The organism is Parabacteroides sp. merdae-related_45_40 (genome assembly GCF_001915675.1).
Genome location: NZ_MNQY01000134.1, coordinates 1 through 57671, shown reverse-complemented (window position 1 = coordinate 57671; position 57671 = coordinate 1). Strand labels below are relative to the sequence as shown.

The window sequence follows — 57671 nt, the reverse complement described above, 5'->3', positions numbered from 1 at the left end:
TGTGGGACGAGATAGAAGCCATGCGCCCGGACTGCACATACGTGTATCTAACGCACGACATCGACTTCGCCGCCTCCCGCGACAACAGCAAGCGCCTCTGGATACGTTCTTACAATGGAGACTCCCGGATATGGGACTACGAACTGATCGAAAACAATGACAGCTTCCCGGAAGAGGTCTATATGGAGATCTTAGGCAGCCGCAAACCGATCTTATTCATCGAAGGGACCGACTCCAACAGCATAGACAGCCGCCTCTACCCGCTTATCTTTCCCGACTACAAGGTAAAACCGATGGGAGGTTGCCAAAAAGTAATCGAAACGACAAAGGCTTTCGCCCAACTGAAAGATTTCCATACGCTGGATTCCAAAGGGATCGTTGACCGTGACCGTCGCACGGAAGGAGAAATAGCTTACCTGCGCGAACAGCATATCTATGTTCCTAACGTTGCCGAAGTGGAAAACCTGCTGATGCTGGAGCCTGTTATCAAGACCGTTGCCGGCCGTCTGATGAAAGATCCCGAACTGGTCTTCAATCAGGTCAAAGAAAACGTGATCAAACTTTTCCTGAAAGACCTCGAAAGCCAAGTTCTGCTTCATGCCCGCCATCGCGTACAGAAAAAGCTGGAAACGGCTCTGAACCGGAAGATGAGTACGGTGGACGAACTGACCGAACATGTGGAAAGTATCCGCAACACCGTACATGTAGACGAAATATATGCGGGAATCAAGGAGAAATTCATTCGGTTTGCCGAAACCGGAGATTACAAAAACATCCTTCGCGTTTACAATCAGAAAGGGATGTTGCCTCAGTCTCAACTCTGCAAATATTGTGGTATCAGCAATAAGGAGAGTTATTTAAACCTCGTCCTTTCCATTCTGAAAGAGAATAAAGAAGATGCGACTGTCATCCGGACTTCCATCAAAGAATGTTTAGGAACATAAAAAAGTTTCCCGAAATGAACAAAAAGTCCGTAAAAAGTCGTTCTTTTGTAACTTAGAAAAATATATGCAACGGGGCGGAAGCTCCTTACCGATTTAAACTATGCGCACACCTACTCTTCAATATCTTTATCTGCAAAAGCCGGTAACGATGGTTATTGTCATTTGCATAATCTCTGTCCTTCCCTGGATCGGGCTGGGAGATTTTTCGACTAAGGGAGAACCTCGCGAAGCGGCGGTTGCCGTTTCCATGCTCGAAACCGACAACTGGGTTTTGCCACAGGTCTATGCGAACGAATTTGCCTACAAACCACCGTTGGCGCATTGGCTGATGGCAGTCGCTTCCCTGCCGCAGGGATATGTTTCAGAGTTCACCTCCCGCCTGCCGTCTGCGTTGGCTTTTATTATACTGATCGGTTTCACACTGGTTTTCTTTGGCAAGCGGTTGCGGTTCCAGCAGGCATTCATCGCCACGCTATTGCTCATCACCTGTATCGAGATACACCGGGCTGCTATGACCACGCGTGTGGACATGCTGCTGACAACCTTTATAGTGATCGGGCTTTATCAGCTATACAGGTGGGAAGACAAACTGGAGTTAAAAGGGGTGCCGATCGCCATTCCGGCCTTATTGGGATGTGCCGTACTGACAAAAGGACCTGTAGGTATTATCCTGCCGCTATTTGTTTTCGGTGTCTATTTGCTGATGCTTCGTAAATACTCTTATTTAGTGATATTCAAAGCACTTCTTTATGCTGGTATTTCTTCGATATTCCTGCCTCTATTGTGGTATGTCGCTGCCTGGAAACAGGGAGGCGATACGTTCCTGAATGTAGTGTTAGCAGAGAATTTCGGTCGTTTCTTCCACCTCAGCACGCCTGATATCCATTACAATTTAGGGCATGAAAACGGAGTCTGGTATAATTTCATGACACTGGCTGCGGGATTTGTTCCCTGGACGATCTTCTTCTTTTTCTCTTTATTCGGATTAAAACTGCACAAACCAGAAAAGTCGGTGAAAGAGATACTGGCTAACACTTGGAATAATATTCGATCGATGGAAAAAGAGAAACTGTTCAGCTTAGTTGCATTGGTTTGTATAATTTTCTTCTATTCGATACCTTCCAGCAAACGAAGCGTATACTTGATGCCGGCATATCCGTTTATTGCTATTTTCTTGGCTCAATATACATTATACATTACGGAATACCGGACGAAGGTAACCCGAGTATTTGCCGCTTTCATGGCCTCCATTACTGCCGTCGTCATGATTGCTGTCGCTCTGACAATGGCCGGAGCAATCGATCCTGTCAAGATTGCGAGTCAGTACACAAGCCACCAATCGACACTGGAAATGGTCGAGTTGGTATCGAATATGTTCGCATATCCCTGCGGACTGACAATTTGCATCCTGATAGTCCTTTTGGCTATTCTGGCGACTGTCTATTATCAGATGTTCAAGAAGATCAACATCAAGATCCTGTATGCCACGATTGCATTGGCCTTTGCCATTAACTTATTGATCGACGGGGTTGTCATGCGCGGCATACGCCAGGGAAGCTCCGCCCGTCCGTTTGCCAAGCAGGTTCAGAAAGAATATCCGTTGGATGACATGAATATGTATGTAATGAATGATCTGAAGACATATGCTAATCTTTACGGGCTGAATTTCTATTTGGGCAACAAGTTCCATAATTTCGGGCAGGAACAGCCGGTAAGCGGCTTCTTTTTCTGTACCGTGAAAGACTTGGAAACTGTACAAAAAAATTATGGAGATAAGTACACATTCAGTCTACTTACCTCCACAAAGAATGTTATTGCCGACGTACGTCAAAGAATCGTACTATGCAGCTTCTTACGAAACGAATAATCAATATTTAAAGACTTTGCCACCGGCAAGCACTTCCTGTCTTGCTTCATCGAATGTAGCTTTTTCTCCTGTCCGAAGAGAAGCCGTACACATGATGTTGGCAATAGAATGATTATAGCCGGCATCTACCGGAGCATTCGGTTGCTTGCGGCTTTTCACGCATTCCATCCAATTACGCATATGCAGGTTTGTCATTGGATCGGCTCCTGTATTGGAACCCGTTTCCACCTTGATAGAAGGCAATTTGAATTCTTCCAACAGGTTCGGTTGCATTCCCATTTCATCCGCGAAACGTTTGGTCAAACCACCTTCCGATGTCACTTTATTTGTATCCAGGTTCAACGTACCGCCATTGGAGAAGTACAATTCTTTTGTTCCGCCTGCCGAGTTATGCATACGGGAAGAATATACGACCTGGAAATTCTCGCCTGCTTTTCCATAATCGAACACAGCCGTCATCGTATCATAACTGCGGCGCCCGTCATTCCATTGATAGATTCCACCATTGGCTGCGACACTATTCGGGTGGTTGCAACCAGTAAACCAGTGTACCGTATCGATCTGATGTGACATCCACTGGCCGGGAATGCCGGAAGAATACGGCCAGAACAGGCGATATTCCAAATACTTACGCGGGTCCCATTCTTCGTACGGGCGATTCAGCAGGAAACGCTTCCAATCAGTATCCCTCTCAAAACATTGTGCGACCAAAGCCGGACGACGCCAGCGTCCGGGCTGGTTAACGTTCCAACACATTTCCACCATCGTGATCTTGCCAAACTTACCAGAACGGATAAAGTCGTTGGCAGCATGATAGTTTGGGGCCGAGCGGCGTTGGGAACCAATCTGCACGATCTTTCCACTTTCCAACACAGCTTTGCGGGCAGCACGAGCATCTTCCATCGTTTCAGCAAAAGGTTTCTCTACATAGGCATCGCATCCGGCTTTAACCGCTTCGATACAGTGCAAAGCATGCTGGAAATCGGATGTGGCAACGATCACGGCATCACACATTTTTGCGTCATACAGTTCTTCGTTGTTACGGAATGCTTTCACTTTCTTTCCATATTTCTCCTGGAAGAAAGCAACACCTTCTTCTCTACGCCGTTTCCAAATGTCGGAAATAGCGACGATTTCAAAGCCTAACTCATCGGCACAGGCCATAAAAGCAGGAATCAAAGAATGGCGGGCACGGTCTGAAAAGCCGACGATACCCACACGAATCTTCTCGTTTGCGCCCATTATGTTAGCGAAACTCTCTGTACTGAATCCCAGTCCGCCAATAGTCAGACCTGCTGCACCTAAGGCGCTGTGTTTAAGGAAATCTCTACGTGTTGTCATGGTTCCTATTTTTTAGTTAACTATTTAAGTTCTCTAATCTTGATATTCCGGAAAGAAACTTCGTCCCAGTGATCCTGCAAAAGGATATGACCTTTTTCAGCAGTACCGAAAGGTCCAAATTCGGCATATTCCTTCTTCGCGAATTTGCTTCCCTTCACGACTTCCAAGAATGCATCCGAAGCCCAATCATACTCAACGGTCTTAAAGCCGTTCATCCAATGTTCGACATGTTTGTTAGGGAATACTTTGATAACTCCCTTATTCCACTGTCCGACACCATTGAAGCGTTTGTTTTTCGCAGGGATAATATCGTACAAGCTGGAAACCGTACGGCTACCAGGATAAGTCGTGTACAGTTTGGCATCCGGATGTTGCTTGTCATCCAGAACCTGGTATTCCGGACCGATCACAAAGCCTTTATTCTTCTTGCTTTCCTGAATCAGATATTTCATACCGCTATTTGCACCTTCCGTCAACTTGAACTCAAAGCTCAGCTCGAAGGCGCCAAACTCATCGACTGTCAGGATATCACCACCTCTTTTACCTTCCGGACCGCCATTCTTCATAACAGTCAATTCACCATTTTCAATCTTCCATCCGTTTTCAGGGAATGTTTCCTGTCCGGCACCCCGCCATCCGTTAGAAGTCTTACCGTCAAACAACAGTTTCCAACCAGCCGCTTTTTCTGCTTCTGTCAGCGTATTCGGAATACAGTTCACTTCCGGAGCTAACGGGCCTTGCATACGCTCTGCCTCCAGATTTTCCGTCTTAATACGGATATTACGCCACCAAATTTCCTTGCCGACATTCTCCGTTTTCCCGAAAATGCCATGTACCTGGAAAGCGATAAAGCCTTCCGGTGTCATATCATCTACTACATTCGAAGTGTTCACACCATTCAGCCAGATGCGGATACTGTTGCCGATAGCTTCAATTCGATACTTGTTCCAATCATCTTTCTTATAGGCGGCTCGTCCAGCTTCGTTATTCGTTAAAGGAGCCAGCCAACCGCGTCGCGCTTCATCATAAAGCCCACCACTCCAAGCACGGTCGGACGGGTCAATTTCGCACTGATAGCCATGCACACGTCCATTGTTGTAATCCGGCTTACTTTCGCTTCGAAACTGCACCCCGGAATTCAAGTCTGGATGACATTTCACTTCAAACTCCAGAATAAAATCACCATACGTTTGTTCTGTCGCCATAAAACTGTTCGGTTCTTTATCCACAGTCTGGCCGACCATACATCCATTCTCTACACGATAGGGAGCCTTACCATTCAACTGCTTGAAGCCAGTAAAATCCTTACCATTAAACAATTGCTGCCATCCGTCGTTAGGTTGGCAGGCACCACACAGCAAAGTCAGAGACAAAGCTGCTAATTTCAAATACGCTTTCATTTGCTTTCTGATACTATAATTAGTTAGACAATAATTTCCTTTAGTTAACAAACATGTGTACGTGCACAAAGATATAAGTTTTTGCACTATCATTGCATTAAATCTCAAAAAAGTTAGAATAACTACACTAAAATAGCTCTTTACAAGCCGTCTATTTCCCACTCTCCCTGCTATTATTTTAAAATCAGAGTCGGCGATTATATAATCACTGCAGCCAATTACATAGTCGCTGCCATTGATTTAAGAATAATATGGCAGTAAGGCCATTTTTTATTACGCAATAAAAGAATAAAGTAAATAAGATTTACAAATTTGTTCTCCTGTATCCCAATAAGAAGTATATTTGCAGACAAATGACCTTATTATAAACGAATTGATTTTTATGAAACAACAGTTTATGAAGACTGCCTTTTTTGATTTCGACGGTGTGGTTGTAGACACAGAACCTATTTACGATATTTACTGGAATGAAGCAGGAAAACGCTATCAGACGGGAATCCCCAATTTCGCATCCCACATCAAAGGGACGACATTACCTTATATATTGGAGAAGTATTTTTCCGACCGATCTGAAGAATTTAAGGAAAAAGTAATCCGCGAATCAATGGAATTCGAACAGCAGATGCCTTTTCCACCGGTTCCGGGTGCGATGGAGTTTATCCATCTTCTGAAAAGTAAAGATGTAAAAGTCGGTTTGGTCACCAGTTCCGACGATGCCAAGCTAAAACGGGCCTTCCGCCTTTTGAAACTCGACAATCTGTTCGATACGGTCGTGAGTGCCGACCGGATCACAAAAGGGAAACCCGATCCAATGTGTTATTTGCTTGCCGCCTCCGATCTGCATGTATCACCTTCCGACAGTCTGGTATTTGAAGACTCTTTTGCCGGAATACAGGCCGGGACCAATGCGGGTATGCGGGTTATCGGACTTAGCACAACCAATTCCGAAAAGTCTTTAAAAGACAAAGTTTATCAGGTCATACCCGACTTCCAAAACATTACGTTCGAAGAATACAAACAGTGGTAGAACGGACATAAAAATAAAAAGGGGATGTGCCGTCACTCCCCTTCTTATTGTACAAAAATCCGATTACTTAAAAATTATATCCGACACGGACAGCCAACGCTGCGGCATCCAAATCCTTTATAATATTATACTTGGCTTCCAAGCCGACAGAAACCCGATCTGTCGCATACACTTCACCTCCTAAGCCGATATTGGCTCCAAAACGAGTTGCATCCCAAGGACCTGCTTTCCAAAACGAAAGGCTTAAGCCTGCCAACGGATAAAAACCGAACATCTCACTCAATTTAAATACATAATGAGCATTCATATCAATTGCCCATGCACTTAACCCATCATTCTTTACTAAATGAGTAATAGACGGGGTCAAACGAAACGCATCCGTTACACAATAACGATAATCGATGCCGATAGTAGCATTGCCGACATCATTAAAATTATAACCCAAGTTGAAGCCAAACGAGGATTGACCTTGCTGCGTCTGTGCATATGCACCTATACTAAACAGCGTCAACATCAACATAACAATTAATTTTTTCATACTTTTCTTATTTAGTACAACAATATCTATCGCCAAATATAGTATTTTTCCTTAACAAAAGTATATTACTTTACTTTTAATTTATCACCTGCACTTTTTACAATGCTACGATAATAGTCTTCATCATAGCCAGGGAAATCCGGATATTCGGATAATCCGTAACCATTCTGCTTAAAATGTCCGTTTTCTTCCTTCTTCACGTTACCATCCATATATTTGACTAACAAGTATTCTCCTAATTTCTTCCAACGGGCTGTTGCCTGGTCGGCAGTAGTAGAACTAAACCAGGTCAGGAACTTGACCGCTTCCGCCGGATTCTTGGCATACAGTTCCGATGCAGCCTTATCGACAGCCGGAATTGTCTGTTGATAGCTGTTCTCCAACTCCTGCTGAACAAGACGGATATCCTGAATCATATAACTATATTTGCCATACGCCATATTAGCCACCCAGTTATGAATCCAGAAAGCGGATGTCCAAGAAAAATTCATCATATCACCGTTTCCGACACGATAACATTCGGGAGAAGCTGTCACCGAACAATAGATCGGCGTAAAGACAGCCATGTCTGCATCATCCACACCGAACCAAAGAATACCACCGACGGCATCCGGTAGCCAATTACGCATCTGAGGAACAATCACAAAACCGGTCTGCTGCGTAGCAATCGCACGCTCGTTCGTATATTCCTGACCGTCCACTTCGAAAGTCATCGGACGCCAACGATACGGAACTTTGTAAGGACCTGCACCGGCATCCTTCGTCATATCTAAATCAGTTCCTTCGAAATGGTCGCGCATACCGTTCTGCACATCCCGAACGGATAACAAACGATCAGGCTTTACATACAAAGGCATAGGCTTCTTCATTGCATCACCCTTAATCAGATCCATATATTGATCCATCGATTTATCATATTTGCGAAAGAAAGACCACACACGGGCTTCACAACCACGCAGAGCACTGAAATCATACGGGCAATAGGCTTTCTGGAAACTAAAATCCTTATCCCTGCCACTGAAATATCCCTTTTCACGAGCAAAAGAGACAACATCCGGTGAATAAATGCAGTTCTCCTTATCATCAAACGGGATCTGCTGAATACGAGATTGATTGGCATGAGCCGAAATACAATCGTCCGGAATGCGAATAGCAACCCAGACTGCTCCTTTATTACCCGGACCTTTACCGATCATTTCCATCACCCAAGCTTCGTTCTTATCAGCAATAGAGAACGTTTCCCCACTGCTATAGTAGCCATAATCCTTCACCAGGTCAGTCATAATCCGAATAGCCTCCCGCGCCGTCTTGGAACGTTGCAAAGTGACATAAATCAGACTGCCGTAATCCATGATACCGGTCGTGTCAACTAGTTCGGGACGCCCCCCGAAAGTGCTTTCCGTAATCGCAACTTGATGTTCATTCATATTACCAACTACAGAATAGGTCTGTTCAACCTGCGGAATCTGTCCTAACGGTTTATGGGTGTCCCACTCGATGATATCCAGCATCGCCCCTTTCGGCCAAGTCGCAGCCGGCCAGCGATACAGTTCACCATATAACGTATGCGAATCTGCCGCATAACTGATCATAACAGAGCCGTCAACCGAGGCTTTCTTTCCCACCAGTAGACCTGTGCATGCAAAGGCTTCCATTCCGGAAAGCATAATAGCACAGGTTACCATCAAAATCCATGTTTTTCCCATATAAATAAAGTTTATGCAAATAATAACATATATACGCCGGCACCGCAGCAATAGCCGATCAACGCCAAAATTGAAAATCGTTTGGTATAATACATAAAATCGATCTTTTCCAATCCCATTACCGTTACACCTGTTGCAGAACCGATAATCAAGATACTACCGCCAGTCACGGCACAGTAGGCAAGGAATGTCCAGAAACCTCCGTCCGATACAAAGAACTGAGCATAAGGAGTCAGATTGGCCGCATCCGGTACAATCGGATACATACCCATTGTTGCCGCAACCAAAGCTACGTTGTCCACACAGGAAGACAAAACACCGATCACAAAGCTGATCAGATAAGGTTCATGTACATGCTTATCCAGAAAAGCAGACATCAACCCTAACTGGCCGGAGGTTTCCAAAGCCCCTACCGCCATCAGGATACCCAAAAAGAAAAAGATCGTCGCTAGGTCGATGTTCGGAAGTAACTGAGAAATACGTAACTTATTAGATTCGTGCATATGCAGTTTGCTATACATGATATCCGTATAAAACCACAGGACCACCAAGCCCAACAAAACACCTAAGAAAGGTGGAAGGTCTGTCACCATCTGAAAGACCGGAACCAAAGCCAACGAAAGTACACCAATCACAAAGATCACCCGACGCGAATGATTCGGTATTTCCGGTGCATATTCGTCTGCCATTTCTTCCTCGCTCATCACACGTAAAGTCGCATCTTTCTTAAACAACCAAAAATTAGCAATCGTCAGAGGCACAAGCAAGTTTATCAATGCCGGAAAAAATACATGCGAAATCTGGTGCATAGCCGTGACGTTCTTGCCCACCCAAAGCAAAATGGTCGTCACGTCACCAATCGGAGACCATGAACCACCTGCATTCGCAGCAATAATTACCATACAAGCATATTTCAAACGATCTGTCCGGTCCGGAACCAGTTTCCGTAACACGGCCATAATCACGATAGCAGCAGCCAAGTTATCCAACAAAGCAGAAAAGAAAAAAGCGGCAAAACTTATATACCACAATAATTTCCTTTTATTGGCAGTACGGATATATCCGGTAACAGCCCGGAAACCACCATGCTTATCCACGATATCGACAATCAGCATGGAGCACATGACAAAGAAAAGCGTTTCGGATACATTCCCTAAATGATAAACAATCGAACGGTTTGTAATAAATGTAATAAACTGATCTTTCAGAGGAGCATTTGCCATTTCCGGGTTTTGGGTCAGAAACTCCTGAAACAAAGGACTGGAGCGTTCGACAAAAATATCATAGGCGTCAAACATCAATATCATCCATAGTGATATTGCCATAAACAAAGCTATCGCAGCTTTATTTATCTTTATCTTATCTTCCAGCGCGATTGCAAGAATCCCTAAAACAAAGATGACAGGCATTAAAATAAACATAGTACAATATATTTAAATTTATTATCAAATCACAAAAGAAAGAATTTTTCATTCCAAGCTCTTGCATACCAAAAAGCATTATAAATTTTAGTTAAACAAAAGAATAGTCTGAAAAGCCCCCTCCTTTCGTTTTTATTATATAGAATACAGATATTCTATTTCTTCCGACCAAATAGACTCATCCGGTGTTTCCAGAATTAAAGGAATGTTATCAAACCGGGGATCATCCATCAGCATCTTAAATGTAGTCAATCCCATCACTCCTTTCCCAATACTATCATGGCGATCCACACGGGTAGCCAGATCTTTTTTGGAATCGTTTATATGCATGCCACGCAAATAAGAAAAACCTATTACCTCGTCAAAATGTCGGAATGTCTCCGTAAAACCTTCGACAGTCTTGATATCATAACCTGCAGCCAATGTATGAGCAGTATCTATACAAACTCCGACACGGGATTTATCTTCCACTTTATCGATAATGTAAGCAAGTTGCTCAAAAGTATATCCCAGATTGGTTCCCTGTCCGGCTGTATTTTCTAATACGGCACATACACCCGAAGTCTGATCCAATGCCCAGTTAACCGAATTAGCTATGCGCGTCAGACAGTCCTCCACCTCCATCTGGTTCAAATGACTTCCAGGATGGAAATTCAAACGATTCAATCCCAGTTGCTCACAACGTTGCATTTCATCCAAGAAAGCATCCCGTGACTTCTGCAAACCTTCTGCTTCCGGATGTCCCAGATTGATCAGATAACTGTCATGCGGCAGAATATATTCTGCCGCATAACCAAATTCCTCACAACGCTCTCTGAAAAGAGAAATACTCTTTTTTGTCAGCGGAGAAGATTTCCATTGACGCTGATTACGGGTAAACAAAGCAAATGCCTTCGCCCCAATCGCATTCGCATTCACTGGAGCATTCTCAACTCCACCCGATGCCGACACATGTGCTCCAATATACTTCATTATGTTATTTATGTTTTATTGTTTATTCACCTTCTGCTTTGCATCCTGCAAAATGAAATTTTTCTGTCGCCTGTTCTTGTGTAACTATAAAATAGACCAAGTCGGCACGCGTACATAACTCATCTTGTGAATTATAGATCTCCGTTTCAATAAAGATTGCATTTCGTTTACGGTCTTTGATACGCCCCCTGATTGTCAGCCTGGGCTCACAAGTAGAAAGACTTTTCAGAAAGCGGGCATCCAAGCGTGAGGTCATTCCTGAAGTCTGTAACTTCCTAAGCACTACCCAACCTGCCAATTCGTCCATCAATGTTGTCAGGATTCCACCATGCAACGTATTCAACCACCCCTGATAATGAGCTTCCGGCTCCCAATAAGCTACAATATCGTCGCCATCCTCATAAAACTCCATATGAAGTCCCATCGGATTGCTCGGGGCACAGCCAAAACACATATATCCATCCAATCCTTCCCAGGGATTAATAATCTTTTTCATATTTGATAATTTTTGCCACAGCCCTATTAATTTACAAAGGTAACAAAAAAAGCAGAAATAAGGTTTATTAAAATAGCGCCGCAACAAAGCTGTAAATAAAATAGCCGCAAACCGACACTTTCACCACCACACTGAACAGAAAACCGACAAAAGCCCCTAACCCGGCTTTAAAAGCCTCGGCAGACTTCTTCCCTCCAAACAACTCGCCAATTACGGCTCCTGCAAACGGACCGATCAACACACCCCAGGGTGGAAAGACGAAAAGACCGGCGATCGTCCCGATCATACATCCCCGATTCCCCCATTTACCGCCTCCACTGTATTTTGTACCCAACATGGGCGTCACATAATCCATCACCTGGACAATAATGACCAAAAAAACCCATAAAATCAAATGTGTAGTACTGAAATGGATTTTGTCCGTAAAGTGCAAAAGCAACAAACCCACATAAGAAACAGGCGGACCGGGTAATACAGGCAAAAAACAACCTGCCAGCCCGGCCAGCAAACAAAGTACCCCCAAAATAATAAGAAAGATATCCATATAGTTATATTTTAGCTGTATAAGTATTCATATGCAATAATACGAAAAAACACGAAAACAGTAAAATATAAATCCGAATCGTTTTCCTCTCAGTGCTGCCTCACCCACCATAAACAGGGACAGGTTGGCGGTGAACACTTCATCCTTTTTAACGGTCGCATTATCCGTATCTAACGAAAGAGAAGATTTTCTTTTGCATCAGGGGCATGCAGGAAAACGGCACCAACTATCGGGCAACTATTCAACTCTTTACAGTCGCCACAAGTATTCAATCTTTTTTTATTTACGCATTTACGGATTTCGCAATAATCGCTACAATAGGCAAATTTAGCACCGTCTGCCCGACATCCCATACAATTTATGGTTGCAGCCGTAATCTCGGGTGCGTTGTTCATCTCACTCCACTTCCGGGCAGTCTTTTCTCTTAATTCATTGTCATTTCCAACTGTGGCTATGCGAGCATCACAACCTTCACAATCCAACCCGCAACATGCAATTAATTGTTTCATCGTCTGTTATAATCCTTTAACCATTCCAAAAACACTACTATAATAAAGGAGGTGTGACAAAATTCATAATATGGCACACCTCCTTTTCAATATTTCTTTTATCAGAGTAAGTCAGAAGCTAATTCGGACAATTGACTACGTTCTCCTTTGATCAGATTGATGTGAGCAAACAATTCTTGCCCTTTCATTTTATCAACCATATAAGCGAGACCATTACTCTGTGCATCCAGATAAGGAGAGTCTATCTGCTGGATATCCCCGGTAAATACCATTTTCGTTCCCTCTCCTGCACGGGTGATAATCGTTTTAATCTCATGCGGAGTCAGGTTCTGCGCCTCATCGATAATACAGAACGTTTCCGAAAGACTTCGACCGCGGATGAAAGCCAATGCTTCAATCACAAGTTGCCCGTTCTTTTGCAAATCATCTATTTTACGAGCATCTGATCCACCGGGTGCAAACTGTCCCTTAATAACATTCAGATTATCAAACAAGGGCTGCATATAAGGAGCCACCTTCTGCTTCTCATCGCCAGGCAAGAATCCTAAATCCTTATTTGCCAAAGCAACAATAGGACGTGCCAGCAGAATCTGTTTATAAACATTCGCCTGTTTTAATGCAGAAGCCAAAGCCAGCAAGGTTTTACCGGTTCCGGCCTTTCCTGTCAACCCGATAAGTTTTACATCCGGATCATTCAGCACCTCAAAAGCAAAACTCTGCTCCGCATTGCGGGGCTGAATGCCATAATTGCTGGCTTTTTCCACTTTTTTGAATTTATTGGTGAACGGATTATAACGGGCCAGGACAGAATTACGCACACTCTTTAAAATAAAACATTCGTTCGGCTCCAGCTTCGACTTTATATCGAACAGATCAGCAGCGATGCCATCAGGAGATGCATACATCTTATCAATCAAATCCGGATCTATATTCTCGTAAATGTCTTGTGCACGTTTGAAAATATCGACATTAATGACCTTGTCAGTTATATAATCTTCCACTTCGATACCCAACGAACGCGCCTTCATACGCAGGTTCACATCCTTTGTCACCAGAATGGTTTTCACCTTCCGGTCTTTTTCAGACTCAGCAACCGACAGCGTACACGACAGAATACGATGATCTGCGGTTTTTTCCGGAAACGACTGGTAAATTTTCTCCTGATACTTGTCCCCGGTCACCACATGCAAAGTGCCTTTGCCAGGTCCCAGTGAAGCTCCTTTCAAAAAGAGGTCATTGCTGGTCAACGTATCTAACTCGCGTACAAACTCACGGGCATTGTAGTTGATCTGGTCGCTCCCCTTTTTAAACTTATCCAACTCTTCCAACACGACGATCGGAAGATAAATATCATTCTCCTGAAAGTTCTCAATACACTTGTAGTCGTGCAATATGACATTCGTGTCAAGCACAAAATTCTTCTTTGCTCCCATGATCTTTCGATTTAATGATTATGCCTCTAAGATAGAAATATTTCCGAGATATTATCCCTCGAAAGCCAAGAATATATCAAATAGACCAATTAATTCCACTTTTTTACAAAAACCAAAGATCACGCCCCGCTTTATTTATGTATTTTTGCAGGTGAAATGTCAAAATTAAATTCATGAAAAAATACAAACTTATCACATACATGTTGCTGTTTGCCGGATGCTTGTCGGCGCAAGATAATTTGTCAGCATTGCTTCCTATGCCGAACCAAGTCAAACAAATCGAAAGTAAGAAAGATTTCATCATAAGCGGAAAGACGACCATACAAACGAATCTGCCGGAGGATGCTTTTTGCATTGCAGAGTTAAAAGACATCTTGAGACAAAGAACAGGGAAAACACCAACTCTATCCTCTTCCGGATCCGGCAGTTCCGTCATTCGCCTCATACTGGATCCTTCAGTCAAAGGAGATGGACATTACCTGTTATCCGTATCCGAGAAAACAGTTTCCATAAAAGGGGCAACACAGGGTTCCATTCTGTACGGACTTATGACCTTAGATCAGATTCTGTTAGGAGATGTATGCCGGACTCTATCGGGAAAGATTGCACCAATCGAAATCGACGATCAACCCCGTTTCAGCTACCGTTCATTGATGAGTGAGGAAAAGATTCTTGTTTCTGGAACAAATTTCTTCACCCAAGCGGATAATTTCCGAAATCGGCTCAACAAACTGATGGTTACTTTTGAAAACTTAATGAATATTCCTACTTTTACAACCGGATTTTGAGAAACCAGTATCAACAAATACATAAAAATTAAACACATAACAAATTTATGAAAAAGATTTTCAGCTTATTGTTAGCGGCCTCCGCATTTGCGTGCACGCAAGAGAAGGTGGTCGAGATAACCATCAGTAATCCGTCTACCACAGACCGCACAAACGAAATCACCGAAATCACTTCGGACGCCATCACCAAACTGAAGGGTGAGACATTCATCATTTCTGACAATACAGGCTCGCAAGTTCCCTATCAGATAACGTATGACAACAAGATTATTTTTCCTGTTTCCGTCAAGGGGGGTGAAAACGTGACCTACAAGATCACCCCAGGAACACCTGAAGCGTTCAAAACAATTGCCTGCGGTAAACAATATCCCGAACGAGTGGACGATATTGCCTGGGAAAACGACCGTATCGCCTTCCGTACCTACGGTCCGGCCTTGCAAGCTACCGGCGAGAAAGCTTATGGTTGCGATATTTGGGTAAAATGTGTATCCGAACCGATTGTCGACATGCGTTACAAAACCGAACTAGATCCGGAAACAAGAGCTAAGATTGCAGAACTGCGCAAGACCGACCCAAAAGCAGCACAGCAATTGTCCGAATCTGTTTCCTACCATATCGATCATGGTAACGGATTGGATTACTATAAGGTAGGCCCAACATTGGGAGCCGGAACTTCCGCTCTATTAGCAAACGACTCTATCGTCTATCCGTATTGCTACAAAGACTACCAAATTTTAGACAACGGTCCGTTACGTTTCACTGTAAAGCTGGTTTACAATCCTCTGACTGTGAAAGGGAACAATAATGTGATCGAAAACCGCATAATTTCTCTCGATGCAGGTTCCCAAATGAATAAGTTCACAATCACTTACGATAATCTGACCGAAGCGACCCCGGTTGTAACCGGTATCGTTTTGCACGAGCCGAGCAAAGACTATCAGGCCGACGCAGCAAAAGGTTACATTGCCTATGCCGATCCTGCTGATCCCGTAAACGGACAAATTTATGTAGCAGCCGTATTCCCTGAGAAGGTTAACGAAGCTAAAGCCATCACATTCTCCGACAAAGAAAAGGCTGAACGAGGCGCAGACGGCCATGTTTTGGCTTACAGCACCTACACCCCTGGTTGTAGCTATACATATTATAGTGGTGCCGGTTGGAGCAAATGGGGATTTGAAAACTCCAGCAAATGGTTCGATTATGTACAGAAATTCGCGCAAAATCTGAAAGAACCACTGACTGTAACAATAAAATAAATTCAAATCCAAATAAAAAAGTAAAAGGGGACATCAAAATTGAAGTGCCCCCTTTTCTTTTATTTCGCCTATATTTTCTTAAGCCAGATCAGCCATTTCGGGATCAATATAAATGAAATATCCGCTCCATCATCCGCCATTTCTCGGCAGATGTTGCACCCGGGCGGGCAACCTGAAAGATGGACATATACGTTTCCCACTCCTCCTGGCGAGGCAAAGTAGCCAACCGTGCAAAAGCCTCGTCCCAATCAAAATCGAACGAGATCAGTTCGGGATCATCTTTCAGATCCAATGTCTGGCAATACCGCTTTGTTGGTATACCATATTCTTTCATCTTATATCCTGTCTGTTTCATCTTCTAATATCTGATTATAAGATTATTTAAGACCTCTGTTCTTCAATAAAGGCTCCGTGTCCGGTTCCTTACCTCGAAAATTTTTGTACATATCCATACCTTCATCAATACCGCCCGGAGACAAAACGTATGTACGAAATTTGGCGGCCACTTCGGGACTGAAGATGTCCCCCGTTTCTTTAAACGCCTCGAAAGCATCACAATCCAGCACTTCCGCCCAAATGTAGCTGTAGTAGCCAGCTGTATAACCACCTTCCATCGTATGACCGAAATATGTGCCCCAATAACGAGGAGCAATCTGCTTCAACAAACCTCGACCATACATAGCATCTAATTCAAACTTTTCTATATTCAAATCCACCGGAACCTCTTTCAGAACATGATAGTCCATATCCAACAAAGAAGAAGCCACATATTCAGTTGTTGCAAAACCTTGTCCATATCTACCACTCTTCACTATTTTATCGACAATAGCCTGCGGGATCACTTCGCCTGTTTCATGATGCTTGGCATAAACTTTCAAGACTTCCGGTTCGAACACCCAATGCTCCATTATCTGCGAAGGAAGTTCAACGAAATCACGGGGAACACCAGCCACTCCATTATAATGGACATCAGCAAAAAGTCCGTTCAAAGCATGTCCGAACTCGTGGAAAACAGTTTCAGCCTCGTCAACACTCAACAAGGCAGGCTGTCCATCTGCCGGTTTACAGAAATTAAACACAGTCGTCACTACCGGAGTTATGCGCTTACCATCCTTATACGTTTGGTCGCGATAACCACCGCACCATGCACCACCACTCTTTCCCGGACGAGTAAAGAAGTCCATATAAAGTACACCTAAAGATGTACCATCCTTGTCCTTACATTCGAAAACCTGGGCATCCGGATCGGGAAGCGGCATGTCCTGCAACGAAGTAAAAGTGATGCCATACAGTTTGTTCGCCACATAGAAAGCACCTTCCCGGACATTGTTAAGCTCCAAGTATGGACGAACTTCGTTTTCGTCCAAGTCAAATTTCGCTTTCTTGGCTTTTTCGAAATAATAACGCCAATCCCAGGCTTCCGCTTCGAAGTTACCACCTTCTTTCTTAATCTCGGCATTGATATCCGCCAGCTCTTCCTTCGCTTTTACAAGAGCGGGAATCCAGATCTTGTTCAACAAATCGTATACATTCTTTTCATTCTTCGCCATGTTTTCTTCCAACACGTATGCGGCAAAGTCTTCATAGCCCAATAATTTGGCTTTTTCCAAACGGGCGACAACCAACTTCTTGATTACATCCTTGTTATCGTTTGCATTATTGTTATTGCCACGACAAACATAGGCTTTATAGATTTTCTCACGCAAAGCACGATTGTCGGCATATTGCAGGAAAGGCATCACACTCGGATTATGCAATGTGAAAACCCACTTTCCATCCAGTCCGGCCTCTTTAGCTGTAGTAGCAGCGGCGGCAATCAATGTTTCAGGTAGACCGGACAAGTCTTCTTTCTTATCGACCACGAGCTGGAAAGCATTCGTCTCCTTTAACGAATTTTGTCCGAAAGTCAGTTCTAACATGGAAATCTGTTCGTTCAGTTTACGAAGCTCCGCCTGTTCGTCAGCATCTAAGTTAGCACCGCCTCGGACAAACCCTTTATAAGTTTCTTCAAGCAGTTTCTTCTGCTCCTTATCCAAGTTCAACTTCGCCTGATTCTCATATACAGACTTCACACGGGCAAAAAGTTTCGGATTCAGGCTGATATCGTCACTATGTTTGGAGAGCAATGGTGAAAGTTCCTGTTCAAGAGCCTGAATCTCGTCGTTTGTGTTGACACTCGCCTGACCGCTGAAGGCATAAGCGACCTTCATAAGCAATTCTCCACTACGGTCCAGTGCAACAATCGTATTCTCAAAAGTAGCTTTGTCCGGATTGTTTACGATCGCCTCTACTTCTGCTGTTTGTTCCTCCATTCCTTTTAGGAAAGCCGGTTTGTAATGTTCTACTTTGATTTGCTCAAAAGGAGGAACGCCGAACGGTGTCGTGTACTCGGTAAAGAATGGATTCACGGCGGAAGTATCAACTCCATCACTCTTCTTTGATGAATTGCATGCCCCTAAAACAACTGCAAGTCCAGCAGCCATAAGTGTTTTATTCATATTTGTAATTATTATTTGTTCTTGGTGTAAAGGTATGAATTAAACTAAGAGCCTGTTTAAATTTCCCCGAAATAAATTTTGCATAGCCTTCATCGGCCAGCTTTATCCTATTACTAAGATTAATTTGAAAAACAACTGTCATACTATCACTAATTTCCTTTTATCAATTGAATATCAATAGACACAAGCAATGATAGTAGGTATGATGGATGCCGATTCCATCTATCATACTATCACTAACCACCTGTCCGATATTTTTCTTCATATGACTTATTTTCAATAACATAATAAGATAAGACCATTGACACCCGGGTCTCGATATCATTCACACACTCGGGTGTCAAGACCGTTCACATCCGGGTGTCAAAAGCCTGTAAACGGGAATCTTCGGCACTTTTTCTGCCTGTTTGAAGCAAAATAAGTCACGTATTTCAACAAAAAAGACGGTATCTCCTACAGAAAAACATCCTCAATAGCTTTTACTTAAAACTTGCGACAAGTTGCAAATATAGCTATAGATGATAAGAATAAGCTACATATTTTATTAATATTGCAGTCTATATGTACTAAATAAAAGATAAATATGAATAGAATTTGCCAACTTTTCGGTATTCAATACCCAGTTATTCAAGGCGGAATGGTTTGGTGCAGCGGATGGCGGCTGGCCTCGGCAGTCAGCAACGCAGGTGGTCTCGGCCTGATAGGAGCCGGCTCCATGCACCCTGAGGTTTTACGCGAACATATCCGGAAATGCCAGTCAACCACCGACAAACCTTTCGGAGTGAACGTACCCTTGATGTATCCGGAAATCGACGCTTTGATGAATATATTGGTGGAAGAAGGTGTGAAGATTGTTTTCACTTCAGCCGGCAATCCTAAAACTTGGACAGGCTTTCTAAAAGGACACGGGATAAAAGTCGCCCATGTCGTCAGCAGCTCCAAATTTGCTGTCAAATGTGAACAAGCCGGTGTCGATGCTATCGTTGCTGAAGGTTTTGAAGCTGGCGGGCATAACGGGCGAGAAGAGACAACGACTCTTTGCCTGATACCTGCTGTACGCCGTGCCACGACTCTCCCCTTAATTGCTGCCGGCGGTATCGGAACAGGTAACGCCATGCTGGCAACTTTCGCTCTCGGAGCCGAAGGGGTTCAGATCGGTACCCGTTTTGCCCTGACAGAAGAAAGTTCCGCACATGAAAACTTTAAACAATTGTGTCTCAACCTGAACGAAGGTGACACGAAGCTCTTGTTGAAAAAACTTTCCCCCACCCGTTTGGTGAAAGGAGAATTCACTACAGCTGTCGAAGAAGCCGAAGCCCGTGGGGCTTCCGCCGAGGAAATGAAAGAACTGTTAGGAAAAGGCCGTTCCAAGAAAGGTATTTTCGAAGGAAATCTTCAAGAAGGCGAACTGGAAATCGGACAAGTCGCATCCTTATTCCGCGAAATGCAGACCGTGTCCGAAGTCATGAAAGAAATCATGGAAGACTTCCGCAAAGGAATGGAAAAGATACAACTGGCGTTATAGGTCAGGACACAAAAGTTTTTTCAACGTCACTTCTGCCCTATCATCTGCAGAAGTGACTGTTCCATTTGTCATTGATTTCTCGCTCATGTTCGGTTACAATCGGTTCATTCGGTAACCACTATTCAAGTACCAGCACCTCGTTGTCCTTATAGCTTTCATAGCTGGAAACTATTACCTTTTCACCCGCTTCAAGGCCATCGATGACTTCGTAATATTGCGGGTTCTGGCGACCAATCTTGATCTTGCGGCGATATGCTTTCTTGCCGTCTTTGTCAAGAACGAATATCCAGCTACCTCCTGTGCTCTGAAAAAAGGTTCCACGCGGGATGATGATACTTTCTGTCGGCTGTCCAAGTTCCAGATTAATGTAATAGGTCTGTCCGCTACGGATATTATCTGGGCGTTCACCGGTAAAGACGAAATCCGTACGAAACTTACCGTCTCGCACTTCCGGATAGACTTTGCGTACGTTCAATTCAAAATCCGACCCCTGACGTTCGAACGTTGCGGACAATCCCTTTTTCACGCGGTCGATATAATGTTCATCGATCAAAGCTTCGATCTTATAGTCCGACAAATCGTTTATTTGTCCGATCTTCTGTCCGGCCGAAACATTTTGGCCCAACACGACATCCAACAATCCCAATTCACCGTCGATCTGCGAGCGGACATTCAAATGTTCCTTGCGTTCATGAACCAAAGCAATATTTTTACGCATATTAGACAAACTAGTTTCCATTTCGTCCATCTGGATCGTACGGGAGATCGAATCCTGACGCAAACGTTCCACAACCAAGTCATATTTCTTACTTGCCAACTCAAAATCTTCTTTTGCTTTCAGGAATTCTTCCTTTGCAATCAAGTTTTCTTCATACAACTTTTTCTGCTGGTTATAAGCACGACGGTAGCGTGTCATGTCGACATCCAGCTGTGCTTTTTCCAATTGATTGTTCAATTTGTCCTGTTCCATCGTCACCTGTGTATTACGAAGAAAGTTCTGCTTTTCCGCCAACTGTGCCTCAGCATCCAAGATCTGCAAGTCGAGATTTGAATTGGAAAGACGGATAATCACATCCCCTTTCTTCACCTGTGCCCCTTCTTCCACTACTTTTTCCTGCACGATACCACCTTCTTCCGGGCTGAGCTGCACAACCGTAATGGGCTGTACCTGACCGTTCACACGAACGAAATCGTTAAATTGCTCTTTCGTTACATTCCCTATATTGACACCGCGGGCATCCACTTTCAATGTCGAAGCGTGATCACCGAAAACAATCCATCCCACCAAAATCAAGAAAAAAGCACCACCTGCTACATAAGGAATATGCTTCTTTTGAAAACCTTTCTTTTTTTCTAATTGTATATCCATGACTGTATGTTTTTTTATTTTTTAATTCTTAATTTTTAATTTCCAATCAACGGTTGTCCTTTATAGTAATCAACCTGACGGCACTTCATTACGTACAGCAAACGCTTCTGTAAAAGATCAGCCTTTGAGTTCAACAAAATCGTCGCATTTGTCTGCACATCGAGTGGACTCATCAGTCCTTCCTCAAATTTGCGTAGGGTTATCTGATAAGCCAGAGCATCGGCCTTTACTTTCTTCTCCATTTGGATCGTTTCTTTAGCATATCCCTCCCGATCGAGAACGGCTTGCTCTACATCTTTCTGCAACTGACGAAGTGTTTCGGTTTGCTTTTCATAAGCAATCCGGACATTGTTGCGGGCACGGCGCATATTGGTAATCCGAGACAAGCCGTCAAAAAAAGGAAAACTAAAACTAAAATAAATATATTCCCCACGGTTATTTTTAAACTGGTTTTTAAAAGCAACGGGAGCGTTTTCCGATTTCAGATTTTCAAAATAACTGGTACTGATTCCAGCTTCGACGGAAAGAGTCGGAAGTAATTTTCCTTTTGTTATCAAGTAATTCATTTTACTAGCTTTCAATTGAAAAGCGGCCTGCAAAGCAGTCGGATTATTTGCCATAGCATAATCTTGAATGGCACTGACAGATTCCTCGGTCAACATATCCTGTACGGGAGGAACAACCGTATCGACATCAAGTGCCAAATCCGACGGATAGTTCATCGCGTTCTTTAAGGTCATCATCGCCGTATTATAAAGGTTCTGCTGATGCGTCAGATTGTAATCGTCACCAGCTACCTGCGATTCGATCTGGGCAACGTCTGCCTTCCCTTTCAAACCCAATTCTTCCTGGCGACGCGTTTTGTATAAAAGACGCTGGCTGTCTTCCAACTTTTCAGAACACATTTTCACCAGTCCCTGATAATAGACAACCGTAATAAACGCATCCATAATGCTGATTGCCAAATCATCTTTCTGCTTCTGCAAATCATTTCTCCCCATATAGCGATTCACATTTGCCAACCGCCATTGGTTAATCAACTGCCCACCTCTGAAAAGCGGCAAAGAAGCGTATACCCCATAACCGTTATTAAAGGTGGAAGTGTTTACATAGGTATTCGTTTCCGGGTCTACAGAGCGTCCGAATCGGTACTGAGCGTCTACTTGTGTACTTATCGAAGGCAAAAAAGAGGCTATGGCGGACTGATGTTCAGCCTTGTATGTATTATTGGTATAAAGCTGCTGCTTTACCTTCGGACTGTTCTCCACTGCATAGCGCATGCAATCGTCCAAACTCCATATTTTATTCTGCGCCATTATCGAGGCTGCCAGAGCAAAAGAAAGTACTGTTGTAAATATAATTCTTTTCATTGCTATATTATTTTCTACCTGATAAAATGCAAAGAGCGTGCCAAAACAGTCAAAACATTATATCACAACATATTAACAAATTCAGTACTTTTACCAAGTGTCAAAAAATTAGACAATACTGTAAAAGAATTAGACAATGACCGTCATCCGAGCAGGGTTCTATTCTGCTCGGATAAGTTCGATAATGGCATAAAGATAGTTGGGCATATACCCTAATTAATAATTAGTGGCAGACAAAAACAAGACTACCAGTAAAACAACAAAATTTCTTTTAAATTATCAGTTACTCAGCAGAACAAATTATCTTTGCAGCAGACATACAAGAAAAACAGATGACAAAACAAGGCACTATACTGGTAGTTGACGACAACAAAGGAATCCTTACCGCAGTACAGATGCTGTTAGGCACTTGCTTCGAGAAGGTGATCACGATCTCTACTCCCAATAAAATAAAAGCCACACTGCATGATGAAAATATTGATGTGGTTTTACTGGATATGAATTTCAGTGCCGGTATCAATACCGGCAACGAAGGGTTGTTCTGGCTTTCGGAAATAAAAAAGGAAGATGCTTCGATACAGGTCGTTCTTTTCACGGCCTATGCGGACATCGACCTTGCCGTACGGGGAATCAAGGAAGGAGCGGCCGATTTCGTGGTCAAGCCCTGGGATAACGCCAAACTGCTGGAAACATTGAAAACGGCCTATAATATCCGGACGGCAAACCGTAAAGGCATTTCGATCGCCACAGACAAACTCGTCGTTTCCAAAGAAAGCGGAATGTTTTGGGGGGAAAGTAACGCCATGCAGCAACTTCGTTCCCTAATTGAAAAAGTAGCCCGGACGGATGCCAACATATTGGTGACTGGGGAAAACGGGACAGGTAAGGAGATGCTTGCCCGCGAGATCCATCTACTTTCCAACCGGAAAAAGGAGACATTGGTCCCAGTCGATATGGGGGCCATCACGGAAACTCTTTTCGAAAGCGAACTGTTTGGACATGTCAAAGGTGCATTTACCGATGCTCGGGCAGACCGTCCGGGGAAATTCGAGGTTGCCAACAAAGGTACACTGTTTCTTGACGAGATAGGAAACCTCTCCTACCATTTGCAAGCCAAATTATTGACTGCTTTGCAACGCCGTAGCATCGTCCGTGTAGGAAGCAATACGCCTATCCCGGTCAATATTCGCCTGATTTGTGCCACCAACCGTGACTTACAGGAAATGGTACAGAAAGGAGATTTTCGCGAGGATCTGCTCTATCGTATCAATACGATTCATGTGGAGATACCGCCACTCAGAGAACGACCGGAAGACATCGTACCCCTTACCGAAATATTCCTTTCCAAATATACCAAGATATATGGAAAAACAGCCATGTGTCTCAGCCTGGATGCCAAAGAGAAGCTGAAAGCGCAACCTTGGTTCGGGAATATCCGGGAACTCGAACACACGATCGAAAAAGCCGTCATCATTGCCGAAAGGAGTGTGTTGGACGGCAACGATTTCGATTTTCCACGGGCGAAAAAAAAGCCGGTGACAAAAGAGGCGACAACCTTGGAAGAGATGGAATATAACATGATTAAAAACGCGATGGACAAGTATAGTGGAAATTTGTCACTTGTTGCAAGCCAGTTAGGTATTTCCCGCCAGACTTTATACAACAAGATTAAACGATACGAACTATAATGTTGTTGAAAGGACTTTACCATAATTTCTATCTCCGTATTGCTGTTTTCATACTTCTGACAATAGCCGGTACTTATTTAGTTCTCCAGCAGGAATGGGTGTGGTTTGTCCCGATCTTATCCGTGTGGTCCTTCTTCCTCAGGTTAGTCCTGCTGTCCGACAAGCGAAACGCCCAAAAGGTAGCTTTCATGTTCGATGCGATAGACAACAGTGACTATGCTTTCCGATATGCGACACGTGGACGCTCGTCGAACGACAAACTGGTTAGCGAATCGCTTAACCGCATCACGCAGATTCTTTTCCAGGCCAAAGCGGATGCCGCCCAGAAAGAAAAATATTACGAACTGATTATGAACTGCGTCAATACTGGTATTATAGTGCTCGATGACAACGGTGTGATTTATCAGACGAACAACGAGGCTTTGCGCTTGCTCGGACTAGCCGTCTTTACGAATGTACGCCAGCTTGCTCGTATAGACGAGAACCTGAAAACCGTCATACAAAACATCCAACCTGGCGACAAACATCAGATATCTTTTACCAATGAACGTGGCAACGTTCACCTGTCTATCCGTGTTTCGGAAATGACACTACAGGACAAACATGTACGCATTTTAGCAATTAACGACATTAATAGTGAGCTGGACGATAAGGAAATCGATTCATGGATTCGCCTGACACGCGTCTTAACGCATGAAATCATGAATTCAGTCACTCCTATCACATCTCTAAGCGACACACTTCTCTCTTTGCACCAAAACGCGGATGACGAGATACGCAACGGGTTGGAAGTAATCAGCACAACAGGGAAGAGCCTAATTTCTTTTGTGGAGTCATACCGTAAATTCACGCATATTCCGACGCCGGAGCCCACTCTATTTTATGTCCAGAAATTTGCGGAACGCATGGTAAAGCTGGCTCGACATCATACTAATTTTCCCAACATTACGATCAACGTCAGTGTAGAGCCTTCCGACCTGATCGTCTATGCAGACGAGAATTTGATCTCGCAAGTTGTCTTGAATCTGCTGAAAAACGCCATGCAGGCAATCGGTTGCGAGCAAGCGGATGGTCTAATCGAAGTAAAAGCCTATTGTAACGAAGAAGAAGCCGTCCTGATTGAAGTCAGCAATAACGGGCCTGTTATTCCGCAAGAAGAGGCCGAACACATTTTCGTTCCATTCTTTACCACCAAAGAGGGCGGCAGTGGCATCGGACTATCCATCTCCCGTCAGATCATGCGCCTTTCGGGAGGCAGCATCGCCCTGAAGAGCGCACCGGCCGCCAAACGGACAACATTCGTACTGACATTCCCCTAAAAGGGAAATAATCAGCCGATAAAAATTATCAATTATCATAAACATTTCCACCATTAAATATTTTATATCTTTGGATGGTAAATGAGAATTTATCGGTGTATAATATCGTAGGCTTGCCTTATTTGTTAGTTCACTGATGAATCATCATGCACAACAATAACATAAACTATTAATATGAACATATTAGACAAACTCAAAATCAACCACCGTCCGAGTGCCGGCGCTTTGGACCTGTTAAAGTATATCGGGCCAGGATTACTTGTTACCGTAGGTTTTATCGATCCGGGGAACTGGGCTACCAATCTGGCTGCGGGCTCCGAATTCGGTTATGCCTTGCTCTGGGTTGTCACATTTTCTTCCATCATGCTGATCATCATCCAGCATAATGTCGCCCACTTGGGGATCGTGACTGGACTTTGCCTTTCGGAGGCAACCAGCAAATATATGCCACGCGTACTGAGCCGTCCCATCCTGATCTCCGCCATGCTGGCCAGCATTTCGACCTCGCTTGCCGAGGTGTTGGGAGGTGCCATTGCTCTGCGGATGCTATTCGGAATGCCAATCAAAGTAGGCGCAGTCATCGTGACGGTTGTCTGCCTCGGAATGTTACTTACCAATACGTACAGCAAAATAGAACGCTGGATTATCATGTTCGTCTCAATCATCGGACTTTCGTTTCTCTATGAGCTGGCATTAGTAGACGTACAATGGGAAGCAGCCATCGAAGGATGGATAAAACCGACTTTCCCGGAGAACTCCATGCTAATCATCATGAGTGTACTGGGAGCCGTTGTCATGCCCCACAATTTGTTTCTTCACTCGGAAGTCATACAGAGCCGCGAATGGAACCTTGAGGACGAATCGGTGATCAAAAAACAATTGAAATATGAGTTCTACGATACACTGTTATCGATGGTTATCGGCTGGGCGATCAACTCTGCCATGATTATACTGGCAGCAGCAACCTTCTTCAAACAGAATATTGCGGTAGACGAACTGGACCAGGCACAACAGCTATTAGTACCATTGGTCGGAAATAATGCAGGTATCATATTCGCCGGAGCACTCCTGCTGGCAGGTATTTCCTCCACAATCACCTCTGGAATAGCCGGAGCATCCATCTTTGCAGGGTTATATGGTGAAGCTTATAACCACAAAGACCTCCATTCCAAATTAGGAGTCTTGTTGTCGTTCATCCCAGCCCTGCTTATCATATTTGTCGTGGGTGATCCGTTCAAAGGCTTGATCTATTCGCAGATGCTGCTAAGTATACAGTTACCAATCACAGTTTTTACACAAGTTTACCTGACATCCAGTAAAAAAGTGATGGGCAAATTTGTGAATTCACGATCCACAACGATCATTTTAGTCACTTTAGGAGCACTTGTAACCTTCTTAAACATTGCGCTTCTGATAAGCCTGATTTAATACAATAACCCTAACCTAAAGACAGCGAGGAAATCCATGCAAGTGCATTTGTAATTCCATGCAAGTGTAATTACTGTTTCATGCAAGTGTATTCAGATATCAATACAGACAAAAACAAGTGCTTTTTCAACCATCAAAAACAACAATAAGTCAAATAATAAATTTCTCCAAAACTCGGGTTTTGTCGGAAAAAACTCCCCCAAAACGGCATTTAAGTACACAAAGAAAAGTAAAGTAAAGAAAAGTAAATCTCTCTCACTTCGTTCGAAAAGAGAAATGCGTGCGAGAGCTCTTCCCTTCTGAAAAAACAGGACAAAAGAAAAGTTGCAAAACAGTTGCATTCCGGCCTTTATTTCACTATCTTTGCAAACTTTGAATAGACAAATTAACTACAAAGATGAGCGATATCAAAACAAACGAAGAAGAAGGTAAAAAGAGCTTGAACTTCATTGAAGCAATGGTGGAAAAAGATTTGGCGGAAGGCAAAAACAAGGGACGTGTGCAAACACGCTTCCCGCCCGAACCAAACGGATACCTGCATATCGGACATGCCAAAGCCATCTGTCTGGATTTCGGCATTGCACAAAAATATGGAGGTGTTTGCAACCTACGCTTCGACGATACCAATCCGGTAAAAGAAGATCTGGAATATGTGGACGCCATCAAAGAAGACATCGAATGGTTGGGTTACCACTGGAATAACATATATTACGCATCCGACTACTTCCAGCAACTCTGGGACTTCGCTATCCAGTTGATCAAGGAGGGAAAAGCATACATCGACGAGCAGACTTCCGAACAGATCGCCTCCCAGAAGGGGACACCGACACAACCGGGAACAAACAGTCCCTACCGTGACCGCCCGATCGAAGAGAACCTGGAGCTGTTCCACAAGATGAACAGCGGCGAGTTGGAAGAAGGTTCGATGGTATTGCGTGCCAAGATCGACATGGCAAATCCGAACATGCACTTCCGCGACCCGATCATCTACCGTATCGTCAAGACTCCGCACCACCGTACGGGCGACAAGTGGAAAGCATACCCGATGTACGATTTCGCACACGGACAGAGCGACTTCTTCGAAGGTGTCACTCACTCGTTGTGTACACTTGAATTTGTCGTGCATCGTCCGTTGTACGATCTGTTCATCGACTGGTTGAAAGAGGGCAAGGATCTGAACGACAACCGTCCGCGTCAGACGGAGTTCAATAAACTGAACCTAAGTTACACGCTGATGAGCAAACGCAACCTGCTGATCCTTGTAAAAGAAGGCTTGGTACACGACTGGGACGATCCCCGTATGCCGACAATCTGCGGTTTCCGCCGTCGCGGTTATTCACCGGAAGCAATTCATAAGTTCATCGACAAGATCGGCTATACCACTTATGATGCGCTGAATGAATTTGCGCTACTGGAAAGTGCCGTCCGCGAAGACCTCAATACTCGTGCAACCCGTGTATCGGCCGTGTTGAACCCGGTTAAACTCATTATCACCAATTATCCGGAAGGGCAAGTGGAAGAGATGGAGGCGATCAACAATCCGGAAGATCTGTCGGCAGGTAGCCATACGATCGAATTCAGCCGCGAGCTGTGGATCGAACGGGAAGACTTTATGGAAGATGCTCCGAAGAAATTTTTCCGTATGACTCCCGGCCAGGAAGTTCGCTTGAAAAACGCTTATATCGTAAAATGTACAGGCTGCAAGAAAGACGAGAACGGCGAGATTACGGAAATCTATTGCGAATACGACCCGAACACCAAGAGCGGAATGCCGGACAGCAACCGGAAAGTAAAAGGTACGCTCCATTGGTTGAGTTGTGCACACTGTCTGCCGGCAGAAGTCCGTCTATACGACCGCCTGTGGAAAGTGGAAAACCCGCGCGACGAGATGGCGGCTATCCGCGAAGCAAAAAACTGCTCGCCTTTAGAAGCAATGAAAGAGATCATCAACCCGAACTCCTTGAAAGTATTGACAAATTGTTATGTCGAAAAGTTCTTGGCAGACTCCAAACCGCTCGACTACCTACAGTTCCAGCGTATCGGCTATTTCAATGTAGATAAAGATTCTACAGTCGATAAATTAGTCTTCAACCGCACAGTATCCTTGAAAGATACATGGAGCAAGGTAAAAGATAAATAATATCCCAATGGGATAATGTGCCAATGGAAGAATGCAATTGCATTGGCATATTGGCACATTGATTAACAATTATATAGTATGAAGAAAAAAGATATTTCACGCCTGTTACAACGTTATCTGACCGGCCACCAGGAAGGTAAGGACGCCTATTTTGATGCCGATGAAATCGATGAACTGTTGGACAGTTTTGAAGAATCTGATGATTATACTTACTATGATGAAGTCCTGGCTCTAGGGCTACGGCTTCATCCCGGTAATCCCGATTTGCAGATCAGGCAATGCAAGTCGTATGTCTACAACGAGGACTATGACAGTGCGCTCGCTCTGATCGAATCAATAGCTGAAACCGACAATCAAGATCTCGACATGCTGCGTCTCGAATGTTACGTCATGCAAGATTCGTATGACAAAGTAATCGGACATGTAGAAAAACTCATCGCCAACAAATGCGAGTATTTAGAAACACTATTCGAATATATCGCACCAATCTTAGGGGATGTGGAAATGACTAAGGAAGCACACGATTTCATCAATCGCGGACTTATGCTTTTCCCGGACAACCTGATCCTGAAAGACGAGCTTTGCTATAATTTAGAAATAGAGGGCGATATAAAAAGAGCGATCGAGGTCTGTAACGAACTGATCGACAAGAACCCCTACTCCAACGACTACTGGTTCACTTTGGGTCGCCTCTATTCCATCAGCGGAGACTATGAGAAAGCGATCGAAGCATTCGACTTTGCCCTCACATGCGACGATTCGAACGAAGAGTTGAAGATTCTGAAGGCCTATTGCCTGTACATGAACGAAAATTACGAGAAGGCAATCGAGGTATATAATGATATTGCAACGACCGACGATATCCACATTCGCATCACTCCCCTGCTTGCCGAATGCTACATTAAGCTGGAGAACTACGAAAAGGCTTATGTTTTGCTGAAAGAGCTACTAAGACAGAACCGTCAGCTGAAAGATTCAAGCATTTATATCAATTATATCCGATGTTGTGTCGAAACAGGACGTGACAAAGAAGCCTCTGATGCCCTGATGCAAGCGTCCAGGCTATTCCCGAAGAATATCCGCATCCTTTCCTTACTGGCCCTTACATATCTGGAAAACGGAGACGAACACAAGGCTATGGAAGCAACTGAACGCCTTTTCACCGCCCTCGACCAAGTGGAAGACAAGCAGCAAGAAGACTTCGAGAGCTTATACCGTGCCGGCCAATATTTGTTTATGAAAGGAGATATTGACAAAGCCTTACAATACTATAAGAAAGTGTTGGAAGGCAGTCCGGAAATGCCTTATATGCATCTTCATATGGCAATGGCATATCTGGCAAAAGGAGATATGAAACATTTCGGTGAGCACTACAGGCAGACATCTCCCGAAGAATTGCTCGATTATCTAAAAAATGCCGGGCTCAGTTATGAAGGGATAATCGAGCGTATCGGCAGCAAACATATTCCACCGGAAGACCTGGTGAAAGAATTCCTCAAGAATAAGGATAATAATAATTAAACATGAAAAGAAATCTAAAAGACTACGGCCTCTTAGTTCTAAAAGGCATGGGTATGGGTGCGGCAGACGTCGTGCCTGGCGTATCAGGCGGGACCATCGCCTTCATTGTCGGAATCTATGAAGAGTTGATCGACTCGATCAAAAGCATTAACGGAGCCAGTCTCAAACTGCTTTTTACCGGAAAAATCGCGGCATTCTGGAAAGCAATCAATGCCAACTTCCTGCTATCCATCATTGCAGGGATCGGGATCAGTATCTTCTCATTGGCAAAAATCATTACCTGGCTGTTGACAGACCACCCTATTCTGGTCTGGTCCTTCTTCTTCGGATTGGTACTTGCTTCCACCTGGTTCGTTTCCAAAGATATCAAGAAATGGGATTGGAAAACGATCCTGAGTTATATCATCGGGATCGTTATTGCATTCTACATAACGGTTGCGACACCAGCCGAGACACCTTCCAACCTGTTCTTTATCTTCCTTTGCGGAGCGATAGCCATCTGTGCCATGATCCTGCCGGGTATATCGGGTAGTTTCATTTTAGTGCTGTTAGGCAAATATTTTTATATCATGGAGGCGGTAAAGACATTCAATATTCCCGTAATGTTAGTGTTTATCTGCGGTGCGGCAATCGGTATCACCAGTTTCTCCCGTGTGCTTTCGTTCGCTCTCCGCCGGTTCCACGACATTACGATCTCCGTATTGGCCGGTTTTATGCTCGGTTCGCTAAACAAGGTTTGGCCCTGGAAGGAAACGATCGAGACTTATACGGACAGCCACGGCATTGTAAAGCCTTTAGTCGAAGCCAACATCATGCCGAATCAACTTGTTTGGGAAGCTGTCGGCCTGATGGTTTTAGGCTACGCCATCGTTTACTTCTTGGAAAAGCTCTCGATGAAAACATCGAAATAATAAATTACAACAAAAAAAGAGGTTCAGCAGCATCATTTTTTGCAGTTGAACCTCTTTTTTATTCTCACTCCACCCCACCTTATCATAAAGTCGTGTATACAAACGCCTCTACCGCATGAGTAAGGATATAGGCGGCAGGCGTAGGATGGGTTGCCGAATAGCCTTTTTTCAGCTCTTCGAGCATCTCTTTCTTTCCCGTCCCCAAGACCGGGACCAGCAACGGCGAATCGTTCAGGATCAGCGGGCCGGTCATCGTGATACGGAACTGATGGGATTCGGGATGTTGGGAAACGGCGTAATTACGGCTGTCCGTCAACAGCGGCAAGGTATCCGGAAAAATGGACGCAGTATGCGCATCACCTCCGATACCCAAGATGATGCAATCAAAATAGGGCAATTGCCCGTGCCGGGGCAGATACTCTTTCACGACACGCGAATAACGCATCGCTTCCGTACCAGGTTCCACTTCTCCATGAATGCGGTGCACATGACCGACGGGTATATGCAGCGGCTTGAACAAAAGCTCGTTTGCATGTCCATAATTACTGTCCGGGTCAGTTGGCGGAACACATCGTTCATCGACCCAAAAGAAACGGATCGCATCCCAGTCGATCTTATCCTTATATTCATCCACCCAAAGAGCGAACATCTTCTGTGCCGTCCCTCCTCCCGACAAAGCGAGGTTGAAAGGCAGGCCGTCATCTTTCCGGTCCATATACCGGATAAGCTCTCCGGTCATTGCCCGGAGGGCCTCTTTATCATCTTTAAAATTCTCTATGATCATAATCATCCTTTTTTATCATTGACAACTTTGACAAGGGCAATCCTTCGGTGTCATCCCCAACTTGGCCTTTTCGATCGGGCCGTCTTCACCGGGGGCGTAGAAGAACAGGTTCTTCGCACCCTCCTCCTTCCAATGATGGAGGATCGGGTCGATCAGCCGCCAGCTTGCCTCCAAAGCGTCGCTACGGGCATACAAAGTCGAATCGCCCAACATGGCATCGAGCAACAGGCGTTCATAGGCATCGGGCAGATAGTTCTTCGAAAGCGAATCATAGCGAAAATCCATACCTACCTGCTTCACCGTGAAACCGGCTCCCGGCATCTTCAGGCCGAACTTCAGCGTGATGCTCTCGTCCGGCTGGATACGGATAATCAGTTTGTTGCAGGAACCTCCCGAACATTGTCCGACGAAAAGCTGGTGAGGAGTAGACTTGAAGTTCACGACGATCTCCGAACTCTTTTCCGGTAATTTCTTCCCAGTAAAGATATAGAACGGTACATCGCTCCAGCGCCAGTTATCGATAAACATTTTCATAGCGACGTACGTCTCCGTAGTGGAGTCAGGCGCCACATTCTTCTCTTCCCGGTAGCCGTCGTACTGGCCACGCACAATCAGGTTGTCCATATCATGCGTCTTATACGGACGCAAAGCGCGGAACACCTTCACGATCTCGTCACGGATCGGCTCCGGGTCGAACACCGAAGGCGACTCCATCGCCGTAAATGCCATCAGTTGCATCAGATGGTTCTGGATCATGTCGCGCAAAGCCCCCGCCCCGTCATAATATTTCCCGCGATTCTCCACGCCAAGTGTTTCCGAGGCACTGATCTCGATCGAGTCGATGTAATTACGGTTCCACAACGGTTCGAATATGCCGTTGGAGAAACGGAGAACCAGGATGTTCTGCACCGTCTCTTTCCCCAGATAATGGTCTATACGGTAAATTTCCTTCTCATCGAAGATATGGATGAGATGCTTGTTCAGACGTTCGGCCGATTCGAGGCTCGTTCCGAAAGGCTTCTCCACGATCACGCGGCGCCAACCGTCCTCGCTTCCGGCAACATTCATCCCGTTTTCTTTCAGGCAGGTCGGGATCAACTCGTACATCACCGGCGGCGTGGCAAGATAATAGATGATCTTGTCCGGCAACTGCTGCTCTTGCCGTAACTGATGGATACGATCTTTCAGTTTATGGTATCCGGCGGAATTAGTCGAATCGAACGCAAGGTAAAAAACACGGCGGAGGAAACTGTCCAGTTCAACATCGTCCACCTCCTTGTTCTTCAGGGATTCCCGGATATGCACCTTTTCGAAAGCGCGGTACTCGTCATCCGTATATTCCGTACGGGCCGCCCCCAAGATGCAGAAACGTTCCGGCAATAAGCCCCGAATGTGCAATTCGTAGAGCGAGGGCAAGAGCTTCCGCCCCGTCAGGTCGCCGGAAGCTCCGAATATGACTAATAATTGATTACTTGCTGTTTTCATTTGCTTTTTTAATTTAATGATGTCAGAACTTTCCGGAAGCCTCAAAAAACATTTTTGAGGGTGGCAGAACTTTCTGAAAGCCTCAAAAAACATTTTTGAGGATGGCGGAACTCTACGAAAGCTTCAAAAACTATTTTTGAGGTTTTCGGAAAGTTCCAAAACAGTAGAATCAGACGCTATACGTGCCCGAAACCGTATTGCCTCCTTCCCCAGTCCAATTGGTGTGGAAGAAATGACCACGTTCGCGATCGGAACGTTCATAAGTATGAGCGCCGAAATAGTCGCGTTGAGCCTGAATCATATTCGCTGCCGAATACAGCGTGCGCAACCCATCAAAATAGTTTAGAGCTGAACTCATGGCAGGCAGGGCGACACCGCTCAGCGCACCTTCGGCGACAATCCGGCGCCAGGCAGGAAGAGCCTCCTGTATCTTAGTGTGGAAAAAGTCATCAAAGAGCAGGTTTTCCAAGTCCGGGTCCTTCCGGTATGCCTCCGTGATCTTTTGCAGGAAGACGGAACGGATGATACACCCCTTACGCCAGATGCGGGCAATCGTCCCGTAATCCAAATCCCAACCATAATGCTCGGAAGCGTGGCGAAGCAAGGAGAATCCCTGTGCATAGGAAATCAGCTTGGCTGCGTATAGTGCCTGACGGACGTCTTCAATTGAAAGTTGAAAGTTGAAAGTTGAAAGTTGAGCGTTGTCTGATAACTTTCCACTTTCAACTTTCAACTTTCCACTATAAAGGCTTGCCGCCTTTATTCGTTCGGGATACAAGGCCGAGAGCAAGCGGGCGTAAACCGCTTCGGTGATCAACGTCAGCGGATCATTCTCGTCCATCGCTGCAATCGCGCTCCATTTGCCGGTTCCCTTCTGTCCGGCGACATCCAATATCTTGTCGAGCAACGGTTTTCCGTCTTCGTCACGAAAACGCAGAATATTGGCGGTTATCTCGATCAGGAAACTATCCAATTCTCCTCCGTTCCATTCGTCAAAGACGACGGCCATCGCATCGTTGTCCAATCCTTTCCGGTTTTTCAACAGCGAATAGGCTTCGGAAATAAGCTGCATATCCCCATATTCGATGCCGTTGTGCACCATCTTCACAAAATGGCCGGCTCCCCCCGCTCCGATCCACTCGCAGCAAGGCGAACCATCGTCCAACTTGGCGGAAATTCCCTGCAAGATGTCTTTCACCAGCGGCCAAGCTTCCACCGAACCTCCGGGCATCACAGACGGGCCGTGCAAGGCTCCTTCCTCGCCTCCCGAAATTCCGGTTCCGACGAAATAGATCCCTTTCTTTTCCAACTCCTTCACACGACGTTCCGTGTCGTGGAAGTCAGAATTGCCTCCGTCGATAATTACATCGCCCGACGAAAGGAAAGGGAGCAATTGCGAGATCAGCTCGTCTACAGGACGCCCCGCTTTGACCATCATCATGATGATATGAGGACTTTTCACCGAGTCGACCAATTGTTCGATCGAATGCGTTCCGATAAAACGTTTGCTTTTGCCCCGGCCATTGATAAAACGGTCTACGACTCCCTCTTCGCCGGGTATGCTCCGGTTATATACGGCAACCGTGAAGCCTTTGCTTTCCATGTTGAGCGCCAGGTTCTCGCCCATCACGGCGAGCCCGATCAATCCTATATTTGCTTTCATATTTCAGTTGTTTTTATGTTGAATTCTATTTAAGGAACATTCTTTTTAACCTAATTGTTCCCAATGAGCATCTATTTATTGCTTTGTCTTCTCTCTGGAAATCCGTCATTTCTCATAAACTTTAGATACATTTGAACTCACAAACCATCTGAAGCATTATAAGACGGATAAAATGAATAAAGCAATAATAGCCATCGACTCTTTTAAAGGCTGCCTGACCTCGGAAGAAGCCGGAAGTGCAGTAATGGAAGGTATCAAAACGATCTTTCCCGATTGCGAGACCTTGCTGTTTCCGATCGCCGACGGAGGCGAAGGAATGTTAGACATACTCACCTCCGCAACAAAAGGGAAATACCGGACCCTGCCGGCACACGGTCCTTTGATGGAGCTCGTGCAGGGACGGTACGGTATTTCGGGCGACGGGCAAACAGCTCTGATCGAGATGGCAGCCGTCAGCGGCTTGCCTTTGGTTCCCGAAGACAAAAGGAATCCGATGCTGACGACTACTTACGGGACGGGAGAACTGATTCTCGACGCCCTCGAACAAGGTTGCCGCCATTTTATCGTGGGCATAGGCGGCAGTGCCACCAACGATGCAGGGTTAGGTATGCTGCAAGCCTTAGGGTTTCGTTTCCTGGACAAGCGGGGAAATCTGTTGGGGACAGGAGGCAGGATCATGTCGCAGGTAGCCTCCATCGATACATCTGCCGTACATCCGGCTTTAAAGGAGGCCCGCTTCACGATTGCCTGCGATGTACGCAATCCCTTCTGCGGGTCTGACGGGGCGGCTTACGTCTTCGCTTCGCAAAAGGGAGCCGATACCAAGATGGTCAAAGAACTGGATACCGGTATGCAGGCACTTTCACGGGTTATCCTGTCGACTACTGGCAAAGACATTTCGGATATCCCCGGAGCCGGGGCAGCCGGAGGAATGGGCGGAGGTTTCCTTGCGTTCCTGAATGCCGAGTTGAAACCGGGTATCCGCCTGATGCTCGACGTGCTGGACTTCGGTAAGAGAATAACAGGAGCCGACCTGATCTTTACCGGTGAAGGACGGGCTGATCGGCAAACAGTGATGGGGAAAGTGCCTTCCGGTATCTTGGAAGAGGCCCGGAAACAAAATATTCCCGTCATAGTACTTGCAGGAAGCATAGAAGATGCAGCTCAAATGAACCGGGCCGGCTTCCAGGGAATATTCTCGATCACACCCGGTCCAGTCACAATGGAGAAAGCGATGGAACCGGAATTTGCGAGAGAAAATATCCGCAGGCTGGTGACTCAGATTTGTTCGGTAATCCACCCGTTCGCCACGCGCTAAAACAAGAAAAATATGTACACCGAATATCAACCTTGCGGACTATTGTCGGCCTACATTGATAAATATTGGGTATTCAAAGGAAAAACCGAACTCGGCACGTACTTCAAAATATTGCCGGACGGTTGCTGCGACTTTATCTTTTCCATTGGAGACACTGCACAATGTGTCGGCACGAACCAGCCGGTCATGCAACCCTATCGTTGCTTCTTCGTCGGTCCGATGACTACTTTCTCGGAATTGGTCACGAACACGCCGAGCGTTCACATGCTGGGAGTCCGTTTCCATCCTTGCGGGTTAACCGCTTTCTGCAAACCGCCTCTCTCTGAATTTACGAACCAGAGGATAAGCAGCAACGACTTGACGCTTCTCTTTACGGACTCGTTTGCCGAATCATTATGTGAAGCACAGACTTTACAGCAGCAGATTTGCCTGATCGAACGGTTCCTTATCCACCGCCTGAAAGACAACTATGAGATTGATCCTCAGATTCCGTTCGCCGTGCAGCAGATCAATCGCTCGAAAGGGCGTCTCCCGATCCTGCAATTGACGGATGAAATCTGCATTTGCCAACGTCATTTCGAACGCAAATTCAAAGCATATACCGGCTATACTCCAAAAGAATACAGCCGGATCATGAAATTCAGAAACACCATCGACCTGCTGAAAAATTGCGTACCGGACAACCTGCTTACGATTGCCGTTGAAGCGGGCTATTACGACCTCTCCCACTTCAATAAGGAAATCCGGCAGTTATCCGGCAATACACCGGCTTCTTTCCTCTCGATCCCTATCCCCGAAGATGTCTTGCTGACTTACCTGGAATGAAAAAGTCGTTTTTTTACAATAGAGCAGGGCAGTTCCACCCCTACATTTGCACGTAACTAATAAAGCATTGAAATATGAAACTTATGAAAGAAAAAGCAGAACAGTTATTGCAACGTTGCGAGGTTGTGGTTATTACTTCCGTCAACGAAGAAGGGTATCCCCGCCCTGTCCCCATGAGCAAAATCAAATCGGAAGGATATTCCGTGGTCTGGATGGCAACCGGCAACGACTCTCTGAAAACGAAAGATTTCCGTCTGAATCCCAAAGCAGGCTTATGCTATAGCGAAAATGGCAATAGCGTGGCATTAACCGGAGAGGTAGAGGTAATTACCGATGCTGAAATAAAAAAGGAGCTCTGGCAGGAATGGTTTATCGCACACTTCCCGTTAGGACCGGCTGATCCGAATTATGTCCTGCTCAAATTCAAAGGGCAAAAGGCTACGATCTGGATCGATGGGGTATTTATTCACGAATAGCCAGATTCAGATTAGAAATTCTTCTTCTCATCGATAATATATTCCGGACGTGCTTTGATCTCGTCAAACAAGATGCCGATATATTGCCCTAACACACCGACTGTCAGCAATTGGACGCCGCCAAAGAAAATAACGGAGGTCATGATGGAAGTCCAACCTGTTTCAGCATTGCTGAAGCCGTATATCTTGCCTAAGGTAAACCAGACGGCCAGCACGATGCCGACCAATACGGCGATAAAGCCCAAGCTTGTCGCCAGGCGCAACGGTTTCTTGGAGAAATAAAGCATAGCGGTGGTGGCAAACTTCCACATTTTGCTGAACGGGTATTTCGTTTCTCCGGCAATACGTGCCTCTCGTTCATAATAGAAAGGAACCTGCTTGAAGCCTACCCAGCTGATCAGTCCGCGAATATATTTTCCACGCTCCTGAAAACGGTCGAACTGATCCATCACCTTGCGGTCTATCAAGCGGAAATCGCCTGTATCTAACGGGAAATTCACATCACTCATGTAGTTCAGCATACGGTAAAAAGCCTTCGCCGTCACTTTCTTGAAAAGCCCTTCCCCTTCGCGGGACTTGCGGACGCAATAAACCACGTTCGCCTGCTCCTTTTCCTGCAATTCGAGAATGGATGGGATAAGTTCGGGAGGGTCCTGCATATCGGCATCCAGAATGACAGCCAAGTCGGCATCGCAATTGTTGATACCTGCCGTGACAGCCGGCTGATGTCCGAAGTTACGGGAGAAATGGATCACCTTCACCTGCGGATCGGAAGCCGCGATCTCGTCCAGCATCAGACGCGTCCGGTCTCTACTGCCGTCGTTGATATAGATAATTTCCGTTAAAACAGGGAGCTTATGCAACGCCTCCCGTGTACGCCGGTATGATTCGGCAATGACCAACTCCTCGTTATAACAAGGGACTATGACCGCAAGTTTCTTCATCTGCATTTAAGCTTTAAACGTATAAAACTTATTCATGATAAAATTAATCACCGTGTAAAAAGCCATTGCTATCAATTGGTTATAATATGGGTCGATCGACAGGTATGGATTCAGGACATACACTAAAAGCCCCAATTGCAACAGATAACACACTCCGAACACGACACCGAAACGGACGGCACTGCCGATCCATCCAGCCGAACTTCGGAATGTCCATTGCTTATTCCATATAAAACTATTCAATACGCCTGCTACATAACCGACCATATTCGAAACAACATCCGAACATCCGAACAACTTCATCATGATCCAGATGACAACGGCGGTTATCACCGTATTACTCACTCCCACTATACCATATTTAATGGCTTGCTTGACTGTTTCCTCCATTCTTTTTTATAATCTCTTCCACTTCCTCGGCCGACAACTCCTTCACATTCGTGATCGTGAAGACCTGCGAAAGAAAGTTTCCATACTGGTTACATTCGTTGATCACCTTGTCCAGCGCCTGCTTGATATCTGCCCGGACAGGGATCAGGAAAACCAGCTCCATACATTTTTCACCTATTGTCAACCGCTCGATTTCGCAACCCGCCTTTTCCAAGGAATAGGGGAATTCACGTTCAATCACTTTCTTCTGATACTCCAAGAACGGTTTCAGCTCATTCGCCAGGATCAGCACATAAAAACGCAACTTCTCCCCTTTTCCTCCCAAACCGGTAGAGATATAAATCTGCTTCTCGTCCGACAGTTCGGATTCCAGAGCGATACGGCTTTCCATCAAAGCCATATATGCCCAGTCTGCCACATCCGGATCCGGAGCCTGGGCATATTCTTCCAATATCCTGTATGCTTTTACCTGTCGTGAGGTCGCGAGCATAGACAATACATACTTCTTATGTTCCACAGTCGATTCGGGATCATCCAGACTATCCTCGAAAACCGAAAAATCCATTTTCGAGATATCCGGCTTATCCTGATCTTTCCTGATCTTTTCCGAGTATTTAAAATATTCCATCTGCCGTTCTACGGGTACACGCTGTTCTAATATATGGAAATGTCCGTCAATCTTACTAAAAGAGTCCCGGAACTTCTTGAAAATATCATTATCCTCTTTCATAAAGCCTGCTTTTTAGTTTTGTACATATCCAATAAACAAGAAACTAAGACAAATGTAAGGCTTTTTCGCGATAAATAACTTATAGCTGGGATAAAACGCACCAAAATTATTGCAACTTCCCCGGAACCGTTCTTGTTTTAGACTCCGACTCACGCCCCTGCATAAATAAGGAAGCCCAGGCCAATCACAAACAGGACGAACATTCCGGCATTCAGAAAATCCGAAGAACGTGGAGCTCTTCTGAATTCATGCCATATCAGAATCCCCCAAAGTGCGGATACAAGCGTCGCCCCCTGCCCCAAACCGTACGAAATGGCAGCTCCGGCCTTTTCAGAAGCGATCATACTAAAAGACTGCCCGATACACCAGATAACGCCTCCTAATATACCCACCAAGTGTGTCTTGGTATTCCCCTTGAAATAACCGGAGATAGAAACTGGTTCACCTTCCACCGGACGTTTCATAGCGATCGTATTAAACAGGAAATTACTAACAAACACGCCTAAAGAGAAGATAAACACAGCGGTATAAGGTGTCAGCTTGCCCAATGCGGGCTCTGCAAAATTATCCAGATCCATCGAAGCCGCAACAAAACGGTAGAAGAAAGCCATGATCACACCTGCTGCGACAGAAATAAAAAGACCTTTTCCCGACACTTTTTTCGAACCGACCAATGCTTTCTTATAGGCCAGACCGTTCAGCAGGATAGCAACTGCGATCAGAGCTACGCCAATAAAGATATACAAAGGTTCTCCTTTAGCCGCTCCGAAATAATTGACTAATACGCCTAATACCAACGCCAGCCCGATTCCGACCGGAAAAGCTACCGACAGGCCGCAAATTGCAATAGCTGCCGATAATAGGATATTGGCTGCATTAAAAATAATGCCCCCCAGGAAAGCGCTCCCTAACGATCTCATATCAGCTTGTGGCAAATTAAGCAGAAACCCCTGCCCCTCAGAGCCAAAGCTGCCCAACGTAAAAGCGGAAAAAACGGAAAAGAGCAACACTCCAATCACATAATCCCAATAAAAGAACTCATACCGCCAAGTCTTCGAGGCCAGCTTCTGTGTATTTCCCCACGATCCCCAACAAAGCATTGTGACAACACAAAACAGGATCGCCAACGAATAATCTTGTACTATAAACATAACTTCCTTACTTTGAAACAGGTTGATGCATCATATAATTTTCAATAAGAACCGCCATCTCCACCGCCGGCACTTTCTCGATCAGACGAAGGTCCTTACCTTTCCCATCCGGTGTCCAGCTATTGGCTCCTTCATCATTCACGACACGGAACGTTCCGCGCTCCACATTATAATAAGGTTCATACCCTTTGACTGCCACCAGCACAGCCGTAAGATCCCAACTCATCCGGCCATTTGGATCGCCTTCGGCAAAACAGAGCGAATAGGCATCTTTCACAGGACTGTCTTCCACATCCATCTGGACCAGCTTCTTCCCGGTAAAAATCATATTTCCGATTTCAAAACCACTAAATATGATTTCCGTAGGCCATCGCTCTGCCACCACACGGGATGCTGGGGTATCACAATAGACATTAAATTCCTTCCCTTCGGGAAACAAACCTGCCATCGAAACCACCCGTTTCACCTTCTTCGCGACTAAATCACAGCCGGAAAGCGGACTATATTCGTCACCACCGGAAAGCAATAGGTTCTTCAGGTTGGTGAAAAAACCGATCGTACAAACCACAACGCTGCTATCCGGCTGCGTACTCAAAATCCGGCGATAGACCTTCACCGCATCCGAAGCATCCGAGGTTTTTGCCGTTTTATATGGATAACGTGCCGGAAGCTCTTCCGTCCATTTAATCTTATGCCAGGTGGTCAGCGAAACGCCACCCTCGCTTTTCGGAGCACCGACAAGAATGTCCGGTCGGTTGAAATAGGTGTTCAGCACTTCTATGCAGGGTACGACATGCTCGTCCTTATTAGACGAAACAACCGCTAAAATGTTCACTTGCCCACTATCAGCCAACGCGTGCATCAGAGCCATCGCACCGACATCATCATAATCCGGTCCCAGGTCCGTATCCAATATCAGGTTGACAGGCTGCACCGTCGTTTCTTCCGGAGCAGTTACAGCCGATTTTCCGGAACAGGCCGCCAGCAAAGCGGTCAAACAGGTAAAAAGAATCGTTTTTTTCATGTTATTGAATTTATACAAGATTTGATTAATCGAATATATCCACTTCGTTCCGATAAGGAGCTGACGACTGCGCCCCTACACGTGTCACCGAGATAGCCGAAGCCTTACAGGCAAACCGGACGGATTCTTTCAAATTTCGCCCTTCGGACAAAGCGACAGTCAGGGCTCCATTAAATACATCGCCGGCGGCAGTCGTGTCGACAGCTTCTACTTTCAAAGCGGGAACTATCTCGGCTTTTCCGTCGCTACAAATAAGTGCCCCTTTTGATCCCAGCGTAATAATAACATGCTGCACTCCCATTCCCGAAAGGACACGGGCGGCCTCCACCGCTGAAATATCGTCCGTTATCTTCACACCGGTAATCATCTCCGCTTCCGTCTCGTTCGGCGTGATCAAATATAAATGATGGAGCAGATCGGCCGGTAATGGATGTGCCGGAGCCGGATTCAGAATCACTTTCTTCCCCTTTTGCCAGGCGATATCCGCAACAAAGCACACGGTCTCCATCGGGACCTCCAGCTGCATCAGGATCAAGTCAGCCAACTCAATAGCCTCCTCTGCCTTCGCTAGATCGGACGGCAGAAGGTTAGCATTCGCTCCCGAAGCGACGACAATGCAGTTTTCCGCTTTTTCGTCCACCGTGATCAGGGCTACGCCGGAAGGATTCCCGGAATCTGAAAAGACATAAGAGGTATTGATTCCCTCCTCCTCGAAAAGTTGTTGTGACTGGTGACCGAATATATCACTTCCGGTCTTGCATATAAAAGTGACGGAACCACCCAAACGCGCTATCGCCACAGCTTGGTTCGCCCCTTTTCCACCGGGATTCATAAAGAATGTTCCACCCAAAATCGTTTCACCCGGACGAGGCAGATGAGCGGCTTTTATAACCATATCGGTATTGCAACTCCCAACCACCAGGATTTGTCGTCTGGATATTTGTGTTGTGTCCATATTTTATTTCGTATTAAATTATGAATCATTTGCAATGAAGCGTTACAAATATAATATGTATATCGTTTCTTTTTTCCACATAATTCTTTGGAAAAGATAAACCCAAATCTTATTTTTGTAAATAACATATACAAAATATATCTTATAGACAAACAGATAAATTTATGAAACAGGCCACAAAACTCAATCAGGTCATGCTATTGATCAAGTCGCTTTCCAAAGCGGAAAAACGATACATCAGACTCTATACCAACCTGCAAAACGGGGATAAACATTATATGGTTCTATACGACCTGGTATGCGAAGGCTTCTCCGCCGAACAAATATATGAGAAGTTTTGCGGCAAAATGAACGAAAAAAGCTTTGAGATAGCAGCCAAGCATCTTTATCGGGTATTGTTGGATTGCCTCGTCCAATTGAGGGAGAAACAAGACATACAGACGACTATCTTCAATTATATCACAAAGGCTGGCATTCTTTTCGAACGGGAACTTTTCGACAATGCACTTGCCGAATTGGAAAAAGCAAAGAAGCTGGCCGTCACATACGAAAACGATCCACTCCTCCTTCTGATTTACCGTACGGAATTGAAATATCTAAGCACACTCGGTTTCGAAGGCATCAGCGAGAAAGAACTGGTAAGCAAACAAATGCAGATTAACGACGTAATGAAATATGCCCGCAACACGAACCTCCACCTGCAACTATATGATATTCTGAAATACCGCATTACCTATAAAGGGTATGCCCGTTCGAACAAACAGAAAGAGAACCTGAACGATCTTGTTTTAAGCGAACTGAACTTGATCGCCAACCATTCCTACCAGGGATTCGAGGCACACAAACTTCACCTGTTGTTCCAAGCGACCTACTACCTGAATGCCGGAAACTATAAATCGGCGATCCGCTTCTATCAGGAACTGATCGCGCTTTTCGAAGCGAACCGGCATCTAATCCTCAACCCACCGATCTACTACCTGAGCGCCATAGAGGGAGTACTGAACAGCCTGCACGTTGCCGGATTATACCGGGAAATGCCTTTCTTTTTGTCCAAACTGAAAGAAATCAGCACGGGCAACTACCCAACAGAGTTCCTGATGGAAGTACAAGGACGCCACTACCTGTACGAACTCTCGGGATTGCTCAACACCGGACAATTTGACGCGGCAGTGCATCTTACAGAGACCTATACCGATTTTTTTGCTAAGAAAGCAACCATGACCAGACCGGAAACCCAACTAAAACTATCCCTCTATTCTTCCATCCTTTATCTTTGCCTGGGAGAACCGATGAAAGCCCGTAAAAGCATGAAAAACATACTCGGTTCCGGCAAATCCTTCCACACATTGCCGTCCTACAAAACAGCCCGCCTCATCAATCTCCTTATCCAGGCAGAACTAGGGAACTATTGCTTTTTCGCGAACGAAATAAGCTCCATCAAGCGAATGATCGGTTACGAGAAGCAAGTGTATATCACCGAAAAACTACTATTCCGCTTCCTAATGGCCCATCCATTGCCCATCTATAAAAAAGACCAAGAGAAGCTGTGGTCACAATACCAAAAGGATATAATGCGTATCCGGCAAGACAAATACGAAAAACAACTCCTTAAAACTTTCGATTTTACAGCTTGGATCGAGAGCAAACTAACAAACATCCCTCTCCGGGAGATTTTGTCGCGAACAGATTGGTATATATCGGCAAAACAGTAATTCAGGGCATAATATCCGTAATTTATCTACAAAGAGAAAAAGAATACATGCCGACCTTTGTAAAAAAATCAATGCAATAGATTCAAAAATGTGCCGGCTAATACCATTGTTGGTTGCGCATCGGCCAAATCAATACAAAAGATATGAAAAAAATAATAGCATTAGCATTGTTGATGGCTGGAGTCACGGCAATGGAGGCAGGAAACAGGATAATTGAAGAGAATATAATTCAAACTGATAAAAAGAATATAGAAATGGAAGACTTAGAATTGACAAAAGAATGGGACAAGATTTTCCCGAAGAGCTATAAAGTGAATCACAGTAAGGTAACATTTCGCAACCGCTACGGCATCACGCTTGCAGCCGATATGTATACACCAAAGAATATAAACGGGAAAATGGCGGCTATCGCTATATCCGGTCCTTTCGGGGCCGTGAAGGAACAAGCATCAGGCCTCTACGCACAAACAATGGCAAAACGCGGTTTCCTAACCATCGCTTTCGATCCTTCATACACTGGAGAGAGTGGTGGAACACCCCGCTATGTAGCCTCTCCCGACATCAACACCGAGGACTTTTGCGCAGCTGTGGATTTCCTCTCTACACACGATGACGTCGATCCCGAACGCATCGGCATCATCGGTATTTGCGGATGGGGAGGTATGGCACTCAACGCTGCCACGATCGATACCCGCATCAAGGCCACAGTCACTTCCACGATGTACGACATGAGCCGGGTAAACGCAAACGGCTATTTCGACTCCATGAATGCCGACCAGCGCCACGAACTCCGCCGCCAACTCAACGAACAACGTACAATAGACACGAAGAACGGCTCATACGCCCTCACCGGCGGAGTGGTCGATCCACTCCCCGACGATGTCCCCTGGTTTGTAAAAGACTATCACAACTATTATAAGACCGACCGTGGTTATCACAAACGGTCACTCAACTCCAACGGAGGATGGAACAAGACATCGGCTCTTTCGTTCATCAACATGCCTTTACTCACTTACAGCGACGAAAGCCGTAGTGCCGTACTCATGATACACGGCGAGAAAGCCCATTCCCGTTATTTCAGCGAAGACGCATTCAAGAAACTAACGGGTGATAACAAAGAGTTGCTGATCCTCCCCGGTGCCAACCATGTCGACCTTTACGACAACCTGTCAGTAATCCCGTTCGACAAAATCGAACATTTTTTCCATAAATATTTGAAATAACAAAAAGTTTGGAACGATTCAGGAATTTCATCTAAAATAAGCCAAGTAAAAGGTAATGTACAATAAGGCCAAGGACTACTACAAGGCATGGTTCGTCCTTGGCCTTTGTTGGGAAAGGAAGTAAGGTTAAGTCCTGGCAAGTCTCCGGCGTTCGAAACAAGCTCCAAAATACTGGTCCGACCTGTCACCGAAAGCTCCTATACCGGTTGCACGAAAACGATCAATGGCAGGACCTACTATTATTCATAATTTGATACGATAGACGGAGAAACTAAGCGGTCTCAAGTTCACTTCTCCCTGCGGAGCCTCCACCTCAATATCAGAAACGAGCGGGACTACTGTCGAAGGATTACACAACGTGTTTTTAGCTTCCAAGTCGGAAGAATGGAGCAACGTAAGCGTCCCTTTATGCTTACCGGCCGAAAGACCGTTCAAGTTCAACTTAATCCGCTTGTTACGGATTCCGGTATTAGCGACTTTGATGATAAGCTCGTCTGAATGCTTATCGACCGCTGCAGTGGCATACAAATCCAACTGTCCGGTGACCGGTTCGCCCTGCATGGTCAGCGGAACGACGTTCGTACCAGCATTATGACCATATAGCTGCTGCACGTAATAGTTAGGAGTCTTTACCAATGAAAGGTTGTCGAACCAGATCAGATCCGGACGCCACTGCCAAGCATCCACATGAGCAAAAAGCGGGGCATACGTGCATAAGCACACCACATCCGCGTTTCGCTCGAAACCTGTCATAAAAGCGGCTTCACACAAGGCGGTCAGAAAACTGTTCTCGCGGTTGACAGAATGGCAGGCATATTCGCCGGCAAACACTTTCGGTCCTTGGCGGTCGTACGAATCATAGCGTTTGGCTCCGTTCAGGAACCATTCAGGAGAGCGGTAGAAATGTTCGTCCACTAAATCCACTTTCAAGCGCCTCATTTCCGGCCAGAGGTAATCAAAATCCTCCCCTTCCGATTGCGGACCGGAACTACCGATGATCTTTATCTCCGGATATTTAGCCCGAATCGCTTTGACAAACAGTTCGAGACGTTCGGGATAAAGCGGTCCCCACTGTTCGTTGCCGATGGCAATAAGTTTAAGGTTAAAAGGAGCCGGATGTCCCATATCGGCACGTATCTTTCCCCATTCGCTGGTTGCCGAACCGTTAGCAAACTCAATTAGGTCGAGGGCGTCGTCTATATAAGGTTGTAGCTTATCCACCGGACAATTCTCGTTCGGGTCCTGGTTTTCATACTGGCAGGAAAGACCGCAGTTCAACACGGGAAGCGGTTCAGCCCCAATATCTTCACTCAATAGGAAATATTCGAAAAAGCCCAAGCCGCAGGACTGATAATAATCCGGAAACTTTTTGTGCGAGAATGTATAGTTCCATCGATTGATATTGATCGGACGGTTCTCAACCGGACCGACCGTGTTTTTCCACTGGTAGCGGGTAGCCCTGTTCGTTCCCTCCACGATGCAACCGCCGGGAAAGCGGAAGACACCAGGTTTCAGCTCCTTCAAAGCCTGTGCCAAATCAGCACGCATGCCGTTCGGACGGTTGTTGAATGTCTTTTGTGGAAACAATGAAATGTGTTCGAGATCGACAATTCCTTTTGTCACCATCGTGATACGCAGACGGGAACGGGCTTCTGTCGCTCCCGGCGTCAGAACAACCGTATATTTCTTCCATTCCTTGCCGCTCACCTCGATCTCTTTTTGCTCGTACAGGTCATTCCGGCTGTCCACTAGGTTTATACGCAGCTTGACCGGCGCATCGCCGGACCGAGTGCGGGCATATAAAGAGAAGTCGTACTTCTCCCCTTCCCTGATGCCGATCCCATTGAAGCCTTCATTGTCAAGGCCGGTTCCGGTCAGCTCCTTTTCATAAGAAAGGCGGACATAATGCGGATTACGGTCGAAACAGGGCTTCTGGGTCTGCACACTGACATTCCCGAAGGGCGTCCAGCCCCCAAACGGATTTTCAAACTCGAAAGAACGGTTCTTGACAAGTTCGGCATACAGGCCGCCATCGGCTCCGTAATTGATATCTTCAAAAAAGATCCCGTACATGGTCGACTGGATAGGCGCACCTGTTTTCTGCACATCTATCTTAAATTCATTACTTTGTGCCATTAAACCGACAACACCCATGCTAAACAGACACAGGGCAATGGCTTTTTTCATACTTTTTGTCATAGGTATGTGTTTTTCCGTGAATACAAAGATTATTTAGTTACAAATGTACACTAATAAATCCGATTGAAAGAAGACGTATCGTCCGTTTTAGCAGACAAAAAGCCGTTTTATGCTATAAAACATCTTCAAAGTAGCGCATGAATACAAAGAAGAGAGTAATTTTACACACAATTTTGAAACTATATTTACATGAAGAACGAAAGCACGCTGTCTGGCTTAACTGTAGCTAATTTCAGCAAGCAAATAGACGGCAAGGAGACGATGCTATGCATCCTTACAAATAACAAAGGGGCAGAACTTACCATTACCAACTACGGTGCAAAGATTGTATCGCTTATGGTACCGGATCGGTCCGGAAAGTTAACCGATGTAGTAACAGGACACAATTCTATAGACGAATACCTGGTTTCCGAAGAACCTTATTTCGGAGCTATCTGCGGACGATACGGCAACCGTATCGCGGGCGGAAAATTCACATTGGATGGCATTGTGTACGATAAATTGGCTATCAATAATGGGCCGAACAGCCTGCATGGTGGTTTGAAAGGCTTCAATTCCGTAGTCTGGGACCTAAACAAGATCGACGGCCAGACGGTGGAATTGAAATACACGTCTGCCGACGGTGAAGAAGGCTTCCCCGGAAAACTGGATACAACAGTGACTTATCATCTTTCCGATGACAATGAGGTCATAATCACGTATCATGCGGTAACAAACAAACCGACCGTCTTGAACCTGACCAATCACTCCTACTTCAACCTATCCGGCCAAGGTGATCCTTCCGTATATGATCATAAACTGACAATCAATGCAGACTACTATCTGCCGACCGACGAAACGGCTATACCTTATGGTCCGAAAGAAAAAGTAGAAGGAACTCCGATGGACTTTCGTACTCCACACGAAGTGGGCGAACGTATCGATGAAGATTTCGAAGCACTGAATTTCGGAAAAGGATATGACCATACATATATATTAAATAAAAAAGAAGAGAACGAGCTGTCACTCTGCGCCCGTTGCACATCGCCCAAAACCGGCATCGTAATGGAATGCTACACGACACAACCGGGTGTGCAATTATACACAGGTAATTGGATGACAGGCAATTTCGTCGGCAAGAACGGACAACGCTATCCGGCACGTGCCGCCCTTTGTCTGGAAACACAGCACTATCCCGACAGCCCGAACAAACCGGAGTACCCGTCCACCGTCCTACGCCCGGGTGAAACGTTCCAGAGCAAGACAATTTATAAATTTTCTGTCGAATAACAAGTAACAAATTAATAATAACAAAAAAAACATCAATCAATGACTCAACAAAAAAAACAATGGAGTGCCATCATCATCATGATTGCACTTTTTGCTATGATCGCATTCGTGACAAATCTTTGTTCACCAATGGCTATTATTGTAAAGAACGACTTCGGAGCAAGCAATGTCCTTGCCCAAATCGGAAACTATGGTAACTTCATCGCCTATTTGGTAATGGGAATCCCCGCAGGTATGCTGATTGCCAAATATGGCTACAAAAAAACGGCTCTTATCGGCCTAGCCATAGGTATCATCGGTATTTTAATCCAATGGTTGAGCGGTCACGTAGGCAAGGAAAGCGCTTTCTTGGTTTATCTGATCGGAGCGTTTACCAGCGGTTTCACCATGTGTATTTTGAACTGCGTAGTCAACCCGATGCTTAACTTGTTGGGAGGTGGCGGAAACAAGGGTAACCAGCTGATTCAGCTCGGAGGTGTATTCAACAGTACCGCAGCCGTCGCTTGCTACATCTTGATGGGAGCTCTTATCGGTGATGCAGCCAAGGCACATATTGCCGATGCCACCCCTGCTCTGATGATCGCTCTGGCTATTTTTGTCATCGCATTTGTAGTGATCATGTTCACTAAAATCGAAGAGCCCGAACAGGCTCCGGTCGACACAAGTCTAATCAAAGGAGCTTTAAGCCATCGTCATTTTGCTTTGGGCGCCCTGGCTATCTTCTTATATATGAGTGTAGAAGTAGGAACTCCTACCTATATCCTGCAATATCTGACATCTAAAGGCATACCGGCCAGCACCGTCGGCCTTATCGTGATGATGCTTATCGGACGTTTCGTAGGAGCAAGTATCGGTGCCAAAATTTCCAGCCGCGCGATGATCACGACTGTCGCAAGCGCCACTTTGCTGTTAGTGAGCTTCGGAATGTTTTCACCTGAAACGAGTACGGTTGAAGTTCCCGGTATAGATTGGGCTTCATTAAGCGTTATCTGGCAGGAAGTTCCCGTCGGTATTCTGGCATTCCTTCTCGTTGGTCTCTGCACCAGTGTAATGTGGGGTGGTATCTTCAATATGGCGGTTGAAGGATTAGGTAAATACACGGCCATTGCCAGCGGTATCTTTATGACAATGGTGTTCGGTTGCGCCGTAATGGTTGCTATCCAGGGTTGGGTTGCCGATATGACCGACTACATGACCAGCTATTGGGTTGTGCTTTTCAGTGCTGCTTACATTTTATTCTACGCAGCTATCGGTTCCAAACCGTCAAAAAAATCAGAATAAGACTATAAATATGCCAATTCATGAAATTATCCGGTTACCAATAAAGCCGGATAATTTCTTTATTTATAACACATCTAAAAAATTAATATCATGCAACAAAAGATCAGAAATAAATTTCAGGAGTTATTCTCAACAAAAGGTAGCGTATATGCATCTCCAGGCCGTATTAACCTGATTGGCGAACATACCGATTATAACGGTGGTTTCGTATTTCCGGGGGCTATCGACAAAGGCATGATTGCCGAAATCAAACCAAACGGCACAGGTAAAGTTCGTGCTTTCTCTGTCGACCTGAACGACTACGCCGAATTTGGTCTGAACGAAGAAGACGCTCCAAAAGCAAGCTGGGCAAGATATATTTTCGGTGTTTGCCGCGAAACCATCAAACGTGGCGGACAGATCCAGGGATTCGATACCGTGTTTGCAGGCGATGTACCTCTGGGTGCAGGCATGTCCTCTTCCGCCGCATTGGAAAGTACCTATGCATTTGCTTTAAACGACTTGTTCTCCCTGAACATCGACAAATTTGAATTAGCTAAGATCGGTCAATCAACGGAGCATAACTATTGCGGCGTAAACTGCGGTATTATGGACCAGTTCGCTTCTGTATTCGGAAAAGAAGGCAGTTTGATTCGTCTGGATTGCCGTTCACTCGAATATAAATATTTCCCGTTCCATCCGGTCGGTTACAAATTGGTTTTACTGGATTCAGTCGTTAAGCACGAACTGGCATCTTCGGCTTACAACAAACGTCGCCAATCTTGCGAAAACGCCGCCGCCGCAATCCGTCGCAATCATCCGGAAGTCGAATTCCTACGCGATGCGACAATGGATATGCTGAACGAAGTCAAAGGCGACATCAGCGCTGAAGATTATATGCGTGCCGAATATGTGATCGAAGAAGTACAGCGCGTACTCGATGTTTGCGACGCTTTGGAAAAAGACGACTACGAAACCGTAGGCAAGAAGATGTACGAAACACATCACGGCATGAGCAAATTGTACGAAGTCAGCTGCGAAGAATTGGACTTCCTGAACGATGTTGCCAAGAAATGCGGTGTAACCGGCTCACGCGTAATGGGTGGCGGTTTCGGCGGTTGCACAATCAATCTGGTGAAAGAAGAAAAATACGATGCATTTGTAAAAGAAGCATTTGAATCCTACACTGCTAAATTCGGCCACGAACCTAAGTTATATAATGTAGTAATCAGCGACGGCGCACGCAAGCTCGCATAATAAATTAATCATAATTCCATAAAAAAATCATGACAGCCGCTTTTTATCAGAACGAAACCAAATTTTACGTTGCAGTAGATTGTATTATACTCGGATTCGATCAAAAAGAGCTTAATGTATTACTTTATAAACGTAAGTTTGAACCCATGATGGGACAATGGTCTCTGATGGGCGGTTTTATCAAAGCAGGAGAAAGTATAGAGGAGGCCGCCTCACGCGTGCTTACCGACTGTACCGGCATTGATAATCTTTTTATGGAACAGGTAGGTGCTTACGGAGATATTACCCGCGATCTCGGAGAGCGGGTAATATCCGTAGCATACTATTCACTCGTCAATATGAACGATTTCAGTAGCGAAACACTGGAAGAGTATAATGCGGTCTGGGCCAAGGTCAGCGAAGTTCCACAACTTATTTTCGACCATAACCAAATGATCACCGACACATTAGCCCGTCTGCGCAGAAAAGCCGCTACCCGTCCGGTCGGATTCAACCTGCTTCCCGAAAAATTCACGTTACCGCAATTGCAGAACCTGTATGAAGCCATCTACCAGACTCAACTGGACAAGCGTAATTTCCGCAAAAAACTAAATGCGATGGATATTCTGGAGAAGTTGGATGAAAAAGACAAGAAAGGTTCCAAAAGAGGGGCTTTTTATTATATGTTCAACAAAGAAAAATACGACCATCTGCTGGAACAAGGGTTCTATTTCTCCCTATAATAAAAAACATCATTCAACATGCTGACTTTGGCAGATGTGCCGGATATTCCGATCACAAAGTAGCCCAAGCGGAACAGACTTGCGCATTCGGTGTTTCCATGTTCGCAGCCGTAGCACCGTGCATATATGCCAAAATCGAAGACACACAGCGGACTATAGGATAAGGTTTTGCAAAAGAATACCAGTCGAATCATAAAAATCATCTGGCGTATCTTGCTCTCTATGAGAAATATCGGAAATTAGGAAACTTTACAGAAAATGAATTGTTTCATCGATAGGATGGTCATTACGAAGAGATTGCCTATCTTTGCAAAAAATAAAAATAACTCATCACAATGAACGATATTAAATTAATGAACAAAGCAGCGGACAACATCCGTATCCTGGCTGCGTCAATGGTAGAAAAAGCGAAATCCGGTCACCCCGGTGGTGCAATGGGTGGTGCAGACTTTGTGAACGTACTGTTTTCAGAGTTCCTCGTGTATGATCCCAAGAATCCCGCATGGGAAGGCAGAGACCGCTATTTCCAGGACCCGGGGCATATGTCGCCGATGCTTTATTCAGTACTCGCCCTCGCAGGCAAATTCACGATCGACGAACTGAAAGAGTTCCGCCAGTGGGGTAGCGTGACTCCGGGACATCCCGAAGTCAACGTGATGCGTGGTATAGAAAACACATCCGGTCCGTTGGGACAAGGCCACACTTACGCCGTAGGTGCTGCTATCGCCGCCAAGTTCCTGAAAGCACGCCTGGGTGACGTCATGAATCAGACGATTTACACATATATATCCGATGGTGGCATCCAGGAAGAGATTTCTCAGGGAGCCGGACGTATTGCCGGTACACTGGGACTGGACAACCTGATTATGTTTTACGATGCCAACAACATCCAGCTTTCCACAACCGTAGGCGAAGTGACGACAGAAAACGTAGCCATGAAATACGAAGCATGGGGTTGGAAAGTCATCACAATCAACGGAAACGATGTAACGGAAATCCGCCGGGCACTGACCGAGGCGAAAGCCGAAACATCCCGTCCTACCCTGATTATCGGTAACACGATCATGGGTAAGGGTGCTGTGGGTGCTGACAAGAGCAGCTACGAAAACAAGGTGTCTACACACGGACAACCTCTTTCGGCAGCCGGCGTCTCTATCGCAGACACCATTCGGAACTTAGGAGGAAACCCGGACGATCCGTTCCAGATCTTCCCCGAAGTTGCGGAACTATATGCCAAACGTGCTAAAGAATTGGAAGCAATCGTTGCGGAACGCTATGCGGCCAAAGCAGAATGGGCGAAAGCTAATCCGGAACTGGCCGCCAAGATGGATTTGTGGTTCTCAGGCAAAGCACCTGTCATCGACTGGAAGGCTATCGAACAGAAACCGAACCAAGCGACCCGTGCGGCCTCGGCAACCGTCTTAGGCGTGCTGGCAACCCAGGTAGAAAATATGATCGTTTCTTCAGCCGACCTTTCCAATTCGGACAAGACCGACGGCTTCCTGAAGAAAACACATGCATTCGTAAAAGGCGATTTCAGTGGTGCATTCCTTCAAGCCGGTGTTGCCGAACTGACGATGGCTTGCGTATGTATCGGCATGTCGCTCCACGGAGGTGTAATCGTAGCCTGCGGCACATTCTTCGTATTCTCCGACTACATGAAACCCGCTATCCGAATGGCTGCCCTGATGGAACAGCCGGTTAAGTTCGTCTGGTCTCACGATGCCTTCCGCGTAGGCGAAGACGGACCGACACACGAACCGGTTGAACAGGAAGTGCAGATTCGTCTGATGGAAAAGCTGAAGAACCACAAGGGACACAACTCAATGTTGGTATTGCGCCCGGCAGACGTGACCGAAACAACAATTGCCTGGAAGATGGCTATGGAAAACACAGCCACTCCGACAGCTTTGATTTTCTCCCGTCAGAACATCACAGACCTGCCCGCAAAAGGAAACCGCTACGACGAAGCCTTGCAGGCTGAAAAGGGAGCTTATATTGTAGATAGTGACGAAAACCCTGATGTAATCATGGTCGCTTCCGGTTCAGAAGTCTCCACACTGGAAGAAGGAGCAGCATTGCTTCGCGCCGATGGCATCAAGGTCCGCATCGTATCTGTTCCGTCTGAAGGCTTATTCCGCAGCCAAAGCAAAGAATACCAAGAATCTGTCATTCCAACAGGAAGCAAGGTATTCGGGCTTACTGCCGGTCTGCCGGTCAATCTGGAAGGATTGGTGGGTGCCAACGGTAAGGTGTGGGGACTCGAATCATTCGGTTTCTCCGCTCCATACAAGGTATTGGACGAAAAACTCGGCTTCACGGGTCAGAACGTATACAATCAGGTAAAAGAATTATTGAATTAATTTTCAGATTTATGATTTATAATTTATGATTTATGAATAGTTGGTAAATCATAAATCTGAAATTATAAATCATAAATCTCCAAACTCCTCTAACAGATAAATATGAAAACATTAGGTTTATGTAGTGACCACGCAGGGTACGAACTGAAAGAATTCGTAAAACAAATACTCGACTCGAAAGGGTTGGCCTATAAAGATTTCGGAACCGACTCGACTGAAAGTTGTGATTATCCCGATTACGCCCATCCGCTTGCCAAAGCTGTAGAAGCCGGCGAAGTATATCCCGGAATAGCCATCTGCGGATCCGGAAACGGAATAGCCATGACACTCAATAAACATCAGGGAATACGGGCCGCTCTGTGCTGGCAAGAAGAGATAGCACGTCTCGCACGCGAGCACAATAATGCCAACATACTCGTAATGCCCGGCAGATTTATCAGTCAAGAGGAAGCCACTCATACGGTCGAAGCCTTTCTGAGCACCCCGTTCGAAGGCGGTCGGCATCAGCGCAGGATTGACAAAATTCCTTTGTGAAAGCCAATTCCTATTGCCAACGATATGGGATATCCCCACAAAAGTTAAAAAGAGAAACAACTATCATACTATCACTGAGGTTCGTATATTGTTTAAAAACAAGACATTATAGTATGATAGTTGTTGTTTTCAACTATCATTCAACTATCATTCAACGATCTTTTTTGCGCGCGAACAAGGCTGGATTCACCCAATAATCATCGGAGATTAACACAAAGACAAAACCAATTGTAGGGATCAATCCAAAGCCGATAGAGTGATAACCGCTATACTTCTATCATTAAACTATCATATCATAGAGCTTTTGACCTAAGTCGAAAACCTTTTCGACCTTGGGCAAAAAGGCTTTTGACAAGGGGCAAAAAGGTTTTCGACCCAGGCCGATAACAGAAAGAACTATAAGATTAGATTCAATTCACTTTAAATTCTTGTTTTATTGAAAGTTGTAGATATTTATGTATATTCGAGCCGCAGTTCTTGCAGGATTATGGTTAAGCCACCCATACCGACATGAAGATCTTTTAAACCTTAAGGAAACCGCATCATCATTCGTCGCAAACGAATTGCTTTCCACCATTGCTTTTGGGAATCGATAGAGAAAAGAACAAAATCGAACTTTCCAATGATTGCCTCTTCCGAAATAAAACCAAACGACCGGCTATCATGCGAGTTCATCCTGTTATCCCCCTCCATATAATAAAAGCGTTGCTTGGGTATATACTGCGAGCTGCTCTTTCCATCGATATATATTTTCCCATCTTTCTCCATCACTTTCCCTCCGTCACGCAAAATCAACGAACGATAAAGAAGAAGCGTTCGCCGGTCGATCCGAAGAGGCTCTCCTTTTTTTACCACCCGGGTAATTCGCTTGACCAACAACAATTGCGGATCTGCCGGGCTGTTGAACACCGCAATATCCCCCTGTTTAGGTTCGCTGTAACCCGGCAAACGACGATACTCCCAATGATTCTCTTCATCAGCAAGACGCAGAGGGCGTATCCAAGTAAAGACATTCAGCAACGGGATATCCGCCCAACGAGAGGGGAATCGTCCACCATAAGCCAGCTTGTTAATCCAAAGCCGATCTCCGCAAAGCAACGTCGGCTCCATGCTCCCCGAAGGCACAGTACATGGCTCCCCGATCACCATACGGATAAAACAGCATAGCAGCAAAATACCAATAATGAATTTCCCCGTTCTCATTCAACAACAATAGATTTTATGCTTTTCTTTGTACATAGCGCAAATAAAAATCAGTCCCTTTCATACTTAATTTTAAACGATACTTTTTCATTTTTTCACTTCTTAAATAACGTAAGCAATGTCACATCATCGATATTCTCAGCAGGACGCCGATTCAAATAAAACAAACCGGC

General features: G+C 45.3%; 48 protein-coding genes (1 of these 48 running past the window's edge). 23 read left to right on the top strand and 25 right to left on the bottom strand.

The window, feature by feature from the left end; all coding sequences use genetic code 11:
• Both BHV83_RS19235 and BHV83_RS19230 read left to right on the top strand, forming a co-directional pair.
• On the top strand, nt 1–944 hold the 3' portion of the coding sequence (locus tag BHV83_RS19235) for a DUF4435 domain-containing protein (protein WP_286757906.1). It extends 634 nt beyond the left edge of the window; only the last 944 of its 1578 coding nucleotides appear in the window; its start codon lies off the left edge, out of view; the stop codon is at nt 942–944.
• A 100-nt stretch (nt 945–1044) separates the two neighbouring features.
• Entirely contained in the window at nt 1045–2811 is a 1767-nt protein-coding gene (locus BHV83_RS19230) for an ArnT family glycosyltransferase (protein ID WP_005642629.1), read from the top strand.
• On the opposite strand, the gene BHV83_RS19225 is transcribed toward BHV83_RS19230, so the two are convergent.
• On the bottom strand, nt 2812–4152 hold the full coding sequence (locus BHV83_RS19225) for a Gfo/Idh/MocA family oxidoreductase (RefSeq protein WP_005639045.1): 1341 nt from the start codon (nt 4150–4152) through the stop codon (nt 2812–2814).
• A gap of 20 nt (nt 4153–4172) precedes the next feature.
• Nucleotides 4173–5552, bottom strand: coding sequence for a 3-keto-disaccharide hydrolase (locus tag BHV83_RS19220; RefSeq protein ID WP_005639043.1), 1380 nt, complete (start codon nt 5550–5552; stop codon nt 4173–4175).
• A 382-nt stretch (nt 5553–5934) separates the two neighbouring features.
• Between BHV83_RS19220 and BHV83_RS19215 the strand changes: the two genes are divergently transcribed.
• Nucleotides 5935–6579, top strand: coding sequence for an HAD family hydrolase (locus tag BHV83_RS19215; RefSeq protein WP_005650064.1), 645 nt, complete (start codon nt 5935–5937; stop codon nt 6577–6579).
• 67 nt (nt 6580–6646) lie between these two features.
• On the opposite strand, the gene BHV83_RS19210 is transcribed toward BHV83_RS19215, so the two are convergent.
• The 8 genes from BHV83_RS19210 to BHV83_RS19175 form a co-directional block, all read right to left on the bottom strand.
• A complete protein-coding gene (locus BHV83_RS19210; protein WP_022321650.1) occupies nt 6647–7117 on the bottom strand; it encodes an outer membrane beta-barrel protein in 471 nt (156 codons plus the stop codon).
• 65 nt (nt 7118–7182) lie between these two features.
• On the bottom strand, nt 7183–8823 hold the full coding sequence (locus tag BHV83_RS19205) for a dipeptidase (RefSeq protein WP_005639036.1): 1641 nt from the start codon (nt 8821–8823) through the stop codon (nt 7183–7185).
• A gap of 11 nt (nt 8824–8834) precedes the next feature.
• A complete protein-coding gene (gene nhaD, locus BHV83_RS19200) occupies nt 8835–10244 on the bottom strand; it encodes a sodium:proton antiporter NhaD (RefSeq protein ID WP_005639034.1) in 1410 nt (469 codons plus the stop codon).
• Nucleotides 10245–10379: 135 nt separating this feature from the next.
• A complete protein-coding gene (gene nfo / locus BHV83_RS19195) occupies nt 10380–11216 on the bottom strand; it encodes a deoxyribonuclease IV (RefSeq protein ID WP_005639032.1) in 837 nt (278 codons plus the stop codon).
• Between the two features lie 22 nt (nt 11217–11238).
• A complete protein-coding gene (locus tag BHV83_RS19190) occupies nt 11239–11712 on the bottom strand; it encodes a PaaI family thioesterase (RefSeq protein WP_005639031.1) in 474 nt (157 codons plus the stop codon).
• A gap of 67 nt (nt 11713–11779) precedes the next feature.
• Entirely contained in the window at nt 11780–12256 is a 477-nt protein-coding gene (locus BHV83_RS19185; protein WP_005642616.1) for a DUF456 domain-containing protein, read from the bottom strand.
• Between the two features lie 170 nt (nt 12257–12426).
• Nucleotides 12427–12765: a DUF3795 domain-containing protein gene (locus BHV83_RS19180; RefSeq protein ID WP_005642614.1), complete on the bottom strand. Its 339-nt coding sequence runs from the start codon at nt 12763–12765 to the stop codon at nt 12427–12429.
• Between the two features lie 101 nt (nt 12766–12866).
• Nucleotides 12867–14198 (bottom strand): PhoH family protein, encoded by a 1332-nt coding sequence (locus tag BHV83_RS19175; RefSeq protein WP_005642612.1) that lies wholly within the window; start codon nt 14196–14198, stop codon nt 12867–12869.
• Between the two features lie 173 nt (nt 14199–14371).
• On the opposite strand from BHV83_RS19175, the gene BHV83_RS19170 reads away from it, so the two are divergent.
• Both BHV83_RS19170 and BHV83_RS19165 read left to right on the top strand, forming a co-directional pair.
• Nucleotides 14372–14986 (top strand): glycoside hydrolase family 20 zincin-like fold domain-containing protein, encoded by a 615-nt coding sequence (locus BHV83_RS19170; protein ID WP_046451508.1) that lies wholly within the window; start codon nt 14372–14374, stop codon nt 14984–14986.
• Nucleotides 14987–15033: 47 nt separating this feature from the next.
• Nucleotides 15034–16242, top strand: coding sequence for a BT3233 family polysaccharide utilization protein (locus BHV83_RS19165; RefSeq protein WP_005650068.1), 1209 nt, complete (start codon nt 15034–15036; stop codon nt 16240–16242).
• Nucleotides 16243–16345: 103 nt separating this feature from the next.
• On the opposite strand, the gene BHV83_RS19160 is transcribed toward BHV83_RS19165, so the two are convergent.
• On the bottom strand, nt 16346–16597 hold the full coding sequence (locus BHV83_RS19160) for an L-rhamnose mutarotase (protein ID WP_119215741.1): 252 nt from the start codon (nt 16595–16597) through the stop codon (nt 16346–16348).
• A 22-nt stretch (nt 16598–16619) separates the two neighbouring features.
• Nucleotides 16620–18740, bottom strand: coding sequence for a M3 family metallopeptidase (locus tag BHV83_RS19155; RefSeq protein ID WP_005650070.1), 2121 nt, complete (start codon nt 18738–18740; stop codon nt 16620–16622).
• 583 nt (nt 18741–19323) lie between these two features.
• On the opposite strand from BHV83_RS19155, the gene BHV83_RS19150 reads away from it, so the two are divergent.
• Nucleotides 19324–20265 (top strand): NAD(P)H-dependent flavin oxidoreductase, encoded by a 942-nt coding sequence (locus BHV83_RS19150; protein WP_005639018.1) that lies wholly within the window; start codon nt 19324–19326, stop codon nt 20263–20265.
• Nucleotides 20266–20383: 118 nt separating this feature from the next.
• On the opposite strand, the gene BHV83_RS19145 is transcribed toward BHV83_RS19150, so the two are convergent.
• Both BHV83_RS19145 and BHV83_RS19140 read right to left on the bottom strand, forming a co-directional pair.
• Nucleotides 20384–21634, bottom strand: coding sequence for an efflux RND transporter periplasmic adaptor subunit (locus BHV83_RS19145; protein WP_005639016.1), 1251 nt, complete (start codon nt 21632–21634; stop codon nt 20384–20386).
• Between the two features lie 35 nt (nt 21635–21669).
• Nucleotides 21670–23004 (bottom strand): TolC family protein, encoded by a 1335-nt coding sequence (locus tag BHV83_RS19140; RefSeq protein ID WP_122205898.1) that lies wholly within the window; start codon nt 23002–23004, stop codon nt 21670–21672.
• A gap of 332 nt (nt 23005–23336) precedes the next feature.
• Here BHV83_RS19140 and BHV83_RS19135 point away from each other — a divergent pair, with 332 nt between their 5' ends.
• The 6 genes from BHV83_RS19135 to BHV83_RS19110 all read left to right on the top strand — a co-directional run bounded on the left by BHV83_RS19135 (nt 23337) and on the right by BHV83_RS19110 (nt 32011).
• Nucleotides 23337–24692, top strand: coding sequence for a sigma-54-dependent transcriptional regulator (locus tag BHV83_RS19135; protein ID WP_005650076.1), 1356 nt, complete (start codon nt 23337–23339; stop codon nt 24690–24692).
• The gene (locus BHV83_RS19130) at nt 24692–26011 is read left to right on the top strand and encodes a sensor histidine kinase (RefSeq protein ID WP_005639008.1); all 1320 of its coding nucleotides are present in this window, start codon (nt 24692–24694) and stop codon (nt 26009–26011) included. Before BHV83_RS19135 ends, BHV83_RS19130 begins: the two co-directional genes overlap by 1 nt.
• Nucleotides 26012–26185: 174 nt before the next feature.
• Entirely contained in the window at nt 26186–27439 is a 1254-nt protein-coding gene (locus BHV83_RS19125; protein WP_122205899.1) for an Nramp family divalent metal transporter, read from the top strand.
• Between the two features lie 397 nt (nt 27440–27836).
• Complete coding sequence (locus BHV83_RS19120; protein ID WP_122205900.1) at nt 27837–29579, top strand: glutamine--tRNA ligase/YqeY domain fusion protein; 1743 nt, start codon at nt 27837–27839, stop codon at nt 29577–29579.
• A gap of 78 nt (nt 29580–29657) precedes the next feature.
• Nucleotides 29658–31100: a tetratricopeptide repeat protein gene (locus BHV83_RS19115; protein ID WP_005638999.1), complete on the top strand. Its 1443-nt coding sequence runs from the start codon at nt 29658–29660 to the stop codon at nt 31098–31100.
• A 2-nt stretch (nt 31101–31102) separates the two neighbouring features.
• Nucleotides 31103–32011 carry a DUF368 domain-containing protein gene (locus tag BHV83_RS19110; RefSeq protein WP_005638997.1) on the top strand — a complete coding sequence of 303 codons (909 nt, stop codon included), beginning with the start codon at nt 31103–31105 and terminating at the stop codon, nt 32009–32011.
• An 82-nt stretch (nt 32012–32093) separates the two neighbouring features.
• On the opposite strand, the gene pgl is transcribed toward BHV83_RS19110, so the two are convergent.
• The 3 genes from pgl to gnd all read right to left on the bottom strand — a co-directional run bounded on the left by pgl (nt 32094) and on the right by gnd (nt 35943).
• Nucleotides 32094–32795, bottom strand: a complete 702-nt coding sequence (gene pgl / locus BHV83_RS19105; RefSeq protein ID WP_122205910.1) for a 6-phosphogluconolactonase — start codon at nt 32793–32795, stop codon at nt 32094–32096.
• A gap of 15 nt (nt 32796–32810) precedes the next feature.
• Nucleotides 32811–34280, bottom strand: a complete 1470-nt coding sequence (gene zwf / locus BHV83_RS19100) for a glucose-6-phosphate dehydrogenase (RefSeq protein WP_122205911.1) — start codon at nt 34278–34280, stop codon at nt 32811–32813.
• Between the two features lie 169 nt (nt 34281–34449).
• Nucleotides 34450–35943, bottom strand: a complete 1494-nt coding sequence (gnd, locus tag BHV83_RS19095; protein WP_286757903.1) for a decarboxylating NADP(+)-dependent phosphogluconate dehydrogenase — start codon at nt 35941–35943, stop codon at nt 34450–34452.
• A gap of 172 nt (nt 35944–36115) precedes the next feature.
• Here gnd and BHV83_RS19090 point away from each other — a divergent pair, with 172 nt between their 5' ends.
• From BHV83_RS19090 to BHV83_RS19080, 3 genes are all read left to right on the top strand, one after another.
• Nucleotides 36116–37261, top strand: coding sequence for a glycerate kinase family protein (locus BHV83_RS19090; protein ID WP_022321758.1), 1146 nt, complete (start codon nt 36116–36118; stop codon nt 37259–37261).
• A 12-nt stretch (nt 37262–37273) separates the two neighbouring features.
• The gene (locus tag BHV83_RS19085) at nt 37274–38086 is read left to right on the top strand and encodes a helix-turn-helix domain-containing protein (protein ID WP_022321759.1); all 813 of its coding nucleotides are present in this window, start codon (nt 37274–37276) and stop codon (nt 38084–38086) included.
• A gap of 74 nt (nt 38087–38160) precedes the next feature.
• On the top strand, nt 38161–38562 hold the full coding sequence (locus tag BHV83_RS19080) for a pyridoxamine 5'-phosphate oxidase family protein (protein ID WP_005638985.1): 402 nt from the start codon (nt 38161–38163) through the stop codon (nt 38560–38562).
• Between the two features lie 11 nt (nt 38563–38573).
• On the opposite strand, the gene BHV83_RS19075 is transcribed toward BHV83_RS19080, so the two are convergent.
• The 6 genes from BHV83_RS19075 to rbsK form a co-directional block, all read right to left on the bottom strand.
• Complete coding sequence (locus tag BHV83_RS19075; protein ID WP_005650082.1) at nt 38574–39506, bottom strand: glycosyltransferase family 2 protein; 933 nt, start codon at nt 39504–39506, stop codon at nt 38574–38576.
• 6 nt (nt 39507–39512) lie between these two features.
• Nucleotides 39513–39896, bottom strand: coding sequence for a GtrA family protein (locus BHV83_RS19070; RefSeq protein ID WP_005638982.1), 384 nt, complete (start codon nt 39894–39896; stop codon nt 39513–39515).
• Nucleotides 39868–40626, bottom strand: coding sequence for a hypothetical protein (locus tag BHV83_RS19065; RefSeq protein ID WP_119215738.1), 759 nt, complete (start codon nt 40624–40626; stop codon nt 39868–39870). The genes BHV83_RS19070 and BHV83_RS19065 overlap by 29 nt, the downstream gene beginning before the upstream one ends.
• Nucleotides 40627–40775: 149 nt before the next feature.
• Entirely contained in the window at nt 40776–41777 is a 1002-nt protein-coding gene (locus BHV83_RS19060) for a GRP family sugar transporter (protein ID WP_005638975.1), read from the bottom strand.
• Between the two features lie 7 nt (nt 41778–41784).
• Complete coding sequence (locus BHV83_RS19055; RefSeq protein WP_286757902.1) at nt 41785–42801, bottom strand: nucleoside hydrolase; 1017 nt, start codon at nt 42799–42801, stop codon at nt 41785–41787.
• A 25-nt stretch (nt 42802–42826) separates the two neighbouring features.
• Entirely contained in the window at nt 42827–43756 is a 930-nt protein-coding gene (gene rbsK / locus BHV83_RS19050) for a ribokinase (RefSeq protein ID WP_119215737.1), read from the bottom strand.
• A 164-nt stretch (nt 43757–43920) separates the two neighbouring features.
• Here rbsK and BHV83_RS19045 point away from each other — a divergent pair, with 164 nt between their 5' ends.
• Together BHV83_RS19045 and BHV83_RS19040 are read left to right on the top strand one after the other, a co-directional pair.
• Complete coding sequence (locus BHV83_RS19045) at nt 43921–45468, top strand: BT2802 family ribose utilization protein (protein ID WP_119215736.1); 1548 nt, start codon at nt 43921–43923, stop codon at nt 45466–45468.
• Nucleotides 45469–45722: 254 nt separating this feature from the next.
• Complete coding sequence (locus tag BHV83_RS19040; RefSeq protein WP_286757908.1) at nt 45723–46691, top strand: alpha/beta hydrolase; 969 nt, start codon at nt 45723–45725, stop codon at nt 46689–46691.
• A 243-nt stretch (nt 46692–46934) separates the two neighbouring features.
• Here BHV83_RS19040 and BHV83_RS19035 read toward each other — a convergent pair whose 3' ends face one another.
• On the bottom strand, nt 46935–48890 hold the full coding sequence (locus BHV83_RS19035; protein WP_119215735.1) for an alpha-L-arabinofuranosidase family protein: 1956 nt from the start codon (nt 48888–48890) through the stop codon (nt 46935–46937).
• 189 nt (nt 48891–49079) lie between these two features.
• Between BHV83_RS19035 and BHV83_RS19030 the strand changes: the two genes are divergently transcribed.
• The 6 genes from BHV83_RS19030 to rpiB all read left to right on the top strand — a co-directional run bounded on the left by BHV83_RS19030 (nt 49080) and on the right by rpiB (nt 56295).
• Complete coding sequence (locus BHV83_RS19030; RefSeq protein ID WP_005642560.1) at nt 49080–50159, top strand: aldose epimerase family protein; 1080 nt, start codon at nt 49080–49082, stop codon at nt 50157–50159.
• Between the two features lie 39 nt (nt 50160–50198).
• Nucleotides 50199–51440, top strand: a complete 1242-nt coding sequence (locus BHV83_RS19025; protein WP_286757901.1) for an MFS transporter — start codon at nt 50199–50201, stop codon at nt 51438–51440.
• Nucleotides 51441–51530: 90 nt separating this feature from the next.
• Nucleotides 51531–52676, top strand: coding sequence for a galactokinase (galK, locus tag BHV83_RS19020; protein ID WP_502687973.1), 1146 nt, complete (start codon nt 51531–51533; stop codon nt 52674–52676).
• 29 nt (nt 52677–52705) lie between these two features.
• Nucleotides 52706–53398, top strand: a complete 693-nt coding sequence (locus BHV83_RS19015; RefSeq protein ID WP_005638955.1) for an NUDIX hydrolase — start codon at nt 52706–52708, stop codon at nt 53396–53398.
• A 335-nt stretch (nt 53399–53733) separates the two neighbouring features.
• Entirely contained in the window at nt 53734–55761 is a 2028-nt protein-coding gene (locus tag BHV83_RS19010) for a transketolase family protein (RefSeq protein ID WP_286757900.1), read from the top strand.
• A gap of 102 nt (nt 55762–55863) precedes the next feature.
• Nucleotides 55864–56295: a ribose 5-phosphate isomerase B gene (rpiB, locus tag BHV83_RS19005; RefSeq protein WP_005638951.1), complete on the top strand. Its 432-nt coding sequence runs from the start codon at nt 55864–55866 to the stop codon at nt 56293–56295.
• A gap of 528 nt (nt 56296–56823) precedes the next feature.
• Here the strand turns inward: rpiB and lepB are convergent.
• On the bottom strand, nt 56824–57498 hold the full coding sequence (gene lepB / locus BHV83_RS19000; protein ID WP_005642553.1) for a signal peptidase I: 675 nt from the start codon (nt 57496–57498) through the stop codon (nt 56824–56826).
• Nucleotides 57499–57671 lie beyond the last annotated feature (173 nt).

Coding starts and splice junctions, on each gene's coding strand:
- BHV83_RS19230 (WP_005642629.1), top strand. CDS start 1,045: ATGCGCACACCTACTCTTCAATATCTTTATCTGCAAAAGCCGGTAACG.
- BHV83_RS19225 (WP_005639045.1), bottom strand. CDS start 4,152: ATGACAACACGTAGAGATTTCCTTAAACACAGCGCCTTAGGTGCAGCA.
- BHV83_RS19220 (WP_005639043.1), bottom strand. CDS start 5,552: ATGAAAGCGTATTTGAAATTAGCAGCTTTGTCTCTGACTTTGCTGTGT.
- BHV83_RS19215 (WP_005650064.1), top strand. CDS start 5,935: ATGAAACAACAGTTTATGAAGACTGCCTTTTTTGATTTCGACGGTGTG.
- BHV83_RS19210 (WP_022321650.1), bottom strand. CDS start 7,117: ATGAAAAAATTAATTGTTATGTTGATGTTGACGCTGTTTAGTATAGGT.
- BHV83_RS19205 (WP_005639036.1), bottom strand. CDS start 8,823: ATGGGAAAAACATGGATTTTGATGGTAACCTGTGCTATTATGCTTTCC.
- nhaD (WP_005639034.1), bottom strand. CDS start 10,244: ATGTTTATTTTAATGCCTGTCATCTTTGTTTTAGGGATTCTTGCAATC.
- nfo (WP_005639032.1), bottom strand. CDS start 11,216: ATGAAGTATATTGGAGCACATGTGTCGGCATCGGGTGGAGTTGAGAAT.
- BHV83_RS19190 (WP_005639031.1), bottom strand. CDS start 11,712: ATGAAAAAGATTATTAATCCCTGGGAAGGATTGGATGGATATATGTGT.
- BHV83_RS19185 (WP_005642616.1), bottom strand. CDS start 12,256: ATGGATATCTTTCTTATTATTTTGGGGGTACTTTGTTTGCTGGCCGGG.
- BHV83_RS19180 (WP_005642614.1), bottom strand. CDS start 12,765: ATGAAACAATTAATTGCATGTTGCGGGTTGGATTGTGAAGGTTGTGAT.
- BHV83_RS19175 (WP_005642612.1), bottom strand. CDS start 14,198: ATGGGAGCAAAGAAGAATTTTGTGCTTGACACGAATGTCATATTGCAC.
- BHV83_RS19170 (WP_046451508.1), top strand. CDS start 14,372: ATGAAAAAATACAAACTTATCACATACATGTTGCTGTTTGCCGGATGC.
- BHV83_RS19165 (WP_005650068.1), top strand. CDS start 15,034: ATGAAAAAGATTTTCAGCTTATTGTTAGCGGCCTCCGCATTTGCGTGC.
- BHV83_RS19160 (WP_119215741.1), bottom strand. CDS start 16,597: ATGAAACAGACAGGATATAAGATGAAAGAATATGGTATACCAACAAAG.
- BHV83_RS19155 (WP_005650070.1), bottom strand. CDS start 18,740: ATGAATAAAACACTTATGGCTGCTGGACTTGCAGTTGTTTTAGGGGCA.
- BHV83_RS19150 (WP_005639018.1), top strand. CDS start 19,324: ATGAATAGAATTTGCCAACTTTTCGGTATTCAATACCCAGTTATTCAA.
- BHV83_RS19145 (WP_005639016.1), bottom strand. CDS start 21,634: ATGGATATACAATTAGAAAAAAAGAAAGGTTTTCAAAAGAAGCATATT.
- BHV83_RS19140 (WP_122205898.1), bottom strand. CDS start 23,004: ATGAAAAGAATTATATTTACAACAGTACTTTCTTTTGCTCTGGCAGCC.
- BHV83_RS19135 (WP_005650076.1), top strand. CDS start 23,337: ATGACAAAACAAGGCACTATACTGGTAGTTGACGACAACAAAGGAATC.
- BHV83_RS19130 (WP_005639008.1), top strand. CDS start 24,692: ATGTTGTTGAAAGGACTTTACCATAATTTCTATCTCCGTATTGCTGTT.
- BHV83_RS19125 (WP_122205899.1), top strand. CDS start 26,186: ATGAACATATTAGACAAACTCAAAATCAACCACCGTCCGAGTGCCGGC.
- BHV83_RS19120 (WP_122205900.1), top strand. CDS start 27,837: ATGAGCGATATCAAAACAAACGAAGAAGAAGGTAAAAAGAGCTTGAAC.
- BHV83_RS19115 (WP_005638999.1), top strand. CDS start 29,658: ATGAAGAAAAAAGATATTTCACGCCTGTTACAACGTTATCTGACCGGC.
- BHV83_RS19110 (WP_005638997.1), top strand. CDS start 31,103: ATGAAAAGAAATCTAAAAGACTACGGCCTCTTAGTTCTAAAAGGCATG.
- pgl (WP_122205910.1), bottom strand. CDS start 32,795: ATGATCATAGAGAATTTTAAAGATGATAAAGAGGCCCTCCGGGCAATG.
- zwf (WP_122205911.1), bottom strand. CDS start 34,280: ATGAAAACAGCAAGTAATCAATTATTAGTCATATTCGGAGCTTCCGGC.
- gnd (WP_286757903.1), bottom strand. CDS start 35,943: ATGAAAGCAAATATAGGATTGATCGGGCTCGCCGTGATGGGCGAGAAC.
- BHV83_RS19090 (WP_022321758.1), top strand. CDS start 36,116: ATGAATAAAGCAATAATAGCCATCGACTCTTTTAAAGGCTGCCTGACC.
- BHV83_RS19085 (WP_022321759.1), top strand. CDS start 37,274: ATGTACACCGAATATCAACCTTGCGGACTATTGTCGGCCTACATTGAT.
- BHV83_RS19080 (WP_005638985.1), top strand. CDS start 38,161: ATGAAACTTATGAAAGAAAAAGCAGAACAGTTATTGCAACGTTGCGAG.
- BHV83_RS19075 (WP_005650082.1), bottom strand. CDS start 39,506: ATGAAGAAACTTGCGGTCATAGTCCCTTGTTATAACGAGGAGTTGGTC.
- BHV83_RS19070 (WP_005638982.1), bottom strand. CDS start 39,896: ATGGAGGAAACAGTCAAGCAAGCCATTAAATATGGTATAGTGGGAGTG.
- BHV83_RS19065 (WP_119215738.1), bottom strand. CDS start 40,626: ATGAAAGAGGATAATGATATTTTCAAGAAGTTCCGGGACTCTTTTAGT.
- BHV83_RS19060 (WP_005638975.1), bottom strand. CDS start 41,777: ATGTTTATAGTACAAGATTATTCGTTGGCGATCCTGTTTTGTGTTGTC.
- BHV83_RS19055 (WP_286757902.1), bottom strand. CDS start 42,801: ATGAAAAAAACGATTCTTTTTACCTGTTTGACCGCTTTGCTGGCGGCC.
- rbsK (WP_119215737.1), bottom strand. CDS start 43,756: ATGGACACAACACAAATATCCAGACGACAAATCCTGGTGGTTGGGAGT.
- BHV83_RS19045 (WP_119215736.1), top strand. CDS start 43,921: ATGAAACAGGCCACAAAACTCAATCAGGTCATGCTATTGATCAAGTCG.
- BHV83_RS19040 (WP_286757908.1), top strand. CDS start 45,723: ATGGAAGACTTAGAATTGACAAAAGAATGGGACAAGATTTTCCCGAAG.
- BHV83_RS19035 (WP_119215735.1), bottom strand. CDS start 48,890: ATGACAAAAAGTATGAAAAAAGCCATTGCCCTGTGTCTGTTTAGCATG.
- BHV83_RS19030 (WP_005642560.1), top strand. CDS start 49,080: ATGAAGAACGAAAGCACGCTGTCTGGCTTAACTGTAGCTAATTTCAGC.
- BHV83_RS19025 (WP_286757901.1), top strand. CDS start 50,199: ATGACTCAACAAAAAAAACAATGGAGTGCCATCATCATCATGATTGCA.
- galK (WP_502687973.1), top strand. CDS start 51,531: ATGCAACAAAAGATCAGAAATAAATTTCAGGAGTTATTCTCAACAAAA.
- BHV83_RS19015 (WP_005638955.1), top strand. CDS start 52,706: ATGACAGCCGCTTTTTATCAGAACGAAACCAAATTTTACGTTGCAGTA.
- BHV83_RS19010 (WP_286757900.1), top strand. CDS start 53,734: ATGAACGATATTAAATTAATGAACAAAGCAGCGGACAACATCCGTATC.
- rpiB (WP_005638951.1), top strand. CDS start 55,864: ATGAAAACATTAGGTTTATGTAGTGACCACGCAGGGTACGAACTGAAA.
- lepB (WP_005642553.1), bottom strand. CDS start 57,498: ATGAGAACGGGGAAATTCATTATTGGTATTTTGCTGCTATGCTGTTTT.